At 74.2% G+C, this 55,959-nt stretch carries 48 protein-coding genes, 4 tRNA genes and 1 pseudogene (2 of these 53 running past the window's edge); 26 read left to right on the forward strand and 27 right to left on the reverse strand.

Annotation, left to right across the window (positions count from 1 at the left end; genetic code table 11):
* The 4 genes from ACFW6A_RS18130 to glmS form a co-directional block, all read left to right on the forward strand.
* A protein-coding gene (locus ACFW6A_RS18130) for a GNAT family N-acetyltransferase (protein WP_351845128.1) crosses the window boundary here: on the forward strand, positions 1-304 show its 3' portion. It extends 245 nt beyond the left edge of the window; 304 of the gene's 549 nt are visible here — the last part of the coding sequence; its start codon lies off the left edge, out of view; it ends in the stop codon at positions 302-304.
* Positions 301-2,088 (forward strand): IucA/IucC family protein, encoded by a 1,788-nt coding sequence (locus ACFW6A_RS18135; protein ID WP_386641438.1) that lies wholly within the window; start codon positions 301-303, stop codon positions 2,086-2,088. The genes ACFW6A_RS18130 and ACFW6A_RS18135 overlap by 4 nt, the downstream gene beginning before the upstream one ends.
* A gap of 262 nt (positions 2,089-2,350) precedes the next feature.
* Positions 2,351-2,626 (forward strand): hypothetical protein, encoded by a 276-nt coding sequence (locus ACFW6A_RS18140; protein WP_043224229.1) that lies wholly within the window; start codon positions 2,351-2,353, stop codon positions 2,624-2,626.
* A gap of 61 nt (positions 2,627-2,687) precedes the next feature.
* A complete protein-coding gene (gene glmS / locus ACFW6A_RS18145) occupies positions 2,688-4,505 on the forward strand; it encodes a glutamine--fructose-6-phosphate transaminase (isomerizing) (protein WP_351845133.1) in 1,818 nt (605 codons plus the stop codon).
* A 161-nt stretch (positions 4,506-4,666) separates the two neighbouring features.
* On the opposite strand, the gene ACFW6A_RS18150 is transcribed toward glmS, so the two are convergent.
* Together ACFW6A_RS18150 and ACFW6A_RS18155 are read right to left on the reverse strand one after the other, a co-directional pair.
* Complete coding sequence (locus ACFW6A_RS18150; protein WP_351845135.1) at positions 4,667-5,233, reverse strand: GPR1/FUN34/YaaH family transporter; 567 nt, start codon at positions 5,231-5,233, stop codon at positions 4,667-4,669.
* A 236-nt stretch (positions 5,234-5,469) separates the two neighbouring features.
* On the reverse strand, positions 5,470-5,991 hold the full coding sequence (locus ACFW6A_RS18155; protein WP_351845137.1) for a universal stress protein: 522 nt from the start codon (positions 5,989-5,991) through the stop codon (positions 5,470-5,472).
* A 377-nt stretch (positions 5,992-6,368) separates the two neighbouring features.
* Between ACFW6A_RS18155 and ACFW6A_RS18160 the strand changes: the two genes are divergently transcribed.
* The 4 genes from ACFW6A_RS18160 to ACFW6A_RS18175 all read left to right on the forward strand — a co-directional run bounded on the left by ACFW6A_RS18160 (position 6,369) and on the right by ACFW6A_RS18175 (position 9,273).
* Positions 6,369-6,761 carry a hypothetical protein gene (locus ACFW6A_RS18160; protein ID WP_351845139.1) on the forward strand — a complete coding sequence of 131 codons (393 nt, stop codon included), beginning with the start codon at positions 6,369-6,371 and terminating at the stop codon, positions 6,759-6,761.
* 406 nt (positions 6,762-7,167) lie between these two features.
* Entirely contained in the window at positions 7,168-8,337 is a 1,170-nt protein-coding gene (locus ACFW6A_RS18165; protein ID WP_351845141.1) for a helix-turn-helix domain-containing protein, read from the forward strand.
* A 141-nt stretch (positions 8,338-8,478) separates the two neighbouring features.
* Positions 8,479-9,081, forward strand: a complete 603-nt coding sequence (orn, locus tag ACFW6A_RS18170) for an oligoribonuclease (protein WP_351845143.1) — start codon at positions 8,479-8,481, stop codon at positions 9,079-9,081.
* Between the two features lie 119 nt (positions 9,082-9,200).
* Positions 9,201-9,273 (forward strand) — tRNA-His (locus tag ACFW6A_RS18175).
* 87 nt (positions 9,274-9,360) lie between these two features.
* On the opposite strand, the gene ACFW6A_RS18180 is transcribed toward ACFW6A_RS18175, so the two are convergent.
* Positions 9,361-9,621, reverse strand: coding sequence for a cellulose binding domain-containing protein (locus tag ACFW6A_RS18180; protein ID WP_351845145.1), 261 nt, complete (start codon positions 9,619-9,621; stop codon positions 9,361-9,363).
* 95 nt (positions 9,622-9,716) lie between these two features.
* A pseudogene (locus ACFW6A_RS18185) lies at positions 9,717-10,230 on the reverse strand (xyloglucanase); the annotation flags it as partial.
* 192 nt (positions 10,231-10,422) lie between these two features.
* Here ACFW6A_RS18185 and ACFW6A_RS18190 point away from each other — a divergent pair.
* The 6 genes from ACFW6A_RS18190 (at position 10,423) to ACFW6A_RS18215 (ending at position 18,902) form a co-directional block, all read left to right on the forward strand.
* Positions 10,423-11,799 carry an extracellular solute-binding protein gene (locus ACFW6A_RS18190; protein ID WP_351845147.1) on the forward strand — a complete coding sequence of 459 codons (1,377 nt, stop codon included), beginning with the start codon at positions 10,423-10,425 and terminating at the stop codon, positions 11,797-11,799.
* A 14-nt stretch (positions 11,800-11,813) separates the two neighbouring features.
* The gene (locus tag ACFW6A_RS18195) at positions 11,814-12,773 is read left to right on the forward strand and encodes a sugar ABC transporter permease (protein ID WP_351845149.1); all 960 of its coding nucleotides are present in this window, start codon (positions 11,814-11,816) and stop codon (positions 12,771-12,773) included.
* Positions 12,698-13,615: a carbohydrate ABC transporter permease gene (locus ACFW6A_RS18200; RefSeq protein ID WP_386482338.1), complete on the forward strand. Its 918-nt coding sequence runs from the start codon at positions 12,698-12,700 to the stop codon at positions 13,613-13,615. The genes ACFW6A_RS18195 and ACFW6A_RS18200 overlap by 76 nt, the downstream gene beginning before the upstream one ends.
* 214 nt (positions 13,616-13,829) lie before the next feature.
* Positions 13,830-15,512, forward strand: a complete 1,683-nt coding sequence (gene aspT / locus ACFW6A_RS18205; RefSeq protein ID WP_351845153.1) for an aspartate-alanine antiporter — start codon at positions 13,830-13,832, stop codon at positions 15,510-15,512.
* A 17-nt stretch (positions 15,513-15,529) separates the two neighbouring features.
* Entirely contained in the window at positions 15,530-17,233 is a 1,704-nt protein-coding gene (gene aspT, locus ACFW6A_RS18210; protein ID WP_351845155.1) for an aspartate-alanine antiporter, read from the forward strand.
* A gap of 19 nt (positions 17,234-17,252) precedes the next feature.
* Positions 17,253-18,902: a bifunctional aspartate transaminase/aspartate 4-decarboxylase gene (locus ACFW6A_RS18215; RefSeq protein WP_351845157.1), complete on the forward strand. Its 1,650-nt coding sequence runs from the start codon at positions 17,253-17,255 to the stop codon at positions 18,900-18,902.
* 94 nt (positions 18,903-18,996) lie between these two features.
* Here ACFW6A_RS18215 and ACFW6A_RS18220 read toward each other — a convergent pair whose 3' ends face one another.
* The 3 genes from ACFW6A_RS18220 to ACFW6A_RS18230 form a co-directional block, all read right to left on the reverse strand.
* On the reverse strand, positions 18,997-20,532 hold the full coding sequence (locus ACFW6A_RS18220; RefSeq protein WP_351845159.1) for a cellulose binding domain-containing protein: 1,536 nt from the start codon (positions 20,530-20,532) through the stop codon (positions 18,997-18,999).
* 143 nt (positions 20,533-20,675) lie between these two features.
* Positions 20,676-22,067, reverse strand: a complete 1,392-nt coding sequence (locus ACFW6A_RS18225; protein WP_351845161.1) for a HAMP domain-containing sensor histidine kinase — start codon at positions 22,065-22,067, stop codon at positions 20,676-20,678.
* A gap of 34 nt (positions 22,068-22,101) precedes the next feature.
* On the reverse strand, positions 22,102-22,803 hold the full coding sequence (locus tag ACFW6A_RS18230; RefSeq protein ID WP_351845163.1) for a response regulator transcription factor: 702 nt from the start codon (positions 22,801-22,803) through the stop codon (positions 22,102-22,104).
* Positions 22,804-22,882: 79 nt separating this feature from the next.
* Between ACFW6A_RS18230 and ACFW6A_RS18235 the strand changes: the two genes are divergently transcribed.
* Positions 22,883-23,467, forward strand: coding sequence for a hypothetical protein (locus ACFW6A_RS18235; RefSeq protein WP_351845165.1), 585 nt, complete (start codon positions 22,883-22,885; stop codon positions 23,465-23,467).
* A 68-nt stretch (positions 23,468-23,535) separates the two neighbouring features.
* Here the strand turns inward: ACFW6A_RS18235 and ACFW6A_RS18240 are convergent, their stop codons facing one another.
* Entirely contained in the window at positions 23,536-24,399 is an 864-nt protein-coding gene (locus tag ACFW6A_RS18240) for a fused MFS/spermidine synthase (RefSeq protein ID WP_351845167.1), read from the reverse strand.
* A gap of 33 nt (positions 24,400-24,432) precedes the next feature.
* On the reverse strand, positions 24,433-24,864 hold the full coding sequence (locus tag ACFW6A_RS18245) for a hypothetical protein (RefSeq protein ID WP_351845169.1): 432 nt from the start codon (positions 24,862-24,864) through the stop codon (positions 24,433-24,435).
* A 225-nt stretch (positions 24,865-25,089) separates the two neighbouring features.
* Here ACFW6A_RS18245 and ACFW6A_RS18250 point away from each other — a divergent pair, with 225 nt between their 5' ends.
* The gene (locus ACFW6A_RS18250; protein ID WP_351845171.1) at positions 25,090-26,379 is read left to right on the forward strand and encodes a tetratricopeptide repeat protein; all 1,290 of its coding nucleotides are present in this window, start codon (positions 25,090-25,092) and stop codon (positions 26,377-26,379) included.
* A gap of 58 nt (positions 26,380-26,437) precedes the next feature.
* On the opposite strand, the gene ACFW6A_RS18255 is transcribed toward ACFW6A_RS18250, so the two are convergent.
* Entirely contained in the window at positions 26,438-27,034 is a 597-nt protein-coding gene (locus ACFW6A_RS18255) for a histidine phosphatase family protein (protein ID WP_351845173.1), read from the reverse strand.
* 222 nt (positions 27,035-27,256) lie between these two features.
* Between ACFW6A_RS18255 and ACFW6A_RS18260 the strand changes: the two genes are divergently transcribed.
* From ACFW6A_RS18260 to ACFW6A_RS18285, 6 genes are all read left to right on the forward strand, one after another.
* Positions 27,257-28,420 carry a hypothetical protein gene (locus ACFW6A_RS18260; protein ID WP_386641445.1) on the forward strand — a complete coding sequence of 388 codons (1,164 nt, stop codon included), beginning with the start codon at positions 27,257-27,259 and terminating at the stop codon, positions 28,418-28,420.
* Entirely contained in the window at positions 28,411-29,991 is a 1,581-nt protein-coding gene (locus ACFW6A_RS18265; RefSeq protein ID WP_386641448.1) for a hypothetical protein, read from the forward strand. The genes ACFW6A_RS18260 and ACFW6A_RS18265 overlap by 10 nt, the downstream gene beginning before the upstream one ends.
* Positions 29,988-31,334, forward strand: coding sequence for an AAA domain-containing protein (locus tag ACFW6A_RS18270; protein WP_351845177.1), 1,347 nt, complete (start codon positions 29,988-29,990; stop codon positions 31,332-31,334). Before ACFW6A_RS18265 ends, ACFW6A_RS18270 begins: the two co-directional genes overlap by 4 nt.
* A gap of 146 nt (positions 31,335-31,480) precedes the next feature.
* A complete protein-coding gene (locus ACFW6A_RS18275) occupies positions 31,481-31,837 on the forward strand; it encodes a hypothetical protein (RefSeq protein ID WP_351845179.1) in 357 nt (118 codons plus the stop codon).
* 135 nt (positions 31,838-31,972) lie between these two features.
* Positions 31,973-32,626, forward strand: coding sequence for a hypothetical protein (locus ACFW6A_RS18280; RefSeq protein ID WP_351845181.1), 654 nt, complete (start codon positions 31,973-31,975; stop codon positions 32,624-32,626).
* A tRNA-Lys gene (locus ACFW6A_RS18285) sits at positions 32,617-32,690 on the forward strand. Before ACFW6A_RS18280 ends, ACFW6A_RS18285 begins: the two co-directional genes overlap by 10 nt.
* Before the next feature lie 56 nt (positions 32,691-32,746).
* On the opposite strand, the gene ACFW6A_RS18290 is transcribed toward ACFW6A_RS18285, so the two are convergent.
* Positions 32,747-34,027, reverse strand: a complete 1,281-nt coding sequence (locus ACFW6A_RS18290) for a M6 family metalloprotease domain-containing protein (protein WP_386641452.1) — start codon at positions 34,025-34,027, stop codon at positions 32,747-32,749.
* A gap of 327 nt (positions 34,028-34,354) precedes the next feature.
* Between ACFW6A_RS18290 and ACFW6A_RS18295 the strand changes: the two genes are divergently transcribed.
* On the forward strand, positions 34,355-36,241 hold the full coding sequence (locus tag ACFW6A_RS18295) for a putative bifunctional diguanylate cyclase/phosphodiesterase (RefSeq protein WP_386641454.1): 1,887 nt from the start codon (positions 34,355-34,357) through the stop codon (positions 36,239-36,241).
* Positions 36,242-36,333: 92 nt separating this feature from the next.
* Here ACFW6A_RS18295 and ACFW6A_RS18300 read toward each other — a convergent pair whose 3' ends face one another.
* On the reverse strand, positions 36,334-38,043 hold the full coding sequence (locus tag ACFW6A_RS18300; protein ID WP_351845183.1) for a glycosyl hydrolase family 18 protein: 1,710 nt from the start codon (positions 38,041-38,043) through the stop codon (positions 36,334-36,336).
* A 253-nt stretch (positions 38,044-38,296) separates the two neighbouring features.
* Positions 38,297-39,412, reverse strand: coding sequence for an LLM class flavin-dependent oxidoreductase (locus ACFW6A_RS18305; protein ID WP_351845185.1), 1,116 nt, complete (start codon positions 39,410-39,412; stop codon positions 38,297-38,299).
* Positions 39,413-39,799: 387 nt separating this feature from the next.
* On the opposite strand from ACFW6A_RS18305, the gene ACFW6A_RS18310 reads away from it, so the two are divergent.
* Both ACFW6A_RS18310 and ACFW6A_RS18315 read left to right on the forward strand, forming a co-directional pair.
* Positions 39,800-40,558, forward strand: a complete 759-nt coding sequence (locus tag ACFW6A_RS18310) for an IclR family transcriptional regulator C-terminal domain-containing protein (protein ID WP_351845187.1) — start codon at positions 39,800-39,802, stop codon at positions 40,556-40,558.
* Between the two features lie 74 nt (positions 40,559-40,632).
* Positions 40,633-40,706, forward strand: a tRNA-Lys gene (locus ACFW6A_RS18315).
* Positions 40,707-40,760: 54 nt separating this feature from the next.
* Here the strand turns inward: ACFW6A_RS18315 and ACFW6A_RS18320 are convergent.
* From ACFW6A_RS18320 to ACFW6A_RS18345, 6 genes are all read right to left on the reverse strand, one after another.
* The gene (locus ACFW6A_RS18320) at positions 40,761-41,414 is read right to left on the reverse strand and encodes a response regulator transcription factor (RefSeq protein WP_351845189.1); all 654 of its coding nucleotides are present in this window, start codon (positions 41,412-41,414) and stop codon (positions 40,761-40,763) included.
* The gene (locus tag ACFW6A_RS18325) at positions 41,354-42,649 is read right to left on the reverse strand and encodes a sensor domain-containing protein (RefSeq protein ID WP_351845191.1); all 1,296 of its coding nucleotides are present in this window, start codon (positions 42,647-42,649) and stop codon (positions 41,354-41,356) included. The genes ACFW6A_RS18320 and ACFW6A_RS18325 overlap by 61 nt, the downstream gene beginning before the upstream one ends.
* 102 nt (positions 42,650-42,751) lie before the next feature.
* Entirely contained in the window at positions 42,752-44,443 is a 1,692-nt protein-coding gene (locus ACFW6A_RS18330) for an AMP-binding protein (protein ID WP_351845193.1), read from the reverse strand.
* Positions 44,444-44,468: 25 nt separating this feature from the next.
* Complete coding sequence (locus tag ACFW6A_RS18335; RefSeq protein WP_351845195.1) at positions 44,469-45,059, reverse strand: lytic polysaccharide monooxygenase; 591 nt, start codon at positions 45,057-45,059, stop codon at positions 44,469-44,471.
* A 206-nt stretch (positions 45,060-45,265) separates the two neighbouring features.
* Positions 45,266-47,878, reverse strand: a complete 2,613-nt coding sequence (locus ACFW6A_RS18340; RefSeq protein ID WP_386641458.1) for an SPFH domain-containing protein — start codon at positions 47,876-47,878, stop codon at positions 45,266-45,268.
* 26 nt (positions 47,879-47,904) lie between these two features.
* Entirely contained in the window at positions 47,905-49,254 is a 1,350-nt protein-coding gene (locus ACFW6A_RS18345; RefSeq protein WP_386641461.1) for a peptidoglycan-binding protein, read from the reverse strand.
* A 183-nt stretch (positions 49,255-49,437) separates the two neighbouring features.
* Between ACFW6A_RS18345 and ACFW6A_RS18350 the strand changes: the two genes are divergently transcribed.
* Positions 49,438-49,511: transfer RNA gene (locus ACFW6A_RS18350), tRNA-Lys, on the forward strand.
* 55 nt (positions 49,512-49,566) lie between these two features.
* Here the strand turns inward: ACFW6A_RS18350 and ACFW6A_RS18355 are convergent.
* From ACFW6A_RS18355 to ACFW6A_RS18390, 8 genes are all read right to left on the reverse strand, one after another.
* Complete coding sequence (locus tag ACFW6A_RS18355) at positions 49,567-50,601, reverse strand: glycoside hydrolase family 6 protein (RefSeq protein ID WP_351841923.1); 1,035 nt, start codon at positions 50,599-50,601, stop codon at positions 49,567-49,569.
* 236 nt (positions 50,602-50,837) lie between these two features.
* Complete coding sequence (locus ACFW6A_RS18360) at positions 50,838-51,485, reverse strand: class F sortase (protein WP_351841925.1); 648 nt, start codon at positions 51,483-51,485, stop codon at positions 50,838-50,840.
* Between the two features lie 2 nt (positions 51,486-51,487).
* Entirely contained in the window at positions 51,488-52,054 is a 567-nt protein-coding gene (locus tag ACFW6A_RS18365) for a hypothetical protein (protein ID WP_351841927.1), read from the reverse strand.
* A 74-nt stretch (positions 52,055-52,128) separates the two neighbouring features.
* On the reverse strand, positions 52,129-52,908 hold the full coding sequence (locus tag ACFW6A_RS18370; protein ID WP_351841929.1) for an HAD-IIA family hydrolase: 780 nt from the start codon (positions 52,906-52,908) through the stop codon (positions 52,129-52,131).
* 139 nt (positions 52,909-53,047) lie between these two features.
* The gene (locus ACFW6A_RS18375) at positions 53,048-54,106 is read right to left on the reverse strand and encodes a 2-aminoethylphosphonate ABC transporter substrate-binding protein (protein ID WP_351841931.1); all 1,059 of its coding nucleotides are present in this window, start codon (positions 54,104-54,106) and stop codon (positions 53,048-53,050) included.
* Between the two features lie 29 nt (positions 54,107-54,135).
* On the reverse strand, positions 54,136-54,933 hold the full coding sequence (locus ACFW6A_RS18380; protein ID WP_351841933.1) for an ABC transporter permease subunit: 798 nt from the start codon (positions 54,931-54,933) through the stop codon (positions 54,136-54,138).
* Positions 54,920-55,780 carry a 2-aminoethylphosphonate ABC transporter permease subunit gene (locus ACFW6A_RS18385; protein ID WP_351841935.1) on the reverse strand — a complete coding sequence of 287 codons (861 nt, stop codon included), beginning with the start codon at positions 55,778-55,780 and terminating at the stop codon, positions 54,920-54,922. The genes ACFW6A_RS18380 and ACFW6A_RS18385 overlap by 14 nt, the downstream gene beginning before the upstream one ends.
* On the reverse strand, positions 55,773-55,959 hold the final stretch of the coding sequence (locus ACFW6A_RS18390; protein ID WP_351841937.1) for an ABC transporter ATP-binding protein. Its footprint extends 866 nt past the window's final position; only the last 187 of its 1,053 coding nucleotides appear in the window; its start codon lies beyond the right edge, outside the window — the gene reads right to left on this strand; it ends in the stop codon at positions 55,773-55,775. Before ACFW6A_RS18390 ends, ACFW6A_RS18385 begins: the two co-directional genes overlap by 8 nt.

Consider the following 55,959-nt stretch of genomic DNA (forward strand, 5'->3'; position numbering starts at 1 on the left):
GCTGGTCGGGCTCTACGAGCCGCTCCCCGGCGACGTCGGCATGCACTTCCTCGTCGCCCCCACCGACACCCCGGTGCACGGCTTCACCCGCCTGGTGATCACCGCCGTGATGCGCGAGCTGTTCGCCGACCCGGCGACCGCCCGCGTGGTCGTCGAGCCCGACGTCCGCAACACGGCCGTCCACGCGCTCAACGAGGCCGTCGGCTTCGTGCCCGAGCGGGCCATCCGGAAGCCGGAGAAGGAAGCCCTGCTGAGCTTCTGCACCCGTGCCCAGTTCGAGACCGCCGTCGGAGCCGCGATATGAGCCGCCTGGACGCCACCGACCCGGTCGCGCACCTCACGCCCGAGCGCTGGGCAGACGCCAACCGCGCGCTGATCCGCAAGGGCCTCGCCGAGTTCGCCCACGAGCGGCTGCTGAACCCGCAGGAGCTGGGCGAGTCCCGCTACCGGGTGATCGGCGACGACGGCGCCACCGAGTACCGCTTCACCGCGGACCGCTTCGCCCTCGACCACTGGCAGGTCTACCCCGAGTCGATCAGCCGGCACCGGGGCGACGAGCAGCTGCCGCTGGACGCCCTCCAGTTCATCACCGAACTGCGCGGCTCGCTCGGCCTGAGCGACGAGATCCTCCCGGTCTACCTGGAGGAGATCTCCTCCACCCTGGCCGGCACCGCCTACAAGGCGACCAAGCCGCGGGTGTCGGCCGCCGAGCTGGCCCGCGCGGACTTCCAGGCCATCGAGACCGGGATGACCGAGGGCCACCCCTGCTTCGTCGCCAACAACGGCCGCCTCGGCTTCGGCGTCGACGAGTACCGCGCCTACGCCCCCGAGGCCGCGAGCCCCGTCCACCTGGTGTGGCTGGCCGCCCACCGCGACCGGGCCGCCTTCACGGCCGGCGCGGGCATCGAGTACGAGACCTTCATCCGCGCCGAGCTGGGCGACGCGGCCGTGGACCGCTTCCACGGCGTCCTCACCGCGCGCGGCCTCGACCCGGCCGACTACCTCCTCATGCCGGCCCACCCCTGGCAGTGGTGGAACAAACTGTCGGTGACCTTCGCCGCCGAGGTGGCGCAGCAGCGCCTGGTGTACCTCGGCGAGGGCGAGGACGCCTACCTCGCGCAGCAGTCGATCCGCACCTTCTTCAACACCGCCGACCCGGCCAAGCACTACGTGAAGACCGCCCTGTCGGTCCTCAACATGGGCTTCATGCGCGGCCTCTCGGCGGCCTACATGGAGGCCACGCCGGCCATCAACGACTGGCTGGCGCAGCTGATCGAGTCGGACTCCGTCCTCGAGGCGGCCCGCTTCTCGATCATCCGGGAGCGCGCGGCGGCCGGCTACCGGCACCTGGAGTACGAGGCCGCCACGGACCGCTACTCGCCCTACCGGAAGATGCTGGCCGCGCTGTGGCGCGAGTCGCCGGTGGAGCGGCTGGCGGACGGCGAGCGGCTCGCGACGATGGCCTCGCTGCTGCACGTCGACCACGCGGGCGCGTCCTTCGCGGGCGCGCTGATCAAGGAGTCCGGGCTGGAGCCGGAGGCCTGGCTGCGGAAGTACCTCGACGCCTACCTCCTGCCGGTGCTGCACTGCTTCTACGCCTACGACCTGGTCTACATGCCGCACGGCGAGAACGTGATCCTGGTCCTGGACGAGCGGGGCGCGGTCGACCGGGCGGTCTTCAAGGACATCGCCGAGGAGATCTGCGTCATGGACCCGGACGCGGTCCTGCCGCCGGCGGTGGAGCGGATCCGCGCCGACGTGCCCGAGTCCATGAAGCTCCTGTCGGTCTTCACGGACGTCTTCGACTGCTTCTTCCGCTTCCTGGGCGCGACCCTGGCGGCGGAGGGCGTGCTCGGCGAGGACGCCTTCTGGCGGACGGTCGCGGAGTGCGTGAAGGGTTACCAGGAGTCGAAGCCGGAGCTGGCGGACCGCTTCGCGCAGTACGACATGTTCGCGGAGACCTTCGCGCTCTCCGCGCTCAACCGCCTCCAGCTGCGCAACAACAAGCAGATGGTCGACCTGGCGGACCCCTCGGGCGCCCTCCAGCTCGTCGGCGACCTGGTGAACCCGATCGCCCGTTTCGCCTGACGGGCACGGCGCCCTCCCGGCGCCCCGGACCGGTGCGAGCCCCGGCGGAGTACGGTCCTCCGCCGGGGCTCGCACCCGTGCGGCCCCCTGGGGGCCGGGCCCCCTTCCCCTTCTCCGCGGGGACGGACGACGAGCGCCCACGCCCCGCACCGCCGCCAAGGTCTGGACCAACACCCCCTTCCAGGCCGTTGATCATGCGGCGCCTGCCCGATTTCGGGCAGGATTCTTGCGGGAACCGGGGAGGACCCCTCAATATTCATGGGTGCTCGAACGCCGCCCGACCCACGACGACCTCATCGACCACCTGGTCCGAAGTACCGCGCTCCAGCGCGGTGAGGCCGCCCGGGTGGTGCTCGACGTGCTGGCGTACTTCGACGAGACGACCGAGGAGTTCGTCCGCCGCCGCCACCGCGAGCTGCAGTCCGGCGGAGCGGTGAACGCGGAGATCTTCGAACGGATCTCGGCCGAACTGCCGCACCGCGCCGTCGCGCCGCCGGAGCTCTCGCTCCGGCAGCTGCGCCGGATCGTCTACGGCTAGTCCGGCCACCGTCTCCACGACGGAACGGCACCGTCTTTCACCAACCGGAGGGGTTTCCTTTATGTGCGGAATTGTCGGTTACATCGGTAAGCGCGACGTGGCGCCGCTGCTCCTGGAGGGCCTGGCCCGCCTGGAGTACCGCGGTTACGACTCCGCCGGCCTCGTCATCAACAGCCCGAAGAGCGCGGCGCTGAAGATGGTCAAGGCCAAGGGCCGGGTCCGCGACCTGGAAGCCCGCGTCCCCAAGCGCTTCTCCGGCACCACCGGCATCGCGCACACCCGCTGGGCCACCCACGGCGCCCCGAGCGACCACAACTCGCACCCGCACCTGGACCCCGAGAACAAGGTCGCGGTCGTCCACAACGGCATCGTCGACAACGCCCAGGAGCTCCGCGCCAAGCTGGAGGCCGACGGCGTCGTCTTCGCCTCCGAGACGGACACCGAGGTCATCACCCACCTCGTCGCCCGCTCCCAGGCCGAGACGCTCGAGGACAAGGTCCGCGACGCGCTCAAGGTCATCGAGGGCACCTACGGCATCGCCGTGATGCACGCCGACTTCAACGACCGCATCGTCGTCGCCCGCAACGGCTCGCCGGTCATCCTCGGCATCGGCGAGAAGGAGATGCTGGTCGCCTCCGACGTGGCCGCCCTCATCGCCCACACCCGCCAGGTCGTCACCCTCGACGACGGCGAGATGGCCACCCTCAAGGCCGACGACTTCCGCACCTACACGGTCGCGGGCGCCTCCACCACGGCGACCCCCGAGACCGTCGAGTGGGAGGCCGCCTCCTACGACATGGGCGGCCACGACACGTACATGCACAAGGAGATCTCCGAGCAGCCCGACGCGGTCGACCGCGTGCTGCGCGGCCGGATCGACGACCGCTTCTCCACCGTGCACCTCGGCGGCCTCAACCTCGACCCGCGCGAGGCCCGCACCATCCGCCGCATCAAGATCCTCGGCTGCGGCACCTCGTACCACGCCGGCATGATCGGCGCCTCCCTCATCGAGGGCATGGCCCGCATCCCGGCCGACGCCGAGCCGGCCTCCGAGTTCCGCTACCGCAACCCGGTCGTGGACCCCGACACCCTGTACATCGCCGTCTCCCAGTCCGGTGAGACGTACGACGTGCTCGCCGCCGTCCAGGAGCTCAAGCGCAAGGGCGCCCGCGTCCTCGGCGTGGTCAACGTGGTCGGCTCCGCCATCGCCCGCGAGGCCGACGGCGGCGTCTACGTCCACGCCGGCCCCGAGGTCTGCGTCGTCTCCACCAAGTGCTTCACCAACACGGTGGTCGCCTTCGCGCTCCTCGCCCTCCACCTCGGCCGCATCCGCGACCTGTCCGTCACCGACGGCAAGCGGATCATCGAGGGCCTGCGCAAGCTGCCCGCGCAGATCGAGGAGATCCTCAAGGACGAGGAGGAGATCAAGCGCCTCGCCGCCGAGTACGCCGGTGCCGCGTCGATGATGTTCATCGGCCGCGTCCGGGGCTACCCGGTCGCCCTGGAGGCCTCCCTCAAGCTGAAGGAGATCTCCTACATCCACGCCGAGGCGTACCCGGCCTCCGAGCTGAAGCACGGCCCGCTCGCCCTCATCGAGCCGGCCCTGCCGACGGTCGCGATCGTCCCCGACGACGACCTGCTGGAGAAGAACCGCGCCGCCCTGGAGGAGATCAAGGCCCGTTCCGGCCGCATCCTCGCGGTCGCGCACCAGCCGCAGGAGAAGGCCGACCACACCATCGTGGTCCCGAAGAACGAGGACGAGCTCGACCCGATCCTCATGGGCATCCCGCTCCAGCTCTTCGCCTACCACACCGCCCTCGCCATGGGCCGCGACATCGACAAGCCGCGCAACCTGGCCAAGTCCGTCACGGTCGAGTAGTCGCCCGGCGGGACCTGTCACCCGCCGAGCGCGCCACGGCCCCGGGCCTGTCCCCCGGAGCCGTACGCCGGGCCTGTCCCCCGGCGGAGCCGACCGGACACGAGGAACGGCCCCCCACGCTTCCCAGGAGCGCGGGGGGCCGTTCCGCTTCTTCCGTCGCGTTACGCGGCTGCCGCCGTGCTGCCGCCCCGCGCCCGGCCCAGGGCCGTCGGCCAGCCCGCCACGGCCGCCGTGGCGCCGTACCAGGCGGCGAGGCCCGCCAGCGCGGCCACCCAGCCGCCCGCCTTGCCGAGGCCCTCGTTGCCCGCCAGCGCGGCGATGCCCGAGAGCAGCAGCGCGACGAACAGCAGGCCGTACACGCCCTGCCCGAAGACCCCGCCGCCCGAGGCGGCGACCGTCAGCGTGAGCGCCAGCAGCGCCCACAGGAGCAGGAAGAGGCCGGCCGCGTCCGCCGAGCCCCCGCCGCCCACTCCGGTCCCCCAGGTGAACCAGAAGGCGCCGAGCGCCGCGAAGGCCGTGCCGTCGGCGGTGCCGCCCGCGCGCAGGGCGAGCAGGCCGACCAGGAAGAGCGCCACGCCGCCGACCCAGGTGGCGAGGCCCGCGGCATCGGCTGCCGCGACGTTGTCGATCACACCGGTGCCGCCCAGGCCGAAGGCCAGGAGGGTCAGTCCGAGTGCGAGGTTTCCGAGCGTGGAGGTGCCGTTCCCCGACGCGACGTCCTTGTTCACGTGGGGCTCCCTTCGAACGAGCGGTGATGCCGCGTGAGCTGCTGTGTTCCGGTGCTCTTTAGCTACCCTTCACAAGCGCACAAATCACCTGAGGCGGGCAGAAATTATCGCCACGGAAAGGGAGTTGAGGGAGAGTCAGGTGATGTGGTCGGGATCCGGCGGGTCGGCGGTCCCGGCGGTTCCGGGGAGCCGGGAGCCGGGGGGCCGGGGAGCCGGGGAGCCGGGGGGCCGGGAGGCTACGGGATGACGATCACGGGCCGCTGCGCGCGGCGCGCGAGCCGGCCCGCCACCGAGCCGAAGATCCGCCCGACGATCCCGTGCGTCGAGCCGACCACGATCGCGTCGGCCGCGTACTCCCGGCCGACCTCCTCCAGCTCGTGACAGATGTCCCCGCCGCGCTCCACCAGGATCCACGGCACCTCGGAGAGGTGCTCCGCGCAGGCCAGCTCCAGCCCCAGCACCTCGGTGCGGTGGTCCGGGACGTCGACGAAGACCGGCGGCTCGCAGCCCGCCCACACGGTGGTGGGGAGCCGGTTCGCCACGTGGACGATGATCAGGCCGGAGCCGGAGCGCCGGGCCATGCCGATGGCGTACGCCAGGGCGCGCTCACTGGACGTGGAGCCGTCGAAGCCGACGACCACCCCGTGCCGGAAGGCCGGGTCGCAGGCGTGGCGTGGCTGTTCCACCGCGAGGGGGTCGACCGTGGAGTCGGCGACGCGCTTGCGGTCCGCAGGTTCGGGATATTCGTGACCGGCCATCGGTGTCTCGGCTAGGAAGGTCCTCGTGGGAAGGGACGGTGGAGGGGAGCGGAACAACGGGTGGCGGTGGAGCCGTGTCCGGGAATCATCTTCCCAAGCCCATACCCCCAAGGGTACGGCGACACTCCTCTCCTGCCCAGGGTCCGCCGTGCCGCACCCGGCGTGCGCACCGCCCGTGCGCGGCGCGGCGCGCGCGGTGTCCTCCGGAGGATGCACGAAGGGTTCACCATCTGGCAATGCCGGATGTGCCCTACAGGCGTCCCCTCCCCGCCGTCCCGCCGCCGTCGCGAGGGCCGAACGGGCGTCGCTCAGAGTGACCGGAACGTTCCGTTCCTCGTTCCCCACAGGTCCGGATCACCGCCGCAGGGAGACCGCCCGTGCCCGCACCGTCCACCCCCGCCTCCGCCGCGCCCCCCGCCCCCGCCCCTGCCGTCCGCTCCCGCCGCCGCGCCCGGGTCCCGGGCCCCTCGGCGCCCCTGGCCCCCGGGGCGGGCGGGCGGCGGGACCGGCCGGGCGCGGACGCGGAGCAGGGGGCGGCGGGAGCGGGAGCGCTCGGGGACCCGGCGGGCGACGTGGTCCGCTGGGCGGTGTTCTGCTGCGCCCTCGTCCCGCTGGTGCTCCTGGCCTTCGGGACCTCGCTGGGCGGGGCCGGCGGGACCGCGCTCGGACTCGCCTCCGTGACGGCCGCCTGCCGGCTGCTGCTGCGCCGCGCGGAGCGGGGGCTGCGCGCCGGGGGCGCCCCGGGTCCCGGAGGCCGCCGCCGGGGCTGAGCGGGCGTCCGGAACCCCCGTCGAGTTGACAGGTTCGCACAGCCGATCCCATATGTTTTCAGCCAACTTGAAGTTCCCGGCGCGTCCTTGCCGAAACGGTACGCCAACCCTTCCCCGCTCCCCCGGGAAAGCCCTGCACCAAGGGGCCGCACCCTACGCGGACGGCCACTTCGCCCCCGCCGGGGCCCTTTGGGGGACCCTCCGGCCGCACACCCGTCGATCGATCGCTTCACGCCAAGTGGCCTTGTCGACAATATGCCGGATCGAGAACTTGTCACGCCGGCGGCACGGGACACAGTAGATTCGATCATGGGTACCGAAGACTGGGGTCTCGTGCAAAACCGAGGGGAAACGTGGCACAGCGACACGACCAGGGAGACGCGAACACCGAGGGGGGCTTAGCGCCATGAGCCAGGACTCCGCCGCACCGGAGGTCGCACGGAAGCTGTCCGGGCGCCGCCGTCGCGAAGTCGTCGCGGTGCTGCTGTTCAGCGGCGGCCCCATCTTCGAGAGCTCCATCCCGCTCTCCGTGTTCGGCATCGACCGGCAGGACGCCGGCGTGCCGCGCTACCGGCTGCTCGTCTGCGCGGGAGAGGAGGGGCCCCTGCGGACCACGGGCGGCCTCGAACTCACCGCGCCGTACGGCCTGGAGGCGATCGGCCGCGCGGGGACGGTCGTCGTCCCCGCCTGGCGCTCGATCACCTCGCCGCCGCCGCCGGAAGCGCTCGAAGCACTCCGCAGGGCGCACGAGGAGGGGGCCAGGATCGTCGGCCTGTGCACCGGGGCGTTCGTCCTCGCCGCGGCCGGCCTGCTCGACGGCCGCCCGGCGACCACGCACTGGATGTACGCGCCGACGCTCGCCAAGCGCTACCCGTCGGTCCACGTGGACCCGCGGGAGCTCTTCGTCGACGACGGGGACGTGCTGACCTCCGCCGGCACCGCGGCCGGAATCGACCTGTGTCTGCACATCGTGCGGACCGACCACGGCACCGAGGCCGCCGGAGCGCTCGCGCGCCGGCTGGTCGTCCCGCCGCGGCGCAGCGGCGGTCAGGAGCGCTACCTCGACAGGTCTTTACCCGAGGAGATCGGCTCCGACCCGCTCGCCGAGGTCGTGGCCTGGGCGCTGGAGCACCTCCACGAACAGTTCGACGTGGAGACCCTGGCCGCCCGCGCGTACATGTCACGGCGGACCTTCGACCGCCGCTTCCGCTCGCTGACCGGCTCCGCGCCGCTCCAGTGGCTGATCACCCAGCGGGTGCTCCAGGCGCAGCGGCTCCTGGAGACCTCGGACTACTCGGTGGACGAGGTCGCGGGGCGCTGCGGCTTCCGCTCGCCGGTGGCGCTGCGCGGCCACTTCCGGCGGCAGCTCGGCTCCTCGCCGGCTGCCTACCGGGCGGCGTACCGGGCCCGGCGGCCGCAGGGCGAGCCGGCGACGGCCGTCCTGGACCCGGTGGTGCCCGCGCAGGTGGTGGCGGGAATCCGCCGCCCCGGCGGCCCCCTGGACCCGGGCAAGCCGTCGGGCGACGCCTACTCGCCCGGCCGGGCCGCCCTGCCCGGCCAGCGCAGCGCGCCCTAGCGGCAAGGACCGGCGCCGCCACAAGCGGCGCGACGCGGTAACCGGCGGGCGCCCGGGGACACCTCCCCCGGGCGCCCGTCGTCACGTCCGGAGGCGCCCGCAGGGGCCTCCTTCCCGCCCCTCCCGCCTAAGGTAGGACGCATGAACGATCGCATGGTGTGGATCGACTGCGAGATGACCGGGCTCTCGCTGACGGACGACGCACTCATCGAGGTGGCCGCGCTGGTCACCGACTCGGAACTGAACGTGCTCGGCGAAGGCGTGGACATCGTGATCCGCCCGCCCGACCGCGCCCTGGAGACCATGCCGGAGATCGTGCGCCAGATGCACACGGCCTCGGGACTGCTCGACGCGCTGCCCGGCGGCACCACGCTGGCCGACGCGGAGGCGCAGGTCCTGGCCTACATCCGCGAGCACGTGAAGGAGCCCGGCAAGGCGCCGCTGTGCGGGAACTCGGTCTCCACGGACCGCGGCTTCCTCGCCCGGGACATGCCCGCCCTCGAAGGGCACCTGCACTACCGGATCGTCGATGTGTCCTCGGTCAAGGAGCTGGCGCGCCGCTGGTACCCGAGGGCGTACTTCAACAGTCCGGAGAAGAACGGCAACCACCGGGCGCTCGCCGACATCCGCGAGTCCATCGCCGAACTGCGCTACTACCGCGAGGCCGTCTTCGTCCCCCAGCCCGGTCCCGACTCGGAGACCGCGCGGGAGATCGCGGCCCGTCACGTCGTCCCGGCGGAGTAACCGCCTCCGCGGAGGGCCGCTCGCGCACCCGGGGAAAACGTGTGCGCGAGCACCCCTCGGAACCCTGTAGACTTCTTCTCGGCCGGTCGGGGAAACCTTCGGGAAAACCGCCGGTCGTGGTGGGTATAGCTCAGCTGGTAGAGCACCTGGTTGTGGTCCAGGATGTCGCGGGTTCGAGTCCCGTTACTCACCCTGAAGACCGAGGCCCCGGTTCGGAAGAACCGGGGCCTCGGTCGTTTTCCCCTGCTCACCCGCGACCGGGGAGCGCCGGGGCGGCGGTCAGCCGGTGGAGCCGGCGGCGCCTCCGAGGGGGAAGGCAACGGGGACGGGGTTGGTGCCGGTCCAGCCGCCGGTGAAGCCGAAGGAGGCGGAGCCGCCGGGGGCCACGGTGCCGGTCCAGCCCGCGTTCCTCGCGGTGACCGCGGTGCCGCTCCGGTCCGGGACGGCGTTCCACATCCGGCCGACGGTCTGGCCGGCGGCGAAGGTCCAGCCGAGGGTCCAGCCGTTCCAGGCGGTGGTGGAGGCGTTGGTCACGGTCACGTCGGCCGGGAAGCCGCCCTGCCACTGGCGGGTGATCCTGGAGGCGACCTCGCAGGCGCCGGAGGGCGGGCTGCCGGGGCCGGCGCCGCCTCCGTGGAGTTGTAGCCGCTGGTGTCGCCCGGGTCCTGGCGGTAGCCGCCGGGGTTGGTGAAGGACGTGACCTTCGCCCAGGTGGCGCCGGAGTCGGTGGAGCGCAGGACGGCGCCCGAGCCGGGGTCCCAGTCGTTGGTGCAGGTGCCGACGGCGGCGTAGACCTTGTCCGGGTCGGCGGCGTCGGAGGCGAGGGAGACGACGCCGGTGTGGCCCCAGTCGTCCCAGCCGACGTGGTCGAGCAGCGGGACCCAGGCGGAGCCGGCCTGGTCCCGGCGGTAGGCGCCGCCGATGTCGGTGCGGGCGCAGAGGGTTCTTCTCGGTCCGGCCGAAGACCGGGCCGGGCACGAAGCCGCCGCCGTCGACGCGGACGTTCTTCCAGGTGTACGAGGCCGCCGCCACCCGGGGCGCGGCCGGGGCACGGGCCGGCTCGGCGGCGCCGGCCGGAAGGGCGCCCGCGAGGAGCCCGGCCGTGAGGGCCAGGCCCGCGAGCCCGGCGAGGAGTCGTGGTCTGCGCATGGGTATCCCGTCGGGAAGCGAGGTATGGGAGCGCTCCCGCTATCCGAGCCCCGTCAGAACACGGTCAATACGCGGGGCCCGTCGAAGACGTTCGACGGGCGCGGCCGGCCGGTGGGCCGAACGGGTGAGGCGGGCCGGGGACCCGGCGCCGCCCCGCCGGGCGCCCCGGCGCCGCCGCCTACGGTCGGGGCCATGGGGTGGAGGAACGGACCACGACGGCGGACCGGCGGGCGCCCGCGCGCCCGCGCCCTGCCGCCCGCCGGTGCGCCGCCGGTCGTCGCGGCGCTGCTCGTCGCGGCACTGCTCGGCGGGTGCGCCACCGACCCGCCGGTGCCGGCCTCCCCGGGCGGTGGATCGGAGGTGGACGGGTCGGGCCGGCCCGTCACGCTCACCGTCGGGGTCTACGGCACCTTCGGGCTCAAGGAGGCCGGGCTGTACGACACGTACATGCGGCTCCACCCGGAGGTGGCGGTCCGGCAGACCTCGCTGGCCCGCGCCGACGTCTACTACCCGCAGCTCCTCACCCACCTCACCGCCGGGGCCGGTCTCGCCGACGTCCAGGCCGTCGAGGTCGGGAACATCGCGGAGGTCGTCGACACCCAGGCCGGCCGGCTCGTCGACCTGGCCCGCGCGCCCGGCGTGGAGGAGGGCGACTTCCTGCCCTGGAAGTGGGCGCAGGCGCGGACGGAGGACGGCCGGGTCCTGGGGCTCGGCACCGACATCGGGCCGCTGGCCGTCTGCTACCGCAAGGACCACTTCGCCGCGGCCGGGCTGCCCACCGACCGGGAGGAGGTGGGGCGGCTGTGGGCCGGGGACTGGCGGAAGTACCTGGAGACGGGCCGGCGGTTCGCCGGGCGGGCGCCGGAGGGGGTGGCGTTCACCGACTCCGCGTCCGGGGTGATGGCCGCCGTCATCTCGGGCGCGAACCCGCGCTACTACGACGCCCGGGGGCGGCTCGTGGTGGCGGACAACCCGGCCGTGCGGGCCGCCTGGGACCTCGGCGCCGAGTTCGCCCGGTACGGACTGACCGCCCGGCTCCAGCAGTTCACCCCCGACTGGGACCAGGGCTTCGCGCACGGCCGGTTCGCCTCGATCGCCTGCCCGGCGTGGATGCTCGGCTACATCCAGGACAAGGGCGGCCCGGACGGGAAGGGGAAGTGGGACGTCGCGGCCGCGCCCCGGCCCGGGAACTGGGGCGGCTCCTTCCTGGTCGTCCCGGCCGCCGGCGAGCACGCCGAGGAGGCGGCCGAGCTGGCGGCCTGGCTGACCGCGCCGGAGCAGCAGGCGGTGCTCTTCGAGCGGCGGGGCAGCTTCCCGAGCGCGCAGGCCGCCTTCGGCCTGCCGCAGGTGCGGGACGCCCGCCATCCGTACTTCGGGGACGCGCCGGTCGGCCGGATCTACTCGGCGGCGGCCGAGGGGGTGCCGGTGGCGCCGGTCGGACCGAAGGACGGGCTGGTGAACCAGATCCTGTCCGACACGGGGATGCTCCAGGTCGACCAGACCGGGCGGTCGCCGGACTCGGCGTGGCGGGCGGCGATGAAGGCGATCGACAACGCGCTGGACCGGTGAGCGGATGGCTGGGGATGGCTGAGGACGTGGTGGAGCGGGCGCTCGTGCCCGTGGTGCCGGCGGGCGGGGCGCGCCGGGAGCGGCTGGGCCGGCTGCGGTCGCGCTCGGCGCCGTACGTGCTGGTGGCGCCATTCTTCCTGCTGTTCGGGGCGTTCGGGCTGTTCCCGCTGGCGGCGACGGCCTGGACCTCGCTGTTCCGGGTGGAGCTGACCGCCCCGGAGGCCCGGGAGTGGGTGGGGCTCCACAACTACGCGCGGCTGCTGGGCGACGAGTTCTTCTGGAACGCGCTGGCGAACACGGTGCTGATCGGGCTGCTCGCCACCGTCCCGCAGCTGCTGCTCGCGCTCGGCGCGGCGCACCTGCTGGACGCCCGGCTGCGCGGGCGGCTCTTCTTCCGGGTGGCGGCCCTCGCCCCGTACGCGACCTCGGTGGCGGCGGCGACGCTGGTCTTCGCGCTCTTCTACGGGCGCGACCAGGGGATGGTGAACTGGGCGATCGGTCTCGTCGGGCTCGATCCGGTGGACTGGCAGAACGGCCCGTGGGCGTCGAAGTTCGCGGTGGCGTCGATCGTGATCTGGCGCTGGACGGGGTACAACGCGCTGATCTACCTGGCGGCGATGCAGACGATCCCGCCGGAGCTGTACGAGGCGGCGGCGCTGGACGGGGCCTCGCGGTGGCGGCGGTTCCGGCACGTGACGCTGCCGGGGCTGCGGCCGGCGCTGGCCTTCACCGGGATCGTGTCGACGATCGGGGCGGTGCAGCTCTTCGGCGAGCCGCTGCTCTTCAGCAGCGGGGCGGGCGCCTCGGGCGGCGCCGACCACCAGTACCAGACGCTGGGTCTGTACCTGTACGAGCAGGGGTGGGTGAACCTGCACCTGGGGCGGGCGGCGGCGATCGCCTGGGCGATGCTGCTGCTCCTGGTGGTGGTCTTCGGGCTGGTGCGGCTCGGGCGCGGGAAGGGCGCGCGGCGGTGACCGGGCGGGCGGCCCCGGAGGCGTACGAGCGGGCGGGGTGGGGGACGTACCTGCTCCTGGCGCTGTTCACGGCGGTGTCGGTCTTCCCGCTGCTGTGGACGGCGGTGGCCGCCTCGCGGACGAGCGGGCGGCTCGCCCAGTCGCCGCCGCCGTTCTGGTTCGGCCGGAACCTGCCGCGGAACGTGTCGGTGGCCTGGGGCGAGGGCGGGATGGGCGAGGCGCTGGCCAACACGGCGGTGGTGGCGGGGGCGGTGGCGCTGGGCACGGTGGCCTTCTCGACGCTGGCCGGCTTCGCCTTCGCCCGGCTGCGGTTCCGCTTCCGGGGGCCGCTGCTGCTCCTGGTGGGGGCGACGATGCTGGTGCCGCCGCAGCTCGGGGTCGTCCCCCTCTACCTGCTGGTCGCCCGGCTCGGCTGGACCGACCAGCTCCAGGCGGTGGTGCTGCCCTCGCTGGTCTCCGCCTTCGGGGTGTTCTACATGCGCCAGCACCTGCTGGGCTCGCTGCCGCCGGAGCTCCTGGAAGCGGCCCGGATGGACGGGGCGGGGACGGGGCGGGTGGTGTGGCACCTGGTGCTGCCGGCGGCGCGGCCGGCGATGGCGGTGCTGGGGATGCTGTCGTTCGTGGCGGCGTGGAACGACTTCTTCTGGCCGGTCCTCGCCCTCACCCAGACGGGCAACCCGACGGTGCAGGTGGCGCTGACCGGTCTCGGCCGGGGCTATGTGCCGGACACCTCGGTGGTGATGGCGGGGGCGCTGCTGGGGACGCTGCCGCTGCTCGTGGTGCTCGCCCTGTTCGGGCGGCAGATCGTGGGCGGGGTGATGCGGGGCGCGGTGAAGGGGTGAGGCGGGGCGGGGGGCGCGGCGAAGGGGGTGACACGGGGGCGGACGGGAGCGCGGCGAAGAGGTGACACGGGGGCGGGCGGCGGCGTGACGGGGTCCACAAGGGAGCGTTCACCCGGACGGGCGCGGCGGCGGTCCGCGGCGGGACCCTCGCTGTTAGCGTCCCCTTATGTCCGCTATAAACGGTTTGCTCCCCATGTGGGCGGGGTGAGGCCGGATGGGAGTCCTGCGCGACCATCCCGAACTCGCCCTCTTCGTCTGCCTCTCCGCGGGGTACCTCCTCGGCAAGCTCCGGGTCGGCCCGATCACGCTCGGCGGCATCTGCGGCACGCTCATCGTCTCGCTGCTCATGGGCGCCTGGGCGAAGGTCACCGTCTCCGACGACGTGAAGACGATCTTCTTCGCGCTCTTCATCTTCTCGCTCGGATACCTCGCCGGACCCCAGTTCTTCGCCAACCTCAACAAGAAGAGCCTGCGCTACTTCACCCTCTGCCTCATCGAGGTCGTCTGCGTCGTCGGCATCGCCCTCGGGCTCGCCGAGGCCTTCGACCTGGACGTCGGCACCGCCGCCGGCATCCTGGCCGGCGCCGCCACCGAGTCCGCGGTCGTCGGCACGGCCACCGAGGCCATCGGCAAGCTCTCCGACCTGACGCAGGAGCAGATCACCCAGTACCAGGGCCACGTGGCCACCGCGTACACGGTCTGCTACCTCTTCGGCCTCATCACCATCGTGATCTACACCAGCCAGATCATGCCGATGCTGATGCGGATCAACCTCCGCGACGCCTCCCGCGAGCTGTGGGAGAAGATGCGGGGCTCCGGCGGCGGCCTGGAGTCCGACGAGCGCGAGGCGCTGCCCGGCATGGTCGGCCGCACCTTCCTCGTCACCCTCGCCGACGGTGCCAAGGTCCAGGACCTGGAGCGGCAGTTCGGCAACCGGGTGACCGTCGAGGCGGTGAAGCGGGGCAGCGAGATCCTCACCCCTCCCCCGCCCGGCTTCGAGCTGACCCTCTCCGACCTCGTCCTCGCGGTCGGCCGGCGGGCCAACATCATCGAGGCGGGCCGGCTCATCGGCCCCGAGACCCCGGCCGTGCCGGGCCTCGACACCCCGCTCGCCACCCAGCAGGTCTCCCTCACCGACAGGTCGGCGGCCGGCAAGTCCCTGGACCAGCTGACCACCGAGCACCCCGAGATCGCCTCCGGCGGCGTCTACGTGACGGACGTCCTCCGCAACGAGGCGCACCTGCCCGCCACCCCCGAGACCGTCGTCCAGCGCGGCGACGTGCTCACCCTGGTGGGCGCCCGCGCCTCGCTCGGCCGGCTCGCCTCGAAGGTCGGCGCGATCGTCAGGAACGACGCCACCGACTTCATCTACCTGGGCCTCGGCATCGCCTGCGGCTCGCTCCTCGGCCAGGTCGTGGTGAAGTTCGGCGACGTGCCGATGTCGCTCGGCACCGGCGGCGGCTGCCTCATCTCCGGTCTGCTCTTCGGCTGGTTCCGCTCCCGGACCCAGACCTTCGGCGCCTTCCCCCCGCAGGCCGCCACCACGATCAAGGACATGGGCCTGGCCATCTTCATCGCCTGCACCGGCCTGGTCTCGGGCCCGCAGGCGGGGCCGCTGCTCAAGGAGTACGGGGCGCTGCTGCCGTTCGCGGGCATCGCCATGGTGCTCGTGCCGGCGACGATCTCGCTGGTCGTCGGCCGCAAGCTGCTGAAGATCGAGAAACCGCTGCTGATCGGCGCCATCGCGGGCCAGCAGTGCTCGACCCCGGCGATCACCTCGGTCACCCAGGTCGCCCAGAGCTCGGTCCCGATGCTCGGCTACACGATCACGTACACCCTCTCCAACTTCCTGCTCCCCCTGACCGGTCCGCTCCTGGTCGGCATCCTCGGAGCCTGAGAGGCGGCGCCCCACCCATGATCGACTTCCTCAACCGGAACATCTTCCAGCCCCACCCCGAACTGCTCGTCTTCATCACCGTCGCCCTCGGCTTCCTCTTCGGGAAGCTGCGCTACCGGGCGATCGCGCTCGGTGCCGTCACCGGCTGCCTCGTCGCGGGGCTGCTGCTCGGCGCCCAGTTCAAGATCACCATCGACGCGACGGTGAAGAACCTCTTCTTCACCCTCTTCCTCTTCGCCCTCGGCTACAAGGTCGGCCCCCAGTTCTTCCGGGGCCTGAAGAAGGACGGACTCCCCCAGGTCGTCAACGCGATCGTCGTCTGCGTCACCGGCCTGCTGGTCTCCTGGGGCTTCGCCGTGATGCTGGGGTACGGCCCCGGCCTCTCCGCCGGCCTGCTCGGCGGCGCGCTCACCCAGTCCGCCGTCATCGGCGTCGCCCAGGACGCCATCGGCAACCTCCCGGGCCTGTCCGCCGACCAGATGAAGACCGAGGAGAACCTGGTCGCCATCGGGTACGCGGTCACCTACCCGCTCGGCACGATCCTCTGCGCCATCCTCCTCGCCAACATCCTCCCCCGGCTCTACAAGCGGGACCTGGCCGCCGAGTCCGCCGCCCTCGCCAAGGAGCTGGACGCCCCCGGCGACAACCCGGACCTCGCCGAGGGCTACTACGAGGTCGTGCTGCGCGCGTACACGATCCGGCGGCCCGACCTCGTCGGCCGCACGATCGACGACTTCGAGAACCAGCAGAAGGCCCTCGGCCACCGCATCTACCTCACCCGGGTGCGGCGCGACGGCGCGGTCCTCGACCACGACCAGGCCACCGTGCTCCGCGAGGGCGACGTCGTCGCCGTCTCCGCCCTGCGCGGCTCCCTCGTCGACTTCGACGCCCGCACCCACATCGGCCCCGAGACCGACGACGTCGAACTCCTCGGCTACGAGACCGAGTCCCTGCACGTGGTCGCCTCGGACAAGGAGCAGCTCGGCAAGACCGTCGCCGAGCTGCGCCGCGAGCCCTTCATGGTCGGCGTCTACATCGACAGGATCTACCGCTCGGGCTCCGAGTTCCCCTACCGCCTCTCCACGAAGCTGGAACGCGGCGACACCCTCGTCCTGACCGGCCCGAAGCGGCTCGTGGACCCGGCGGGCAGGGCGATCGGCAAGCCGGTGCCGACCTCCTTCGCCACCGACATGCTCTGGGTCGGGCTCGGCGTCTTCCTCGGCGGCTGCATCGGCATCCCCGCGCTCACCGTCTCCGGCGTGCCGATCTCGCTGTCGACCTCCGGCGGCGCGCTGATCATGGGCCTGGTCTTCGGCTGGATCCGCGGCAAGTACCCGACGTACGGCAACGTGCCCCCGGGCGCCCAGTGGTTCATGGACACCTTCGGGCTGTGCGCCTTCGTCGCCGTGGTCGGCATCAACGCCGGACCGAGCTTCACCAGCGGCCTGTCCACGGCCGGCTGGGGGCTGCTGCTGTGGGGCGCGGTGGCCACCCTGGTCCCGCTGCTCGTCGGCTTCCTCGTCGGCCACTACGTCCAGAAGATCCGCTTCCCGATCCTGATGGGCGTGCTGGCCGGCGGCCAGACCACGACCGCGGCGATCGGCGCGATCAACGAACAGTCCAGGTCCCAGATCCCCACGCTCGGCTACACGATCCCCTACGCGGTGGGCAACGTGCTGCTGACCATCTGGGGCGCCGTGATCGTCATCCTCAACCACTGACCTCCGCGAAGGACACGCCATGCCCAAGACCACGTTCACCCGCGAGGAGATCAAGTCCTTCGCCCAGCTCTCGCCGTTCGAGCTGAAGGACAAGTTCATCACCCTCGCCCACACCGCCCAGGCCGACCGGCCGGGCCAGAAGGGCAAGTCCTCGGTCCAGATGCTCAACGCGGGCCGCGGCAACCCCAACTGGACCGCCACCAGCCCCCGCGAGGCCTTCTACGCCCTCGGCTACTTCGCGCTCTCCGAGTCCCGCCGGGTGTGGACCGCCGACGACCTCGGCGGCATGCCCGAACTCCAGGGCTCCGGCGCCCGCTTCGACACCTTCGTGCGGCAGCACCCGGACCTGCCCGGCATCGAACTGCTCCAGAGGTCGGTCGAGTACGCCGTCGAGCGCTTCGGCTTCGACAAGGACGCCTTCGTCCACGAGCTGACCGACAGCTCCATCGGCGACAACTACCCGGTGCCGGACCGGATCCTCGCCCACACCGAACAGGTCGTCCGCGGCTACGTCGACGACGAGATGTTCGACCGCCGGCCGCCCGCCGGGAACGTCTCGTACTTCGCCACCGAGGGCGGCACCGCCGCCATGTGCTACGTCTTCGACTCCCTGATGAAGAACGGCATCCTGAAGAAGGGCGACCGGATCGCCCTCATGGTGCCGGTCTTCACGCCGTACATCGAGATCCCCGAACTCGACACGTACGAGTTCGACGTCGTGCACGTCAACGCCTCCCTCTTCGCCGAGACCGGCGTCCGCGAGTGGCGCTACCCCGAGGAGGAGGTCGCCAAGCTGGAGGACCCGTCGATCAAGCTGCTCTGCCTGGTCAACCCCTCCAACCCGCCGTCCCTGGCACTGAGCCAGCGGGTCGCGAACCAGCTCAAGGAGATCGTCGCCGAGAAGAACCCGAACCTGGTGATCGTCACCGACGACGTCTACGGCACCTTCGTGCCCGGCTTCCGCTCGGTCGCCGCCGACCTCCCGCAGAACACCCTGCTGGTGTACTCGTACTCGAAGCACTACGGCGCCACCGGCTGGCGGCTCGGCGTCATCGGCCTCAACGACGACAACGTCATCGACCGGATGATCGCGGAGCTGCCCGCCGCCGAGAAGGAGCGGCTGGACAAGCGGTACGGGACACTCACCCTGGAGCCGGAGAAGATCAAGTTCATCGACCGGCTGGTCGCGGACTCCCGGCAGGTCGCCCTCAACCACACCGCCGGCCTGTCGCTGCCGCAGCAGGTCATGATGACGCTGTTCTCGCTGTTCGACATGCTCCCCGAGGGCCAGGCGTACAAGGAGCGGCTGCGGTCCATCGTGAAGCAGCGGCTCGACCTGCTCCTCGAAGGCGCCCAGATGAAGATCGCCGAGGACGACAAGCGGGCCGGCTACTACATCGAGCTGGACCTCCTCGCGGAGGCCGAGCGGGTCCACGGCAAGGACTTCGCCGACTTCCTGGAGAAGAACTACGAGCCCGTCGACCCGCTGTTCCGGCTCGCCGAGCAGACCGGGGTCGTCCTCCTCAACGGCGGCGGCTTCGACGGCCCCGAGTGGTCGGTCCGGGTCTCCCTCGCCAACCTGGACGACCTCGACTACCTGAAGATCGGCCACCACCTGCGGGCGATCTTCGACGACTACGCGGAGGAGTGGAAGGGCTCCCGGGGCTGAGCCGCGGCGGACGGACGGGGGCGTGCCCCGGCCGAGGGTGGGGTGTCGTCGGCCGGGGCACGCGCTGTGGGGGGAGAGGGGTGGTTCGGGGGCCCTACCGGTAGGCGGCGAAGGCCTTCGTGAAGGCCAGCGGCTGCTGGAGGATCGAGGAGCAGGTGGCGTCGGCGCGGTTCACCGCGCCGTCCGCGCACTGCTTGTCCCGGGTCGAGGACCACATCGACAGCCAGCCCAGCCCCTTGGACTTCGCGAAGTCGACCAGCTGGGCGGCGTCGTCGACCTTGAAGACCTCCGTCGTGACGTCGTTCACTCCGATCATGGGGGTGACCGCGACGGTCTTCCAGGCGGCCGCGTCGGAGAGGCCGAGGACGCCCTTGAGCTGGGCCTGGGTCGCGGTCGCCGCCTGGATCGCGTAGGTGCCCATGTCGGCGCTGTAGGCGGGGCCGTAGTCCATCGCCATGATGTTGACCGCGTCGATCCGGACGCCGTTGCGCTGCGCGTCGGCGAGCAGGCCGATCCCGGGCTGGGTGAGGCCCTCGGGCATCACCGGCAGGGTGAAGGAGACGTTCAGCCCGGGGTGGGACTTCTGGAGCTGGGCGATGGCCTGGGAGCGGCGGGTGTTGGCGGCGGCGTCCGGGAGGGCGGCGCCCTCCACGTCGAAGTCGACCTTGGTGAGCCGGTACTGGTCGACGACCTTGCCGTACGCCTTCGCCAGGTCGGCGGCGCTCGCGCAGTTCAGCGCCAGCTCGTGGCCGGCGGCCCCGCCGAAGGAGACCCGCACGTCGCCGCCCTTGGCGCGCAGGGCGCCGATCTGGGCGGCGACCCGGTCGGACGCGAGGTCGGTGACGCCGCCCCAGAGGGGGGCGCAGGAGCCGCCGGAGGTGATGAAGGCGAGGTTGAACTCCTTCACGCCGGTGGCGTCGGCGGTGGCGAGCAGGTCGTACGCGGGGTAGAGCGAGGTGTCGACGTACGGGGCGTACCGGGCGGCGGTGGCGGGGGTTCCGGTGGCGGTGGGCGTCGGGGTCGGGGTGGGCGTGGGGGTGGGCTTCGGGGAGGCGGTGGCGGTCGCCGTGGCCGTGGGGGTCGGCTTCGGGGGCGTGGTGGCGGTCGCCGTGGGCTTCGGGCTCGCGGTGGCGGTGGGCGTCGCCGTCGCGGTGGGCTGCCCGGTGGGGCGACCACTGGGGGTGGGGGCGGGGCCGCCGGCCGAGCAGGCGGCCTTGTTGATGAGGCAGCCGGCCGGGTCCCCGGCCTGTCCGGCCGCCGAGGTCACGAAACCGACGGTGACGGACTGGCCGGGGGCGAGCTGCCGGTTCCAGCTCGCGGGCCTCACGGTGACGTGCCGGCCCGAGACGGTGTGGTCGCCGTTCCACAGGGAGCCGAGCGTGGTCCCGGCGGGCAGGTCGAACTCCAGCGTCCAGTCGGACTGGGCGGCGGAGGTCTCGTTGGTGATCACGTACTGGCCGGTGTAGCCGCCGGTCCAGGAGGAGGTCCGGGTGTAGGCGGCGCCGACGGCGGACGCCTGGGCGGTCCCGGTGAGGAGGAGGACCGTGCCGCCGGTGACCGCCGCGGCGACGACCGCGCCGACCACCTTCGTACGGCCGCTCGTCCTGCGCCGGTGCCCGTTGCTGCCCATGCGTGCTGCCTCCGTGGTGCGGGGGTGGGGGGTGGGGGTGCGGGCAGCACGCTAGCGCCGGGGATCCGGACAAACGGCGCAGGAGGGAAGGGGGTTGGGATTCTTAGGGTCCGCTTAAGGAAGCCATCACCGGGGGCAAAGGTTCAGCGCCTCGTCGCCCTGCGGCGGCGGGCCGGGCGGTGCGAGCGGCGGCCCTCGGAGCCGCCGGGACGGTGTCCGCCGAGCCCGATCCAGACGCGCACCTCGGTGCCGCCGAGGACCGAGCGGCCGATCCGGACGTCGCCGCCGGTGGCCTCGGCCATGCGGCGCGCGATGTCGAGGCCGAGGCCCGTGGAGCCGGCCCGGGTGCCGCTGTTGCCGCGGGCGAGCGCGGCGTCCGGGTCGGCGATGCCGGGGCCGGCGTCCGAGACCAGGACGATGACGGCGTCGTCGCCGTTGTGGACGTCGACGGAGAAGGCGGTGCCCTCCGGGGTGTGCCGGAAGACGTTGCCGAGCAGGGCGTCGAGGGCGGCGACGAGCTCGGGGCGCGCCACCGGGATGCGTACCGGCCGCTCGACGCCGGCGAGGCGGACGAGCCGCCCCTCGTCCTCGGCCAGCGCGGACCAGAACTCCATCCGCTCGCGCACCACTTCAGCGGCGTCGCAGCCCGCGCCGGGACCGGTCGGCGGGGTGGTCTGCGGCTTGGCCTCGCGGGCGGTGCGGATGATGGTATCGACCTCGCGCTCCAGCTGCTCGACGGCGGCCCGGGTCTGGTCCGCGGCGGGCCCCGAGCCGAGCGAGGCGGCGTTGAGGCGGAGCACGGTGAGCGGGGTGCGCAGCCGGTGGGAGAGGTCGGCGGCGAGTTCGCGCTCGTTGGCGAGGAGCTGGACGACCTGGTCGGCCATCGAGTTGAAGGCGACGGCCGCCGACTTGAGTTCGGGCGGGCCCTCCTCGGCGACCCGGACGCCGAGCCGGCCCTCGCCGAGCTCGTGGGCGGCGCCGGCCAGCCGCTGGGCGGGGCGGACCATGCGGACGCCGAGCCGGTCGGCGACGGCGAGGGAGCCGACGATCAGGGCGACGCCGACGCCGGCGAGGACGAGCCAGGCGGTGGCGACGCCGTTGGTCACCTCGTCCTCGGGGACGAAGAGCTCGACGACGGCGACCTGGCCGGAGCTGAGCGCGGTGGGCTGGAGCAGGGCGTAGCCGCCGGGGACCTCGGCGATGGAGGCCCGGCCGAGGGTGCGGGTGGCGGCCAGCTCGTCGGCGCCGGCCCGGCGGGTGCCGATCTCCACGGCCTGGCCGTCGGGCGCGGCGGGCGGGACGTGCACGGCGAGCCGGCCCGCGGCGCCGTCCTCGGTGGTGGCGACGGCCTTCTCCAGCTCCACCCGGTCGGTGGTGATCGCGAGGACCGGGGCGAGCCCGGCGCCGCGCCGCTCGGCGTTGGAGAAGGCCCGGTCGCGGGCCATCTCCTTGACGACGAGGCCGAGCGGCACGGCGAAGGCGATGACGACCATGGCGGTGACGGCCAGCGACACCTTGACGAGCGCCCACCTCACGGCCGGACCCCCGTCTCCCGGCGGGTGCCCCGTCTCACGGCCGCTGCTCCCGGGGCGGCTCCAGCTTCACGCCGACGCCGCGCAGGGTGTGCAGGTAGCGGGGCCGGGCGGCCGTCTCGCCCAGCTTCCGGCGCAGCCACGACAGGTGGACGTCGATGGTCTGGTCGTCGCCGTAGGCCTGCTGCCACACCTCGGCGAGCAGCTCCTTGCGCGGCACGACCACCCCGGGCCGGCCGGCGAGGAAGGCGAGCAGGTCGAACTCGCGGCGGGTCAGGTCGAGCGGGGCCCCGTCGAGTTCGGCCCGGCGGCGCAGCGGGTCGATGGCGAGCCCGCCGACCCGGATCTCCGTGCTCGGCGCGGGCTCCCCGGAGACCGCCCGGGCCCGGCGCAGCACGGCGGCCATCCGGGCGGTGAGGTGCTCGACGGAGAACGGCTTGACGAGGTAGTCGTCGGCGCCGGCGTGCAGCAGCCGGACGATCTCCGCCTCGTCGTCCCGGGCGGTCGCGATGATCACCGGTACGTCGGTGATGCCGCGCAGCATCTTCAGCGCCTCGGATCCGTCCAGATCGGGCAGACCGAGGTCGAGGACGACCACGTCGAAGCGGAAATGGGCGACCTCGCGCAGCGCCTCCAGGGCCGTGCCGACGCTCCGTACCGTGTAGGAGGCTTCCGTCAGCTGCCGGATGAGGGCGGAGCGCACGAACTGGTCGTCCTCGACCACGAGCACACTTGCCATGGCCCGCACCGTACGCCATTCGGGGGACCCTCCGGTCACGGCGTACCTTCCGGTACGCGCCGGGCGGGCGTGGTGCAGTATGGCCGGGATGCGAAGAGGACTCGTTCACGCCCTGGCCTGGTCGCTCGCCACCGGCGCGGCGGTCACGCTCTCCTGGTGGGGAGTGCACACGGTGCTGTCCGGCACGGTCTACGACCCGCCGCGCGCCCTGCCCCTGCCGGCCGGCAGTCCGGCGGACCTCGTCCCGGCCGAGACGTCCATCGGCGACCCCGTGACGTCCTCGACCCGCCGCCCGGCGACCACTCCCCCGGCCACCGCTCCCCCGACGTCCCCGCCCGCGCCGGCCACGTCCGCCCCTCCGGCGTCCACCCGGCCGGCCGCCCCGCCCCGGACCACCCCGGCCCCGTCCACCGCGCCGCCCTCCCCCGCCGGCTCCTCGCAGGTGCGGAGCTACCCGTCGGACGGCGGCCGGGTGACCTTCGACCTGGGCGAGACCTCCGCCGAGCTGGTCTCGGCGATCCCGGCCTCGGGGTGGCAGATGCAGGTGTGGAAGCAGCCGACCTGGATCCGGGTGACCTTCACCCAGGGCGGCCGGGAGGTCTCGGTGTTCTGCCTCTGGCACGACTCGGCGCCCCGGGTGCAGATCGAGGAACGCACGGCCTGACGGGCCGCCCGGCCCGGACCGGTTCGTTTTGCTTCGGTTCGCTTTGCTTCGGTTCGCTTCGTTTCGGCTCAGTGGAAGACGGAGGGCGGCGGGGCGGGCGAGGCCTTCGCGGTCGCGTCGGTGACCGGTCCCGCACCGCCGGTGAAGTCGGCGAGGGCCCGGCCGTGTTCGACGCGGCCGGGGTGCGGGTCGGTGGCGACCCGGCGGGTCAGGTCGGCGACGGGCAGTTCGCGGCCGGAGGCGACCAGGACCGCGTTGCCGAAGCGGCGGCCGCGCAGCACGGTCGGGTCGGCGATCAGGGCCAGCTCGGGAAAGACGGCGGCGGCGGTGGCGATCTGGCCGCGGAGGTGGGCGAGCGGCGGCCCGTCGGCGAGGTTGGCGGCGTACGTGCCCCCGGGCCGCAGCGCGCGCCGGACCTCGTCCAGGAACTCGGTGCTGGTGAGGTGGGCGGGGGTGCGGGCGCCGCGGAAGACGTCCGCGATGATCAGGTCGGCCCAGCCGTCCGGGACCTTGGCGAGACCGGCGCGGGCGTCGACGGCGCGGACCCGGATCCGGGCGCCGGGGTCGAGCGGCAGCTCGCGGCGGACGAGGCGGACCAGGGGTTCGTCGATCTCGACGACCTGCTGGGTGGAGCGGGGCCGGGTCGCGGCGACGTACCGGGCGAGGGTGAAGGCGCCGCCGCCGAGGTGCACGGCCTGGAGGGGGCGGCCGGGCGGGGCGGCGAGGTCGGCGACGTGGCCGAGCCGCCGCTGGTACTCGAAGGCGAGCGCGGCGGGGTCGTCGAGGTCCACGTGGGACTGCGGGGCGCCGTCGAGGAGCAGCGTCCAGGCACGGGGGCGGTCGCGGTCGGGTATCAGTTCGGCGAGCCCGCCGTCGACGGTCTCGGAGACGGCGTCGGCCGCCGCCCGCTCGCGCTGCTTGTTCCTGGCCATCCGTCCATTATCGGCGGGACCGGGACGGCGTGTTCAGTGACAGCCGTCGGCCGCCTCGATGAGGCGGGCCGCCTCGCCGAGGGCGCGGCGCAGCACGGCCGGGTCGGTGACGGGGCCGGTGTCGCCGGGGGGCAGCAGCCAGCCGGCCGGACGGGGCGCGTCGCCCGCGGGCTCGGGCAGTTCGGGGAGGCGCAGGCCGCGGCCGGAGGTGCGGGTGCAGGCGCTGCCGGGGAGGTCCCAGGCGGCGGCGGTGCCGGGCGGGACGAGGAAGCCGAGGGTGTCGCAGGCGCCGTCGTGGAGGACGGGACCGACGGCGGGAACGCCCCGGCGGCGGAGGATGTCGACGGCCTCGAGGCCCTGCCGGGCGGGCACGGTCACCAGGTCGCAGGGCTCGTCGGCCCCGGCACGGCCCGGGGTGCCGGTGGTCTCGGTGGCGGTCTCGAAAGGCGTGGCGTTCTCGGACATGGACCCCTCCTCGCTTCCCAGAGGAGACACGTTCCGTCTCTCCCATACGGTTCAACGCCCGTCCGCGTCAACGGCTACGGCGGCACGCCGCCGCAAAGGATGGCAGTTCATGGCAGATCGCAGGCGAGATATCCGATTTGTAGCCAAACTCAGCGTAGGCATCCGGTCACAGCAGGTACGTTCATGCCGCCGGAACACCCGGCAGCACCAGGAGAGGGCTCGGCCATGTCCCTGTCACGGGCAGTTCCCAATCTCGCCTTCCGGCGGCTCCGCGGACAGCACTCCCCGGGGGAGTTCGCCGCCGCGGTCCGCCGGGCGGCACGGGAGATCGGCGAACAGGTCGCGTGCGACGCCCGCTACATCGGGCGCGTGGAGGCGGGCGAGATCCGCTGTCCGAACTACGCGTACGAGCGGGTCTTCCTGCACATGTTCCCCGGGCTGACCCTTGCCGACCTGGGTTTCTCTGCGCGGGAGGCGGTACGCGGCCGACGGCAGGCCGCCCCGGCCGGGGCCTCGGGGCCCCCCGCCCTCCCGACCCGGAACGATGAGGAGAGCGACGTGCTGCGTCGCGCATTCATGACGAGCGGCACCGCCACCCTGGCGGCCGCCTCCTGGGGACTCGGCTCCACCACCGCCGCCGCGATCCCCAGCCCCCGCGGCACCCACCGCATCGGCGAGGCCGAGGTCCTCGCCGTCGAGGACGCCGTACGGCGGATCCGCCTGCTCGACGACCGGCACGGCGCCGACGGGCTCTACAAGGTCGCCGCGCAGCCGCTCCGCGCCGCCTACGCCCTGCTCGACCGGGGCGCCGCGGCCCGCCGCGCCACCGAGGACCGGCTGCTGGCCGGCGCCGGCGAACTGTCCCTCTCCGTCGGCTGGCTCGCCCACGACTCCGGCCGCCACGAGGACGCCCGCTCGCACTACGCCGAGGCCCTCGCCACCGCCCGGGTCTCCGGGAACGCGGCCCTGGAGGCGCACGCCTTCTGCAACACGTCCTTCCTCGCCCGCGACACCGGCCGCTACCGCGAGGCCGTCCGCGCCGCCCAGGCCGGACTGCGGGCCGCCGGCCCGCTCGGCTCCCCCCGGCTGCTCGCCCTGCTCTCGCTGCGGGAGGCCGCCGCCTGGGCCGGACTCGGCGACCGCCCCTCCGCCGAGGAGTGCCTCGGCCGCGCCCACGCGCACTTCGGCCACGGCCACGCCGACCAGGACCCCGAGTGGATGTCCTTCTTCGGCGAGCCCGAGCTGGAGGCCCTGGAGTCGCACTGCTGGGCCGCGCTCGGCGACTGGACCCGCGCGGCCCGCCACTCCCACCGGGCCACCGTCCTCCAGCACCCCCGCTTCGCCCGCAACCTCGCCCTCTACCGCGCCCAGCTCGCCGGCAACCTCGCCCGCGCCGGCCGGCGCGACGAGGCCGAGGCCGAGGCGCGGCGGGTGACGGACTCGCTGGAGGGGATCGCCTCGGCGCGGATCCGGGGGCTGCTGGCCGAGACGCGGCTGATCCTGACGGGGGCGTGAGGCGCCCGGATCCCGCCCCCCGGGATCCGGGAGGCGGGATCCGGCACCGGACCGGATCTCAGCCCTCCAGGTGCCCCGTGTCGTTCCACCGCTCGATCGCCGGCGCCCCGTACGCCCAGCCCAGGACCGACAGGCTCGTCGGGTCGAGGCGGATGCGGGCGGCGAAGGAGACGTCCTCGCCGAGCCAGCGGGCGCCGATGGAGCGGAGGATGTGGCCGTGCGCGAAGACCAGGACGTCGCGGTCGGCCGAGCGGGCCCACTCCACCACCCGGTCGGCGCGGGCCGACAGCTGGGCGAGGGACTCGCCCTCCGGGACGGCGTCGCGCCAGATCAGCCAGCCGGGGCGCAACTCCTGGATCTGGGCCGGGGTGAGGCCCTCGTAGGCGCCGTAGTCCCACTCCAGCAGGGCGTCCCAGGGCTCGGCGCGGTCGCCGAAGCCGGCCAGGGCGCAGGTCTCGCTCGCGCGGACCAGCGGGCTGGTGCGCACCTCGACGCCGGGCAGCCCCTGCCAGGGGCCCCGGTGCAGGCGCTCGCCGAGGAGTTCGGCGCCGCGCCGGCCCTCGTCGAGCAGCGGGATGTCGGTCCTGCCGGTGTGCCGCCCGAGGAGCGACCACTCGGTCTGTCCGTGTCGGGCGAGCAGGATGCGCGGTGCCATGGGCGGGGCTCTCCAGAGATTGCGCGGATACGGGATACGGGATACGGGGAACGTGGTGCGGGGACGCGGAAGAACGGGGCCCTTCCGCCGGACGCCCCCTCGCCGGGTGCCCCGCCGGAGGGTCCCCTCCCATCATCGCGCAGGTGTCCCCGGCGCGAACTCCCGGCGTCTCCGGGGCGGAACGCGCCCGCGTTGTCAGTGGCGGATGGGAGACTTCCGCGGGTGAGCGCATCCCTGGACGACGGCGGGTCACGGCCGCCTCAGACGACGGACCCCGTGCCGACCCCGGCGAGCCGCCGCAGGACGCGGGAGAGACTCGCCGCACTGCGCGGCCCGGCGGTCCCGCCGCGCCCGCTGGACGCGCGTGCACTGGCCGCGCTGGCGGCGAACCCCGGGTGCAGGCGCCGCGCGCTGCTCGACGGCGCCGGGGTGGACAAGGGGGCGCTGGCCTCCCGGCTGGGTTCGCCCGCGCCGTTCGGCCAGTCGCAGTTCGCGATCGTGCGGGGCAACAGCTTCGAGGCCAGGGTGAAGGCGGACGGCGGGCGCGAACTGCTGCGGCTCCTCGGCGTCGAGGACCCCGGCGCCGTCGCCGTGCCCGACCTGTCGGCCTCCGGGCCCGAGGGGCGGACCGCGCGGACGGCGCTGGCGCTGCGCGAGGCGACCGCGGCCGGCGGATGGGCGCTGCTCGACCATCCGCTGCTGACCCTGGAGGTGGCGGGCTCGCCCGTGCACCTGGAGCCGGACGCGGTGGTGGTGGACCCGGCCGGGCGGTGGACGGTCGTGGAGATCAAGTCCTTCCCGATGGTGGACGGTGCGGCGGACGCGGCGAAGGTGGGCGCGGCGGCCCGGCAGGCCGCCGTGTACGTGCTGGCGCTGGAGCGGGTGGCGGCGCTCACCGAGGGCGCCGGGGTCCGGCACTCGGTGCTGCTGGTCTGCCCGAAGGACTTCTCGAACCTGCCGACGGCCTCCGTCGTGGACGTGCGCAAGCAGCGGGCGGTCACCCGGCGGCAGTTGGAGCGGCTGACCCGGATCGAGGAGATCGCCGAGGCCCTGCCGGAGGGGCTGAGCTTCGACCTGGAGGGCCGCTCGGCCGAGGAGTTGTCCCAGGCCGTGGAGGCGGTCCCGCACGCCTACGCGCCGGAGTGCCTGGCCGCCTGCGAGCTGGGCTTCCACTGCCGGTCGCGGGCCCGGGAGGCCGACGCGGTGCAGACCCTGGGCCGTGCGGTCCGGGGCGAGCTGGGCGGGCTGACCACGGTCGGCGCGGTGCTCGCCGCCGCGCGGGGCGAGCACGGCGACCCGGAGGACCCGGCGGTGGCCGCGCTCCGCAGGGCCCGGGCGCTGCGGCAGGAGGCCCTGGACGGAGCGGAGGCCGCGGCGTGTCGCTGATCGCGCACCTGGCCCGGATGGAGGCCGTGGAGGCGGGCCGGGCACAGCCCCTGGCGACCGTCCGGCACCGCCACCTCGCCGAGCGGCCGCTGGTCCTCGTGCCGCTGACCACGGCCGGCGAGGCGGGCGCCCCGCTCGGCGCGCTGGTCGGCACCGACCCGGAGGAGCCGCGGCTGCTCGTGGTGCCCCAACCGCGGGACCGGGAGCTGCGGTTCGCGTTCCTCGCCGAACTGGCCGAGGAGGTGCTGCCGTACGTCGACGGCTTCGCGGACGCCGTCGAGCCGGTGGAGCGGAAGGACCCCGCCACCGGCGAGAAGGTCCGGGTCGAACTGTGCCTGGACGCGCCGCAGCTGATCGTGCCGAGCCGAGCCGGGATCGAGTACGTACGGCTCCTGGGGCGGTCGACGCGCTTCCGGCGGACCGCCGAGCAGGACCCGGACGCGCCGTACCCGGCGCCGCCGCGCGTGCCGCTGCTCGGGCGCTGGCTGACCCACTACGGGGAGCGGGCCCGGGTCCCGGGCTCCTCGCTGCTGCTCGCGGCGACCGACCTGCTGAACCGTCACTGGGCGACCGGCCAGTCCTCCCTGGAGGACCAGCACCTGGGGGCGCTGCTCGCCTGGATCGATCCGCATGACGACGAGCCGGGCGCGGCGGCGGCGTACCGGGCGGAGCTGGGGCGGGACGCCCGGGGGCAGTTGCTGTGCCCGCCGGCCGGGCCCGCGACCGACCCGGCCTTCGACAACCAGCTCCTGGCGCCGGCGATCGAGGCGTACGACCGGGCCCGGCAGGCGGTCGGCGCCGCCGAGGACGGCGAGGCGGCCGACGCGGCCCTCGGCGCCCTGCACCGCGCCGAGCGGGAGGTCCGCCGGCTGGTCGTCTCGCAGCTGCGGCCGACCTGGGAGGCGACCTGGCGGGCGCTGGGCCTGCTGCGGGAGCTGCCCGAGGGGGCGCGGGTCCCCGACCGGTGGACCCGGGACCGCTGGTCCTTCACCGCGCACCGGGACCGGATCGCCGCGGGGGAGCCGCCGCAGCCGCGCCGCGACGACGCGGTGACCGCCGCCGCCAAGCTCGCCGCGCGCGAGCAGGCGCAGGGGCAGCTGGACGCCCAGGAGGCGCTGGACGATCCGCTGGTGCTGGCCGGGCGGCGGCTGGCGGGCGAGGCGTTCACCGCCGAGGTCGCCGAGGTGGCCATGGTGTGGACGGAGTCGAAGCGGCCCGCGCCGCGCCCGCTGCTCACGGTCCGCACCGAGGACCAGCCGCACCTGGAGGCGGGCGTGAAGGTGTACCGCTCGCTGGACGGCAAGCCGCAGTCGGCGGAGTTCGTGGCCCGCGAGGAGGACGGCGCGCTGGTGCTGCGGCTGCTGGACCGGATGGGCCGGTCGAGGGAGCCCGCGGAGGGCACGGTGCCGGAGAAGGGCGAGCGGATCGCCTGGACCCTCTTCGAGCACGACACCCGGGTGGGACCGAAGCTGCCCGACCCGGAGGAGACGCCGTGGACCCACGGCGGACCGCCGCGCTCCGCCGACACCGTCGAACCGCCCGACGCCGTGACCCCCGAGGACCTGCTGTGACCGTGTACGACCCCGCCGTGCCCGACCCCGGCGCCGCCGCCGCGAAGGCGACGGCGGAGATCCTGGAGAGCACCCTGCGCGGCTCCGCCCGGGGCGTCGTCGTCGACTCCCCGCCCGGTGCGGGCAAGTCCACCCTCGTGGTGCGGGCCGCGCTCGAACTGGCCGCCGCCGGACGCCCCCTGATGGTGGTCGCGCAGACCAACGCTCAGGTCGACGACCTGGTGCTGCGGCTCGCCGAGAAGGAGCCGGACCTGGAGGTGGGCCGGCTGCACTCCAGCGACGCCGACCCGTACGACAAGGCGCTCGACGCGCTGGAGAACGTACGGAAGTCGGCGAAGGCCGGGGAGCTCGCCGGGCTGCCGGTGGTCGTCTCGACGGCCGCCAAGTGGGGGCACGTGAAGAACGTGGAGCCGTGGGCGCACGCGATCGTGGACGAGGCCTACCAGATGCGTTCGGACGCGCTGCTCGCCGTGGCGGGGCTCTTCGAGCGGGCGCTGTTCGTGGGCGATCCGGGGCAGTTGGACCCCTTCTCGGTGGTGGGCGCGGACCAGTGGGCGGGCCTGTCGTACGACCCCTCGGCGTCGGCGGTGTCGACGCTGCTGGCGCACAACCCGGAGCTGCCGCAGCACCGGCTGCCGGTCTCCTGGCGGCTGCCGGCCTCGGCGGCGCCGCTGGTGTCGGACGCGTTCTACCCGTACACGCCGTTCCGCTCGGGCACCGGGCCCGGCGACCGGCGGCTCGCCTTCGGCGTCGCCTCCGACGGCTCCGCGCCGGACCGGGTCCTGGACGAGGCGGCCGAGTCCGGCTGGGGCCTGCTGGAGCTCCCCGCCCGGCACACGCCGCGCACCGATCCGGAGGCCGTGCACGCGGTCGCCCTGGTCGTCCGGCGCCTCCTGGACCGGGGCGGCGCGGCGGTCAGCGAGCGGTCCGACGCGCCCGTGCCGGTGACCGCCGGCCGGATCGCGGTCGGCACCGCCCACCGCGACCAGGCGGCGGCGGTCCGCGCCGCCCTGGAGGCGCTCGGCGTGTCGGGCGTGACGGTCGACACGGCCAACCGCCTCCAGGGCCGGGAGTACGACGTGACGGTCGTCCTGCACCCCCTCTCGGGCCGGCCGGACGCCACCGCCTTCCACCTGGAGACCGGCCGCCTGTGCGTCCTCGCCTCCCGCCACCGCCACGCCTGCGTCGTCGTCTGCCGCGCCGGCGTCGCCGACCTCCTGGACGCCCACCCCTCCACGGAACCGGTCCAGCTCGGCGTCACCGTGAAGTTCCCGGACGGCTGGGAGGCGAACCACGCGGTCCTGTCGCACCTGGCGGAACACCGGGTGGCCTGGACGCCCTGACCCCGCCGCCCGGAGGCCGTCCCGCTCGCCGGACCCGGCGCGGAGGCCCTCCCCCCGCCTGCCCGGCGGGCGGTCTTGCGGGGCGCGGGAGAATGGGGGGTGGCCCGGCGATCGCGGGCCGTGTGCGGTCGAGGAGGAGCGGAACGATGGCGGAACCCGCGGAGCGGAGCGGACAGCGGCGGCTGCGGCCGGCGCCCCTGGTCTTCGAGCCTGCCGAGGCGACCGCCGATCCGGAGCACTTCTTCGACCTGGAGTCGATCGACGACCCCAGGGAGCTGCTGGCCCGGGCGACCGAGCTGACCCTGGCGTTCCGGGCCGCCGCGGACCGGGCGGTCGAGTTCCAGGCCGTGGCGGCGGCCCAGCTCGCCGACCCCAAGCGGTTCGACCGGCTGACGGCGGCGGACGTGGCCGGACGGGCGGCGTGGACCGAGGACTACGCCCGGAAGATGATCGAGTTCGGGCGGGACCTGATCCGGGCCGAGGGGCGTCCGGCGGAGGACTGACCCTCCGGCCGCGCCCGCCGGGCGGAACAGGCGTTCGGCATATGCGGGGCGCACGATACTCCTCCCGGTGCGGCCGCGTCCGGGTTTCGCGGAACTCTCGGCGTCCGCTTCGTCACGGACGGTAGACCTGTCTCCATGACGACGACGACCTGGCTGCGCGACGAGACCACCCCGTACACCCCGTACGGCGTCCTCCGCTTCCTGCGGACGGGCGACGAGGACCGGCACCAGACCGCCCGGGTGACCCCGGACGGCGCCGCCTGGCTGGCCTCGGCGGCGGGCGGGGAGCCCGGGGCCGCGCTCGCGCGCTGGGAGGCGCGCCCGGAGTCGCCGGCGGTGCTGCCGTGCGGGACGGCCTTCGACGTGGTCAGCGTGGACCCGGTCTTCGGGCGGCGGATGCTGGACCGGATGTGGGAGGAGGGCCCGGGCTCGGGCCCGGTGGCCGCCCACCGGGGCCGGATGCTGCTCTTCGCCGCGCCCGGCACGGCGCAGCGGCTGCCCGCGCTGCTCGACTGGGAGGAGTGGGGCGAGTCCGTGCCGCGGCCGCTCTGCCACGGGACGGGCGACGCCGTGACCGTGCCGCCGCTGGCGCCGGCCGGGCAGGACTCCTCCCGGCCGCGCTGGCTGGTCGCCCCGGACACCCGGAACCCGTGGCTGCCGGGGCCCGAGGTGATGCTCTGGGCCTGTGTGAGGGCCGTCCGGGCGGTTTCCGCCGCCGACGTGCGGGTATCGATTTTCGCTCCCGCCGGTGAGGGTGCTAATGTCTACGACGTCAGCAGGCGCCGCTAGCTCAGTTGGTTAGAGCAGCTGACTCTTAATCAGCGGGTCCGGGGTTCGAGTCCCTGGCGGCGCACCGACACGGAAAGGCCCCTCACGCGAGTGAGGGGCCTTTCCGCCGTGTCCGGCGGGTCAGTCCGCGCCGGGCGGGGTGATCCGCACCGTCCAGATGCCGGCCTCGCTGCGGTCCGCGACCTCGACGCGGACGTCCGTGCCGGGCACGGTGAGCGTCTCGCCGACCTCCATGGGGGCGTCCGCGAGCGGCGGGTAGACCGAGCGCTCCCAGCACGCCTCGGTGTCCGGGTGGGCGTCGACGACCTCGACCGGGCCGTCGCCGGAGGCCGCGCGGGCCCGGACCCGGTAGACGAGGACGCCCTCGGTGCAGGTGTCGGCGTCGTTGCCGGTGGCGGCACGGGCCTCGATCGCGAGGACGCTGTCCGGGCCGGTGCGGACGACGGCGAGCCGGGTGCTGCGCGCGGTGGGGGTCACCGGGGCGGCGGAGACGGGCTCCAGGCCGACCACGCGCGGCTCGCCGCCCTGGACGCAGGCCACCTGGGAGCGGTCGAGCCAGCCCAGCTTCCACTTGTGCCAGCCGAAGGGGTCGGGGGCCAGCCCGAACTGGCTGCCCATGACGTCCCAGTCGCCCACGTGGGTGTCCCAGTCGCCCTTGCCGTCGGCGGGACGGCGGTAGAGGTCGGGCAGGTCGAAGACGTGGCCGGTCTCGTGGGCGAGGACGTTCCGGTCCGGCGGGTGGCGCTCGAAGACCGTGACGACCCGCCGGATCTTCGCGCCGTCGGCCTCCAGCGGGCGCTCCAGGTTGACCACCTTGGTGGCGTCCGAGTCGACGCCGGGGGCGTCCGGGTCGGCCACCAGGTAGACGATGTCGTACCGGGAGAAGTCCACGGAGTCGTCGGCGGCGGCGACCGCGTCCCGCAGGTAGGCGGCCCGCTTCCCGGCGTCCCAGTCACGCCGTATGTCGTAGTCCGTGGACGGGCGGGGCATCGGCGTCCAGGCCCTCTGGGGGTGCGGGCGCAGGGTGAAGCGCCCGTAGGAGGCCCGCTGGAAGAACTCGGTGGTGGCCGGGAAGTGGTCGGCGGTCAGCTCCACGGGAGTGGTCAGCGGGGCGGCGTCCGGGAACGACAGGAAGATCATGACCGCGTCGAGCGAGCGCTCGGGGCGCGGATAGGCGTCGTTCCAGCTGGAGAGGCCGAGCGAGTGGTGGGCGGCGGTACGGGGCAGGGCGCACGGCCCCGCCGGGGGCGCGGCCACGGCGGGGCCGGCCACCAGGCCGGTGGCCGCCAGCGCGGCGAGCGCCGTGAACGAGGCGGCTCCGGCGCGCAGCCGGGAGCGCTCCACTCCCCCGGGTGGCTGCTGACCCTCCACGTGGACCTCCGGTTCGCGAGTGCGGGACACCTCCACCACCTTGTGATGGTTCGCGGCGTTTCGCATGTTTCCGCTGCCCCGGTCGGGTGAGGGGGTGGCGCGGGGTGGACGCGGGACGGGCGGACTCCAGCTCACGGAAAGTCACATTCGGTCATCCCTGTGCCGCCGTACGTCAGACCCGGGCGGATTCGGTCGGAGAGGTGGCGTCCGGTGGCCGGCCTCACACCGTCCGCGCCCCCGGCGACCCGCCCCGGAGCTGGAACGGCCCCCGCGGCTGGCTCTATGATCGGCACACTTGTCCCAGGCCGACCATCCCGACCACATGTGAACGGCCCCCCTGCACCACGGGAGCGAGCGGTGAGCGGAACCCCCGAAGGACCGGTACACCCAGAACCGCCCGGCATCCCGCCGGCCCGCCCGGCACTCACGGAGCGTGAACTCCGCGACTACCGGGCCGCCTTCCGCGTCTCCCGGCTCGCCATGGCCCTCGTGGACCGGGACGGCCTGGTCGTCGCCGCCAACGACTCGCTCGGCGCGCTCCTCGGCACCGACAGCGCCGCCCTGCGCGAGCAGGCCGCCGCCGACCTCGTGGACCTCGCCGCCGACGGACGCACCTGGCACGCCTACCGCGAGGTGCTGCGCGGCCGCCGCTCCCGCTTCCGCTGCACCCGCCGGCTCAAGCACCCCGACGGCCGCAGGCTGTGGGCCGAGGTCACCGTCGCCCCGGTCCCCGACACCGGCCGGGTGCTCCTCTCGGTCGCGGACATCAGCGACCGGCGCGAGCTCCAGGCCCGGCTGCGCCACCTCCAGATGCACGACCCGGTGACCCGGCTGCCCAACCGGGCGCTCTTCTTCGAGCGCCTCTCGGCGGCCCTGGAGACGGCGGCGGCGGAGAGCGCGGAGGCGATCGCGGGCGCGGCCGGGCCGGCCGGCGCCCCGGAGCCGTACGGCTCGCCCCGGTCGTACCTCTCCCGCCCCTCGCACGGCCGGGGCGGAACGGGGCGGATCGGGCTCTGCTACCTGGACCTCGACGGCTTCAAGGCGGTCAACGACACGCTCGGGCACCGGGTCGGCGACCGGCTGCTCGCGGCCGTCGCCGGGCGGCTCACGGCGTGCGCCGACAGCGCCGGCTACACCCGCAGCGGGGGCCATCTGGTGGCCCGGCTCGGCGGCGACGAGTTCGCCGTCCTCGTCGAGGAGTCGACCGGCACGGAACAGCTCGCCGACCTGGCCCGCTCGGTGCTCGCCGCCCTGGAGCGGCCCTTCGACCTCGGCGGCCAGCGGCTCTCGGTCTCGGCCTCGATCGGCGTCGTCGAGCGGACCGCCGCCGGCACCACCGCCACCGGGCTGATGCAGGCCGCCGACACCACGCTGTACTGGGCGAAGGCCGACGGCAAGGCCCGCTGGACGCTCTTCGACCCCGAGCGCAACGCGCACCGGATGACGCGGCAGTCGCTCTCCTCCACGCTCCGCCCCGCGGTGGAGCGCGGGGAGTTCGCCCTGGAGTACCAGCCGCTGGTCGACCTGGCGGACGGGGCGGTGCGCGGGGTGGAGGCGCTGGTGCGGTGGAACCACCCACAGTTCGGGGCGCTGCCGCCGAATCGGTTCGTCGCGATCGCCGAGGAGGACGGCTCGATCGTCGAGCTCGGCCGGTGGGTGCTGCGCACCGCCTGCGAGCAGGCCCGGCAGTGGCAGAAGGACCACCCGGGCGAGCGGCCGCTCTTCGTGAGCGTCAACGTGGCGGTCCGCCAGGTCTGGGACTCCGACCTGGTGGCCGACGTGGCGGGGATCCTCGCCGAGACCGGGCTCGCCCCGCACCTGCTCCAGCTGGAGCTGACCGAGTCCGCGGTGATGGGCTCGGCGGGCCGTCCGCTCCAGGCGCTCCAGGCCCTCAGCGACATGGGGGTGCGGATCGCGATCGACGACTTCGGCACCGGCTATTCGAACCTGGCCTACCTGAGCCGGCTGCCGGTCTCCGTCCTCAAGCTGGACGGCTCCTTCGTGCGCGGCTTCCAGGACGAGGAGCACGCCAATCCGGCGGACGAGCTGATCGTGGAGGCGCTGGTGCAGCTGGCGCACCGGCTCGGGCTGACGGTGACCGCCGAGTGCGTGGAGACCGCCGGGCAGGCGGCGCGGCTGCGGCGGATCGGCTGCGACACCGGGCAGGGCTGGCTCTACTCGCGGCCGGTGGCCCCGGACCGGATCGCCGGGATGATCGAGGGCACGGCGCCGCTGCGGGTCTGAGCCCGCGGGAGGGCGCGGCGGCATGGAACTGCCCCCGGCCGGAGGGACATTCCGGGCGGGGGCAGTGGTTCATGCGGTGGTGCGGGCGGGACTCAGCAGGCGCCGAGGTCCTGCCAGACGCCCCACTCACCGGTGGTGCCGGGGGTCTCGTTCTGGGTCCACCACTTGGCCTTGTACTTGCGGCCGTTGTGGGAGACCTCGTTGCCCGCGTTGTAGACCTGGCCGGCCACGTACGCCGGGACCGAGCCGCAGCCGGCCGGAGGCGTGGTCGGAGGCGTGGTGGGCGGGGTGGTGGGCGGCGTCGTCGGCGGGGTGGTCGGCGGCGTCGTGGTGGGCGGCGTGGTCGGCGGGACGGTGGTGCCGCCGAGCGCGGAGTTGATCTGGCCGAGCAGGGTGGCCTTCTCGTCCAGGCCGAGGAGCGAGTACATCATCGCGCCGGCCAGGCCGCGCTGCTTGCCGTAGTTCACGCGCTCCTGGATGGACTTCTGGTTCAGGCCGGTGAAGAACTCGCCGTCCTTGTAGAAGTACGAGGCCTTGGCCTGGTCGTCCCAGAAGGTGGTCGCCGCGTTGTCGACGATGCCGCCGAGCTCCTTGTAGTGCGCGATGCCGGCCTGCTGCGAGAGCGGGCGGACGTTGGAGCCGCCGGTGGCGGGCTGCGCGAGGCCGTTGGCGGTGCCGGCGGGCACGCCCTTCCAGCCGCGGTAGTAGAACTCGTAGCCCAGCGTCAGCTTGTTGGCGGGGAAGCCGCCGGTGATGCCGTAGGTGGGGTTGCCGTCGATCCAGGAGTCGATGGCGGCGTCGATCGAGTACTTCTCCTGGCCCGGCGCGATCACGTCGGTCGGGTCGTTCGAGCCGGAGTAGAGCGGGGACTGGTGGTACGTCGGCCCGTCGCCGTCCCAGGCGCCGTGCATGTCGTACGTCATGATGTTCGCGTAGTCGAGGTACGCGCCGATCTTGTCCGTCTCGATGTACTTGATCTTGTCCTGGCCGGCCGGGAGGGCCGCGGTCAGCAGGTACTTCTTGCCGCCGTTGGCCGCGCCGTACTCGTCGAGCTGCTTGCGGAACTCGGCGAGGAGCAGGGTGAAGTTCTGCTTGTCCTCGGGGGCGTAGTGGTTGCCCAGGTGGCCGCCGTTCGAGCCGGGGTACTCCCAGTCGATGTCGATGCCGTCGAAGATGCCGGCCGCGGTGCCGGGGCCGCCGAAGCCGCCCTCGACCGGGAGGTTGCCCTTGAGGTACTGGTCGATGCAGGAGGAGACGAGCTTCTTGCGGCTCGCGTCCGTCTTGGCCGCGTCGCTGAAGTACTTGGAGTAGGTCCAGCCGCCGAGGGAGATGTTGATCTTCAGGTGGGGGTACTTCGCCTTCAGTTCCTTGAACTGGTTGAAGACGCCCACGATCGGCTGGTCCCACTTGTCGGCGACGCCGTCGACGGAGTCGGCCGCGGAGAAGGACTTCTGGTAGTCGGCGTAGGAGTCGCCGGCGCCGTCGCCCGCGTTCGGGTTGTTGTCGTCACCCGCGGCCTTGTTGGCCATGAAACACGTGAGGTTCGTCGGGTGGATGTTGCCGAACGAGTAGTTGATGACGTCGAGCTGGCTCGCGATGCCCCGCGTGTCGAGGTGCTTGGGATAGAACGCGTTGCCGTACACGCTCCACTGGTCGTAGTACGCGATGCGCACGCCGCCGACGGAGGCGGTGGTCGAGGCGTCGGCGGCCTGGGCGGAGCCGAGGCCCGCGGTCGCGGCGAGGGCGCCGGCGGCGAGGGCCGAGCTGAGCAGCGCGGCGATCAATGACTTACGGGGGTGCACGAGCGTCCTCCGATGGGGGGTACTGGTGGTGCCGTACAGGAGTTGGTGAAGTGATAGCCCCCGGGCGAACGGCGCGTCAATGGTCTGAACCAGATTGAGGACTAGACCAATTTAGCGAAGAAAGGCCTCGTCAGAGGCGTGCAGCACAAAACGGAACCGCCCGCCACCATCGGTGACGAGCGGTTTAAGGTTCACTTAGGGAAGCCGGCGGAGCGGCGCGGCGGTGGACCAGCCTCCGTACGGAATCCCGGATTCAGCCCTGTTCCGGATCGAGGACCGGCAACCCGTAGGCGTCCGCGATCAGTTCGTAGCTCCGCAGCCGGGCCTCCCCGCCGTGCGCGTTGGCGGTGATCATCAGCTCGTCCGCGCCGGTCCGCTTCCGGAGCTCGTCGAGCCCCGAGCGGACCGCGTCCGGGGTGCCGTACACGACGTTCGCCAGCCAGCCGTCGGCGAACTCCCGCTCCGCCGGGGAGAAGCCGTACGCCTCCGCCTCCTCCGGGGTGGGGATGAGGCCGGGCCGGCCGGTGCGCAGCCGCAGCATCGACAGCGCGCCGGTGAGCACCTGCCGGTACGCCTCCCTCTCGTCCTCGGCGGCGAGGGCGCCGACGCCGATCAGGGCGTAGGGCTCGTCGAGCACCGCGGAGGGGCGGAAGGACTGCCGGTAGAGGTCGAGCGCGGGGATCGTGTTGCGGGCCGAGAAGTGGTGGGCGAAGGCGAAGGGCAGGCCGAGGAGGCCGGCGAGCCGGGCGCTGAAGCCGGAGGAGCCGAGCAGCCAGACCGGCGGCCGGCCCTTCGGGCCCTGCACGGGCCCGGGCACGGCGTGGATCCGGGCGTACGGGTGCCCGTCCGGGAAGTCGTCGTCCAGGAACCGGGTCAGCTCGGAGAGCTGCTCGGGAAAATCGTCGGCGCCCTCGTTCAGCGTGTCGGTGCGGCGCAGGGCGGCGGCGGTGGCGCCGTCGGTGCCGGGGGCGCGGCCGAGGCCGAGGTCGACGCGGCCCGGGGCGAGCGCCTCCAGGGTGCCGAACTGCTCGGCGATCACCAGCGGGGCGTGGTTGGGGAGCATCACGCCGCCGGAGCCGAGGCGGATGCGGCGGGTGTGGGCGGCGAGGTGGGCGAGGATCACGGCCGGGGAGGAGGAGGCGACGCCGGGCATCGAGTGGTGCTCGGCCACCCAGTGCCGGTGGTAGCCGCGCCGCTCGGCGAGCCTGCTCAGCTCCACGCTGGTGGCGAGCGACCTGCTCGCGGTGGAGCCGCTGCCCACGGTCACCAGGTCGAGGACGGAGAGGGGCACGGGTGCGGTGCCCAGGGCTTCCCCGCGTATGGGGTCGCCCGCCGTGCCTGCGTCTGCCTGGGTGCCGGTCTCGCTCACCGTCCGGTCCTTCCTCCGTGGGGATGCGTCCGTCGCGGCAACAGGGGCGCGGGGGCGCTTATTCCATCGCACCCGATTTCGGGGCGAAGGGCGCGATCCGGGTGGCCGGGGTCACATTCCGGCCATCGGAGGGCCGGAGTCCGGGTCCGCTTCCCCGCGGGGAATCTCCTTTCCTCTCCAAGCCGAACGCGCGCGCGAGCGGAGGGCCGCACCCCCCTGACCTCGCCCTCTTCCCCTCGTTCATGCCCATGTCATATGCCAGGGTGGCGCGGCCCAGTACAGGGCCCCGTGCCTCCGCATGAATCTCGCCAACAGCCGCCCCGCAAAAGCCCCTTGGCGGCTATCGTGGTACGGAAGCTTGCGGTCACAACCTGGTAGGGGGAAACCGTGGCGCTGAAGCCCGAGCCCACCGCGCCGTTCCACTCGGTGCAGTACGCCCTGCGCGTCTTCGAGACGGTCTCGCGGCACGGCGGCGGGGTGTCGGACGTCCAGATCGCCCGGGAGACCGGACTGCCCGTCCACCACCTGGCCTCGCTGCTCCTCATGCTCCGGCGCGAGGGATACGTCGAGCAGGTCTCCGACGGGGCGTACGTCGTCGGGGACTCCCTGGTCCTCCTCGGCTCCGGCTCGACCCGCCGGGAGGCCCTGCGGGCCAAGCTCCAGGAGACCCTCACCGAGCTGCGCGACTCCGTGGGCGCCGCCGTCTACATCAGCCGGTACATCGACGGCGAGGTGAAGATCACCCAGTTCGCCGACAGCCCGCGCACCCCCAAGGTCAACGAGTGGGTGGACTTCCGCTCCGCCGCCCACGCCAGCGCGGTCGGCAAGTGCCTGCTCACCCAGCTCGACCTCGACGGGCGGCGCGACCACCTCTCCCGCCACAAGATCGCCCGGCTGACCTCCCGCACGATCACCAACGAGAAGGTGCTCTTCTCCACGCTGGACAGCCAGCCGCCCACCGTCCCGGTCCTCGACCTCCAGGAGTACGCGGTCGGCACGGTCTGCGCCGCCGTCCCGCTGACCGCCGGCTCCGCCGTGGGCTGCCTGGCGCTCTCGCTCCCCATCGAGCACGCCCACCGGCTGCGCTCGGCCGCCGACACGCTGAACCGGCGGGCCGCGCCCGTGGTGCTGTCCCTGGCCATCTGAGGCGCGTCCGGGGGTCGCGGGCGCGGTGGTCACGAGCACCCCCGGGGACCAGGTAGTATTTTCTCTGTCAGCAGGCGCCGCTAGCTCAGTTGGTTAGAGCAGCTGACTCTTAATCAGCGGGTCCGGGGTTCGAGTCCCTGGCGGCGCACGACACGGAAGGCCCCTCGCGCGAGCGGGGGGCCTTCCCGCGTGTCCGGGCCCGTCACGCCTGGAGGTAGGCGAGGACGGCGAGGACCCGGCGGTGGGTGTCCTCGGCCGGCGGCAGGTCCAGCTTGGCCAGGATGTTGCCGATGTGCTTGCCGACGGCCGCCTCGGTGACCACGAGCCGGCGGGCCACCTCGCCGTTGGAGTGCCCCTCCGCGACCAGCGCCAGGACCTCCCGCTCGCGCGGGGTCAGCGCGGCCAGCGGGTCCCGGCGGCGGCGCAGCAGCTGCCGTACGACCTCCGGGTCGACGACCGTGCCGCCGGCGGCGACCCGGGCCAGGGCGTCCACGAACTCCTCCACCTGCCCGACCCGGTCCTTCAGCAGGTAGCCGACCCCGGTGCCGTCGCCCGAGTCGAGGAGGTCGGCGGCGTAGTCCCGCTGCACGTACTGGCTGAGGACCAGGACCGGCAGGCCGGGGCGCTCGGCGCGCAGGGCGACGGCGGCCCGCAGCCCCTCGTCCTGGAAGCCGGGCGGCATCCGCACGTCGGTCAGGACCACGTCCGGGTCGTGGGCGGCGACCGCCGCGCGCAGCGCCCCCGCGTCACCGACCGCCGCCACGACCTCGTGGCCGAAGCGGGACAGCAGCCCGATCAGTCCCTCCCGGAGGAGGACGCCGTCCTCGGCGAGGACGACGCGGAGGGAAGGCGGCACGGGATCTCCACTCGTAGGACCGTCGGCCCGCCCGGCGGGCTGGTGATCGCCAGTGTGCCATCGAGGACGGCGAGCCGGTCGGCGAGTCCGGTGAGCCCGGAGCCCCGGGCCGGATCGGCGCCGCCCCGCCCGTCGTCCTCGACGGTGAGCACGAGGACGCGGCCGTCGTGCCGGGCGGCGAGGCGGGCCCGGGAGGCGCCGCTGTGCCGGTCGACGTTGGCGAGCGCCTCGCGGCCCGTGAAGTACGCGGCGCTCTCCACGGCGGCGGGCAGCCGGGGCAGCCCGTCCAGCGCGGTGTCCACGGGGACGGCGGTGCGGTCGGCGGCGTCGGCGAGGGCCGGGCCGAGGCCGTAGTCGGCGAGGACCTGCGGATGGATGCCGTGGATCAGCTCGCGCAGCTCGGCGAGGACCTGCCCCGCCTCCTCCTGCGCCTGCCCCAGCCGCGCGGCCAGCGGCCCGTCCGGCGGGGCGTCCAGCCGGGCCAGGCCCAGGGTCATGGTGAGCGCGACCAGCCGGTGCTGGGCGCCGTCGTGGAGGTCCCGCTCGATGCGGCGGCGCTCGGCCTCGAAGGCGTCCACGAGCCGGGCCCGGGAGGCGATGACCTCGCCGAGCCCGTCCCGCTCCCGGGGCGCGAGCAGGGCGCGGGCGAGCGCGCCCCGGCCGGCCGCGTAGAGCCCGAGGGGGTAGGAGAGGGCGACGAGGAGGAGCGCACCGAGCAGCGCGGCGGCGAGGGCCGGGGGGTAGGAGGTCACCAGGACCGTCTTGAGGACCTTGGCCTCCTGCCCGTCGGCGGCGAGCAGGAACGGCGCGGCGAGCAGCGCGCCGGGCACGCCGAGGGCGAGGCCGAGCACGAGGGCGTCGAGCGGCCACAGGACGGTGGCGAAGAGGAGCGCGTACGCGAGCTCCCGCCAGGTCGCCCGCTCCCCCGCCCGGACCCGTGCCCAGGCGCCGAGGCCGGGCGCGGCGGGCACCCGGTGCGGGTCGGCGGCGGGCAGCCGGTCCACCAGCCGCAGCCGCAGCCGTTCGGCGCCGCCGAGCGCGACCCCGCCGAGCAGCAGCAGCGGGATCCCGACGAGGAGCAGCGAGGCGAGCAGCAGCACGAGGAGGACGGCGCAGGCGAGGGCGCCGCCGACGGCCCCGCTCGCCAGATAGGCGGCGGTCCGCCACGGCCACGCGCCGAAGGGGTACCGCCGGTACTGGAGGACGAGGGCCTGCCGGACGTCACGGGCTTCCATGACCGCCCACCGTAGGCGGCCCCGCCGGGGCCGGACCATGGGGCGGGAGGGTGGGCCGGGGGTGGGGCTGGACCCACCCCCGGGGGCGGTGCCGGGGCCGCGTCAGGCCGGTTCGCGGCCGTGCCGGGTGTACTCCGCGCGGAGGGCGGCGACGGCGGGGGCGGTGAGGGGTTCGTACGGGGCGGCCGGGGTGGGGCGCCACCAGACCGGGTCGTCGCAGAGGAAGGACGCGCGGCGCAGGGCGACGCGGTGGATCTTGTTGGTGGCGGTGAGGGGGAGCTCCCGGGTCACCCGGACGAAGCGCGGGGGCATCTTGGTGCCGAGGTCGGGCTGGGCGGCCAGGAAGGCCGCGAAGGCGCCGGGGTCGAAGTCTTCGCCGGGGCGGAGGGCCAGGGCGGCCATGACCTGGTCGCCGGCCACCGGGTCGGGCACCGCGTAGACGGCGACGCCGGCGGCGCGGTCCCAGCGGGCGAGGATCGCCTCGATCATCGCGGCGGCGAGGTTCTCGCTGTCGACGCGGAGGCGGTCGTCGGTGCGGCCGGCGAAGTAGAGGAAGCCGTCCCCGTCCCGGTAGAAGAGGTCGCCGGTCCAGTACCAGCCGCCGCGGCGGCGGGCCCGTTCGGCGCCGGGGTTGCGCCAGTAGCCCTCGAAGGTGCCGGTGCCGCCGCGGTTGACGAGTTCGCCGATGGCCTCGTCGGCGTTGAGGAGCCGGCCGGTCGGCGAGAAGCGGGCCGGCGGGCACTCGCGCAGGGTCCCGGGGTCGACGACGGCCAGGTCGTCGCCGTCGGCCGCGCGGCCGATCGCGCCGGGCGGGGTGCCGGGGGTGCGCTGGACCGACGCGCCGCCCTCGGACGAGCCGTACCCCTCGACCAGCGGCACCCCGAAGCGCTCGCGGAAGCGGGCCGCGTCGACCGCCCCGGCCTCGGTGCCGAAGCCGAGGCGGAGCCGGTGGTCGCGGTCGTGCGGGCCGGGCGGGGTGGCGAGGAGGTACTGGACGGCCCGGCCGACGTAGGTGAAGTAGGTGGCGTCGAAGCGGCGGACGTCGGAGAGGAAGCGGGAGGCGGAGAAGCGGGCGCGCAGCGCGATCCCGGCCCCGGCGGCGAGGGCGGGCGCCCAGTCGGCGATGACGGCGTTGCCGTGGAACATCGGCATGCAGACGTAGTGGGTGTCGTCGGGCGTGACGGAGAACGCGCGGGCGAGCGCGGCGCCGGCCGCCGCCACCGCGCCCTGGCTGCGGAGCGCGGCCTTGGGGGCGCCGGTGGAGCCGGAGGTGAAGGTGAGGAGGTAGCGGGTGCCGGGGCCGACGGGGCCGAGGGCGGCGTCGCCGGGGCGGGCGTCCGCGTAGGGCGCCAGCAGCTCCTCGTACGCCTCGGTGTCGGTGACCAGGAGGCGGACCCCGGGCAGCGGCAGGCCGTCGAGGAGCGGCAGGTGGGCGCGCTGGGTGACGAGGACCCGGCAGGCGGTGTGGGTGATGTCCCGGGCCAGCTCGGCGCCGCGCCGGGTGGGGTTGATCCCGGCGACGGCGGCCCCCGCGAGGGCCGCCGCGCCGAGCCAGAGCGGGTACTCCGGCGTGTTGTCGAGCAGCAGGCCGAGGTGCGGCTCGCCCCCCGGCCGGGGTGGCATGAGGTCCACGAGCAGGGCGGCCCGCGCGGCGGCGGCCGCGGCGGCCCGGTGGTGGCTGAGGGTGTGGTGCTCGTCCCTCAGCCCGGTCCGGTGGTCGCCCCAGCGGCGCCGTATCAGCTCCGCGACGGTGTCCGCGCCTGCCCGTGTCGTCCTGACCGTTCTGGCCGTCATGGCCCGGACTGTAACTGACTGTTCGTCAGAACTGAACGTCCGAGCAGGCGTAGAAGGCGTTCGCGGTGTCCGCGACCGTCCACACCGCCAGGATCAGGTGCTTGCCGGTCTTGCCCGCCGGGATGGTCCCGGAGTGCGAGAGCGTCGACGGCGGCTGCTGGTTGTTGTAGGGGACGGTGAGGAACGGCTGGGGGTCGAGCTGGGCCCGGGTGAGCTTGCTGTTCGGGTTCCAGCCGTTCTTGGTGATGTAGTACCGGAAGTCCGTGGTCGCGTGGCGCGCCGTGAACTGCCAGCGGAAGGTGTAGCTCTGGCCCGCCGTGACCTTGGTCGCCGGCCAGGCGCCGCCGCGCGGGTCGTCCAGCTGGGCGAAGCGGGAGTTCCCGCCGGCGCAGATGGTGCCGTCGGCGGGCCCGGCGGCCGGGAAGCCCTTGAGCCCCTCGACCGACTGCGGCTCCCACTGGATGGAGCCGCAGTTGGTCACCGTGCCGTTGGCACAGAGCTTCTGGCGGCTGATCGGGGAGTCGGTGTAGCCGTGGCTGCTCGCGGTGCTGGTGGCGAAGAGGGAGGCGGCCGTGACGCCGAGCGCCACCGCGGCCAGCCCTGTCTTTTTGCGCATGCTGTCGCTCCAGGGAGAACGTGGGGGAGTTCTGTGATGCCCGTGGGCCGTGCTGCACGCGTGCGGAGGGAACTGCTCTGCTTTCAGGTCTAGACCAAGTACCAAGGTAAGGACGGAAGTTGAACATGTCCATACCAACGGCGGGGTGGCCGGAACGCGAAGGGAACCGGCCGCGGGCAGATGCCCGCGGCCGGTTCCCCGGTGGTTCAGGCGCCCTCGCCCGGGCCCCCACGGCCCGTGTAGAACGCCACCGTCAGGTCCTTGACCAGCGCCTTGCGCTCGTAGTCGTCCAGCTCGACCAGACCACGACTGGTCAGCCGGTGGACCACGTCGTCCACCGCGTCCACCACCGACGTCAGGACGCTGTCCCGGTGCTTCGCGTCGATCGCCGCGATCCGGCGCCGGCGCATCGCCTCCGCGACCTCCGGGGCGTACTCGATCCTCGTCGGCTGCGCCGAGAACACGTCCAGGCCGACCGGCGCGCACTCCGCCGACAGCATCCGCGTCAGCGCCTCGCCCACCGCCTCCGCGTCCCGGAGCGTCGGCGCGTCCTCGTGGAACGCGTCCGCCGGCAGCTGCGACAGCACCCGGGCCATCGCCGCCTCCACCTGCTCGCGCAGGTAGTCCTCGTGGTCGTCCACGCCCAGCGCCGCCCGGACCGTGTCCCGGACCCGCCACACCACGAGCACCGTCACGTCCAGCGCGGTCCCCTTCGCGTCCACCGCGGGCAGCGGCTCGCTGCGCCAGTGGCGCAGCCGGACGTCCACCCGGCGGCGCAGCAGTAGCGGGCTCGCCCAGACCAGGCCGGTGCGGCGGACGGTGCCGCGGTACTCGCCGAACAGGGTCAGCACCCAGGCGTACCCGACCCTCCCCCGCCCCAGGCCGCCCACCGCGAAGAGCAGCACCAGCACGCCGAACGCGAGCAGCGCCCACTGCGCGAGGTGGATGCCGTGGTACGGACGCGGCGGCAGCCGCAGCATCCGCGCGGCCTCCGCGGGCACGGCGCCCGCCCACCACACGACGGCCGCGCACCCCGCGAGCGCCAGCAGCCCGCCGGCCACCCCGACCCATCCCGGCAGCACCGCCGCCGGACGCTCCACGAGCCCCGGGTCGGCGGTCGGCGCGGGCCGCGCGGGGACCGGACGGGCCTGCTTGGTGGCGGGCCTCGGGATGGCGGCCCGCGCCTTCCGCCCGGTCGGCGGGGCCATCGCGACGGTGTCGGGGCCGCCGTCGTCGGCGCCCGCCGACGCGGGGCCGGCCGTGCCGCCGCCGTCCCGGAACAGCAGGTGGACCGGGATCGAGCCGGTCGTCTCCGTCCCGATGACGTTCTTCCGCCGGGGCAGCCGGCCGACCGCCGCCACCGGCGTCGCGACCGACGCCACCCGCATCCCCGTGATCCGCCCGAAGTCGAGCAGGTCCCGCTCCTCCTTGAACACCCCGATGTGAGGAACGCCCGGCAGGTCGGAGCTGCCGGGCGCGGCGGGAGCGGCCGCGCCGGCGGACGCGCCGGTGACGGACCTGGCGACGGACCCCCCGCCCCCGGCGACCCGCGCCGCCGACGCGGACCCGACCGGGGTACGAACGGGCAGCACCGGCCGCGCGGGGGCGGGGGCCTGGGGCTGGGACTGGGCCTGGGCGGATGGGGGGGCTTGGCCTTCGGGTTGGGCCTGGGGCCGGGCGGATGCGGGGGTCTGGCCCTCGGGCCGGGCGGGGGTCTGGTCCTGGGGACGGGCGGGGGCGGGGGCCTGGTCCTCGGGCCGGGCCTGGGGCCGGGCGGGTACGGGACCGTCGGCGGCCACCGGGACCGGCCGGGCCCCGGACGCGGGGCCGGCGGGACGGGCGGCCGGCGCCGGAGACGCCCCGGCCCGGCCGCCCGCGCCCGCGGGATCCGGAGGGCCGGCGGCCGGGGTTGCGGTTGCCGGGGCGGCGGACGGTTGGGGGGTGACCGCCGGGGCGGCGGGCTGCGGTGCCGAGGTGGCGGGGCGCCGGGGCGCGGTCGTCGCGGCGGCCGCCGGGGGCGTGCCCGGCGGGGCGCCGACGGCCGGCGCGGGACGGGAAGGGGCGACCGGAGCCTCCGGCGGCGGGGACGCCGTCCCCGCCGCCGGACCGGTGCCGGCGGCCGGTGCCGCCTCTCGGACGACGGCCGCCGCCGGCGGAGCCGACGCGGCGGACGGTACGGCGGTCGGCGCCTCGGCCGGCGCGGCGGCCCGCACGGCAGGCGCCCCGGTCGTCGGTGCGGCAGCCCGTACCGACGAGGCCTCCACCGGCGCGGTGCCCCGCACGGTGGGCGGTGTCCCGACCGGCGCGGTGGCCTGTACGGCAGGTGATGTCCCCGCCGGGGCGGCGGACGGCGCCTCCGTCGGCGCGGCGGCCCGTACCGCAGACGCCTCCACCGGCGCGGCGGCCCGCACGGCGGACGGCGCCTCCGTCGGCGCGGCGGCCCGTACCGCAGACGCCTCCACCGGCGCGGCGGCCCGCACGGCGGACGGTGTCCCGGCCGACGTGGTGGTCGGGACGGCGGTCGGCGTCTCGGCCGGCGTGGTGGTCCGTGCCGCGGGTGCCTCGGTCGGTGCGGTGGGGTGGGCGGCGGGTGGGGGGGCGGTCGGTGTGAGAGGGGGTGGCGAGGCGGGCTCGGGGGCGGCGGGGGCCGGGGGCTCGTCGGGGCGCTCGCTCGCGCGGTCTTCCGCCGGGCCGGGCGGGAGGGGGGCGCCCGGGCCCGGGGGTCTGCGGGGGAGGGTGCCGTCGGTGAGGCGGCGGGCGGTGCGGGCCGCGTCGCGCGAGGCCGCCGCGCCGGAGTCGTTCGGGGGTGCTGCCGTCATTCGGGGTCCACCTCATGCTCTCGGGGTCATCGGAACAATCGCCGCCAGGTCTCCGGGCCCGGGTAGCCGTCGGCCGCTGCGCCGCGCCAGCCCTGTGCCCGCTGGAACGCCTCGACGTTGCGGCGGTCCGCCTCCGTCCAGCGCGGACCGGGTCCCGACAGGTAGTGCTTGCCGAAGCCCCGCTTCACCAGTTGTTTGCCCAGCTTCTCCACATATGCGTTGGATTGGCCCGGACGGAAGGAGCCACGCCCGGGGAACCCGTTCGCATCTGCGCTCGGACCGCTCGAACCACTCGAACCGCCGATGTCCCGGCCCGCGCCCGTCACGAGGAGCTTCCAGGTGTGCGGGCCCGGCAGGCCGTCCGCCTCCGCGCCCTTCCAGCCCTGCGCGAGCTGGAACGCCCGGGTCGCCCGCCGGTCGGCCTCGCCCCACCTCGGGCCGGGGCCCGTGGTGTAGAAGCGCTTGCCGCCGCGTTCGACGAGCATCCGGCCGAGCCTCGTCACGTGGGCGTTGTCCGCGCCCGGGCCGAACTTCGACCCGCCCGGGTACGCCGCGCCCGAGGGCGCCGTCGCGCCGCTGCCCGCGCCCGTGCTGCCGCTGACCAGACCCTTGTAGCGGTAGGCGACGTACCGGGAGGAGTTCTCCCAGTAGGCCATCGGCGTGGCCTGCTTCCGCGTGCGCGGCTTGGTCTGCTCGTAGGCGACGTACGAGGTGTGGGTGTAGTCCGTCCAGCCGCCGAAGATCGTCACGTGCGAGCCGCGGGTCGGGTTGGCCGGGTTGTGGAAGAGCAGGATGTCGCCGGGCTGGAGCTCGGTCCGGTCGATACGGACGGCGAAGCGGTCGAGGCTGCCCGTCCACTCGTTGCTGCGCAGGTTCCAGGCCATGGAGATGTAGCCCGAGCAGTCCTGTCGGTACCCGTCCGACCAGTACTTCTCCATCGAGTACGGCACCTGGGCCGCGACCCACGTCTTGGCCCGGTTGATGATCTCCGTGCGGGTCGTCCTCCGCAGCGTCTCCGTGGAGATCTGACTGGTCGTCGGGACGGCGCCGGGGAGGGGACCTCCGCCGGCCTGCGCGGCCGGCGGGCCGTGCAGCGGGGCGCGGCCGCCCTGCGGGGTGTCGGAGCCCCGGGCGGCGTCCGCCGCGTCGGCCGGGGTCGCGGGGGCGAGGGCGGCGGCGACGCCGCCCGCACCTCCCCCGCCCAGCACCGCGCCCGCCGCCGTCACCAGGACCAGGGCCCGGCGGGCGCCGTGCGCCGCCGGGTGGCCGCCCGCGCGGACCGGCAGGCCCAGCGCGAGGTCGCGGCGCCGCCGGGCACAGCCCGGGCAGGCGCAGTCGGGCGCGGGTTCGAATTCCTCGAAGACCGGCACACTCATGCGTTTCCCCTCCACACTCGTCAAGATCTTTTGGGCCTCGTTTCGGGCGCCAGTTTCTCAACTGTCTGGACAAATCGCATTTTGACGGATCAAAGGCCTGATACGACCATCCGACAGGCCGGAGACGGTCGCAGTTGGTCAGGAGCACCCCCGGACGTCGGGTAGAGTTCTCTCTGTCAGCAGGCGCCGCTAGCTCAGTTGGTTAGAGCAGCTGACTCTTAATCAGCGGGTCCGGGGTTCGAGTCCCTGGCGGCGCACCGACAGGGAAGGCCCCTCGCGAGAGCGAGGGGCCTTCCTGTTGCCGCAGGTCAACTACCGTGCGTTGCGGGCCAGTTCCAGCGCGTAGGCGTCGAACCACTCCCCCGCCCGCGGGCCGCCCCTGCACTCCCCGTCCGACTCGCCGGGCCGCTTGATCCACAGGTGGGCGAGGACCAGCGGATCGCCCGTCCGCGGGGTCGGCGGCTCGCCCAGCGCCCGGCCCGGCGGGTTGCACCAGTTCTCCGCGGGGTCGCCCGCCGTGTAGGGGCCGTTCCCGTTCCGGCTGGTGTCGACGACGAAGGGCTTGTTCCCGACCAGGGCGGAGAGCCGCCGTCCGTACGCCACGCTCTCCCGGGTCGTGCGGAAGTTCGAGACGTTCACCGCGAAGCCGTCCGCCGCGGCGATGCCCGCCTGCCGGAGCGGTTCCGCGAGGTTCTCCGGCGCGGCCCAGCCCGCGTTCCCCGCGTCCAGGTGGACGGTGACCCCCGGCTGCCGCTTCAGGCGCTCGACGGCGGCCTTGAGCAGGGCGTACCGCTCGCCGTGGTGCTGCTCGGCGGTGCAGCCGTCCACCACGTGCATCACGGCGTCCGGCTCCAGGACCACCGTCGCCTTCCGCGCGCCGATCCCCCGGGCGACGGCGTCCACCCAGGCCCGGTACGCCGTCCCGTCCGCCGCGCCGCCGGCCGAGTGCAGGCCGCAGTCCCGGTTCGGGATGTCGTAGAGGACCAGCAGGGCGGTCTTCCCGGCCTTCGCCGCCGCCTCGGTGAGCGCCCGGGCCTCCGCCTCCGGCCGGTCGGGGCCGATCCACTCCGCCACCGGGCGGGTCGAGATCCGGCTCAGCAGCTCCGCCTCCGCGGTCCGCCCCGCCGCGCGGTGGGCGGCGACGGCCCGGGCGGCCTTCCCGTCCGGGTTCACCCAGTAGGGGACGGCGGCGGCCGTCGCGGACGGGCCGGGCGCGCCCGGTTCCGTACGGGATCCCGCGCCCGGTTCCGTACGGGATCCCGTGCCGGGGCCGCCGCAGCCGGCGAGGGCGAGGGCGGCGGCCAGCAGGACGGGGACGGCGGGGGACACGGGCGGGCGTGCGGGCATGCGGGAGCCTCGGGCGCGTGCGGGGTGGCGGAGTCGTGACCATCGTGACACGGCGGCGCTCTGGGCCGTGCGAGGCACGGCCCTCTACAGTGTGCGGAACTCCCGCCTCCCGCGGCGGCGCCGGGCTCCTCCCGCAGCCCGTGGGCCCGCGGTCGAGGACCGGCCCGGCCGGCGGCGCGTGGGACGCGGGCCGCCGGCCGGGGCCAGGTCCCCCCGGGAAGGGGCCCCGTCGCCCCCTACTCGGCGCCCGTCAGATAGGCCGAGACGACCACGTTCGCCGTGTACAGGCCGGCCTTGCGGTCGAAGGTGCCGCCGCAGGTGATCAGGCGCAGCTCGGAGCGGCCGGGGGCGTGGGGTCCGTAGACCTTCCGGGGGTCGAAGGCGTCGCGGGGGACGACCGAGACGTCGTCGACGGTGAAGACCGCCACTGAACCGTCCGTCCGGGTGACGCGGACGGTCTCGCCGGGGCGGGTGGCGCTGAGGCCGTAGAAGACGGCGGGGCGGGTCTCGGTGTCGACGTGGCCGACGAGGAGGGCGGGGCCCGCCGCGCCGGGCGTGGTGCCGGGGCCGTACCAGCCGACGGTGTGCGGCATCTCGTACGGCGGCGGGTCGACCGCCCCGGTGGCGTCGAGGCCCCGGGGGACGACGGGGGCGTCGATGCCGAGGGCGGGGATCTCGACCCGGCGGGGCCGGGCCGTGTCCGGTATCGGCGCGCGGGACGGCGGCAGGGCCACGTCCGGCGGGCGGCCGACCGCCGCGACGTCGCCGTGCGTGGGGGCCGAGCTGCCGCCGGGGCCCCGGGCCGCGTCGTGGCCCCACAGCCAGAGTCCGAGGAGCAGGACCGCCCAGGCCACGCCGGTGACCGGGCGGCTCGACGCGGCCACCCCTATTCCGTGCGCCGGCGGCGGGAGCTGCGGAAGGCCACCGCGACGGCGGCGGCGCCGGCCATGCCGAGGCCGAGCAGGGTGTACGGGGTGCCGAGGCCGTCCCCGCTCGCCGTCTGGGCGACGCCGGGCGCGGCGGGGGCCGCGAAGGCGGCGGTGCCGCCGCCGCCCGCGCGGACCGGGGCGACCGGGACCGGGCGGTGGGTGGGCTCCCGGTGGTGCCGGACGGTGAGGGTGCCGACGTCGGGGTGGTCGTGGCCGTCGCAGGTGACGGAGACCTTGTACGTGCCGTCCTCCAGGCCCGTCCTGAGGGTGGCGCCGCCGAAGACGGCGTAGTCGCCGCCGTCACGGCCGGTGAGTTCGGCGTCCGCGACGAACGCCGGGGACTTGGCGGCGCCGGTGGTGCCCTTGCAGCCCTGGGCGCGGACGTCGACGTCGGCTCCGGGGGCGGCGGTGGACGGGGTGACGGTGACCTGGACTCCGTCGTGGGCGAAGGCGGCGGCGCCGGGGACGAGCGCCAGTGCCAGTGCCGCCCCTGCGGCACGGAGAGCGAGGGGACCTGAACGCATTGTGACCTCCTGGTACTGGCAGGGTCACCCGGATCGGTGGTTTTCGCATCCGCAGGGGCGGGAACCGGCGGGGCTCAGACGCGGTCGACGATGTCCGCGATCGACTTCACGATCGTGGAGGGGCGGAACGGGAAGCGGTCGATCTCGGCCTCGGTGGTGAGGCCGGTGAGGACGAGGAAGGTCTGCATGCCCGCCTCCAGGCCCGCCAGGATGTCGGTGTCCATCCGGTCGCCGATCATCGCGCTGGACTCGGAGTGGGCGCCGATCGCGTTGAGCCCGGTGCGCATCATCAGCGGGTTGGGCTTGCCGGCGAAGTACGGGTCCTTGCCGGTCGCCTTGGTGATGAGGGCGGCGACGGAGCCGGTGGCGGGCAGCGGGCCCTCCAGCGAGGGGCCCGTCTCGTCGGGGTTGGTGCAGATGAAGCGAGCGCCGTTGTTGATGAGCCGGACGGCCTTGGTCATCGCCTCGAAGGAGTACGTGCGGGTCTCGCCGAGGACCACGTAGTCGGGCTCGTGGTCGGTGAGGACGTAGCCGATGTCGTGGAGGGCGGTGGTGAGTCCGGCCTCGCCGATGACGTACGCGGTGCCGCCGGGGCGCTGGTCGTCGAGGAACTCGGCGGTGGCGAGCGCCGAGGTCCAGATGTTCTCCACGGGGACGTCGAGGCCCATGCGGCGCAGCCGGGCGTGCAGGTCGCGGGCGGTGTAGATCGAGTTGTTGGTGAGGACCAGGAACGGCTTTCCGGTATCCCGCAGCTTCCTGATGAACGCGTCGGCGCCGGGGATCGGGACGCCCTCGTGGATGAGGACGCCGTCCATGTCGGTGAGCCAGGATTCGATCGGCTTGCGCTCTGCCATGGGTGCGGGACTCCTGCCGTACGTGACGTGCGTGTGCTGGGGGCGACGCGACAGCGCTGTGGCGACGCCCCCAGCCTAGGTCAGGATCCCGCCGCGGTGACCCCGCCGGGGGAGGGCGGCGGGGCCGTGGGGCGGGCGGTCAGCTTCCGGTCGCGGACTTCCAGGCGTCCACGTAGGACGAGAGGTTCTCGTCGATGTCGGACCAGTCCGGCTCGAAGATCTCGACGCCCTCGATCAGCTTCGCCAGCTCGATGGCGTTGGCGTCGGTGGCCTTGACGTCCTTGCGGGCGGGGAAGCCGCCGCCGACGGCGCTGACCTCGCGCTGGGCGCCCTCGCTCAGCATGAAGTCGAGGAGCTTCCTGCCGTTCTCGGCGTGCGGGGCCTTGTCGACGAGGCCGGCGGCGTACGGCAGGGCGAAGGTGGTGGGCTTGCCGCCCTCCTTGGCCGGGAACCAGATGCCGAGGTTCGGCATGGACTTGGCCTGGGCGAAGTTCATCTGCACGTCGCCGTTGGCGACGAGGAGTTCGCCCTTGTCGACCTTGGGGGCGAGCTTGGAGGTGGAGGAGGACGGGCCGACGTTGTTGGCCTGGAGCTTCTTCAGGTACTCCAGGGCGGGCGCCTGGCCGCCGAAGTCGTGCATGGCCTTGATGAGGACGGCGGTGCCGTCGCCGGCGACGCCGGGGGTGGAGTACTGGAGCTTGTTCCTGAACTTCCCGTCGAGGAGGGCCTCCCAGGTGCCGGGGGCCTGGGGCAGCTCCTTCTTGTTGTGGACGAAGCCGAAGTAGTTGTTGACGACGGAGGTCCAGGAGCCGTCGGCGGCCTTGTCCGCTCCGTCGACCCGGTCGGCGCCCTTCGGCGTGTACTTCTGCAGGAGGCCCTTGGAGCCGGCCTGCTGGATGAAGGGCGGGAGGGTGACGATCACGTCGGCCTGCGTGTTGGACTTCTCGCGCAGGGCCCGCTGGACCATCTCTCCGGAGCCGCCCTCCACATACTTCACGTCGATGCCGGTCTCCTTCTCGAAGTCGGCGAAGACCTTGTCGTACCAGCCGTCGCCCTTCTCGCCCTTGAGGCCGTCGGCGCTGTAGACGGTGACGACCTTCTCGTCGGAGGCGGCGGAGGAGCCTCCGCAGGCGGTGAGGGAGGCGGCGAGGGCGAGGGCGCCGGTGACGGCGGCGACCGGCTTGGCGTACGTGCGCATGGCGTCGTTCTTCTCCTGGCTGTGGGGGCTTAGCGGTAGGAAGCCTTGGTGCGGATGCGGGAGACGGCGAGCAGGACCAGCAGGGTGGTGGCCATGAGGACCACGGCCAGCGCCGATCCGGTGAAGAGGGACCCGCGGTCGGTGGCGGTGAAGACCAGGACCGGCAGCGGCGTCCAGTCCGGCGGGTAGAGCATCATCGTGGCGCTCAGCTCCCCCATGGACAGGGCGAAGCAGAGCCCGGCGGCGGCGCCCAGCGAGGGCAGCAGCAGGGGCAGCTTCACCCGGAGCAGCACGTACGAGGGGCGGGCGCCGAGTCCGGCCGCCGCCTGCTCGTACACCGGGTCGAGGCGGCGGATCGCCGCCGAGACCGACTGGTGGGCGAAGGCCGTGACCAGGACGGTGTGGGCCAGGATCACGATCCAGCGGGTGCCGTTGAGGAGCAGCGGCGGCCGGGAGAAGGCCACCAGGACGGCGAGGCCGACGACCACCGACGGCACGGCGAGCGGCAGCACGAAGAGCGCGTCCAGGATCCGGCGGCTCCGGCCGCGCAGTGCGGCGGCGGCGAGCGCGGCCCAGGTGCCGAGGGCGAGCGCGAGGAGGCTCGCGGCGACGGCGGTGACGAGGCTGGTCGTCAGGGCCTGGAGGGACTCGCCGCGGACGGCGGCCGTGTAGTGCTCGGCGGTCGGCCCGGAGGGGAGGGCGCCGGACCAGTGGGTGGAGAGGGAGGCGGCGACGATGACGAGGAGGGGGACGGCGAAGAGCGGCACGAACAGGACCGCGAAGACGAGCCAGGAGGCCCACCGTCCGGTGCGGCTATGCACCAGCACGCTTGCTCACCACCCGGTAGACGGCGTAGAGGCCCACGGAGAGCGCGACGTTGACGACGGCGACGACGCAGGCGGCGGCGTAGTCGGATTCGAGGATGGCCTGGGAGTAGACGAGCATCGGGAGGGTGGTGACGCCCTTGGCGCCCGTGAAGAGGACGATCCCGAACTCGTTGAGGCACAGGACGAGGACGAGGCTGCCCCCGGCCGCGAGCGCGGGCAGCGCCTCGGGGAGGATCACCCGCCGCACGATCCGCGCGGGCCGGGCGCCGAGCGAGGACGCCACCTCCAGCTGGGCGGTGTCCAGCTGGGAGAAGGCGGCGAGCAGGGGCCGCATCACGAAGGGCGTGAAGTACGTGATCTCGGCGAGGAGCACGCCCCACGGGGTGGTGAGGAAGGCGAAGGGTCCCTCGGCGGCGCCGGTGGCGCCCGTCCACAGCCCGTTGGCCATGCCGACCGTGCCGTACACGAAGAGCAGGGCGAGGGTGATGAGGAAGGACGGGAAGGAGAGGAAGACGTCGACGAAGCGGGAGACCGCCTTCGCTCCGGGGAAGGGCACGAAGGCGACGATCAGCGCGAGGACGAAGCCGAGGACGAGACAGCCGACGGTGGCGCCGGCGGCGAGCCACACGGTGGTGACCAGCGCGTCCCGGAAGGACGCGGAGGAGAGCACCTCGGCGTAGGCGCCGGGGGCGAGCGACTCCCGGACGACGAGCCCGAGCGGGTAGAGGAAGACGAGGCCGAGGACGGCGACGGGCGGCAGGGCCCACAGCCACTTCGGGGCCGTGCGGCTCCGGGGCGGGCGGGCCGCCCCGAGGACCGGCGGGGCGGTGGTGGAGGCGCTAGCCATCGCCGACCCCCGCCCCCAGCAGCACCGCGTCCTCGGGCGCGAAGTGCAGGACCACCTCGGAGCCGAGCGGCGGGGTGTCCCGCAGCTCGCGGACGTCGGCCTTCACGCGGTGCCCGTCGACGTCGACGTACAGCCGGTGGGTGGCGCCGCGCCACTGGACCTCGGCGATCCGGCCGCGC

This window comes from Streptomyces sp. NPDC058758 (assembly GCF_042746075.1).
GTDB lineage: Bacteria > Actinomycetota > Actinomycetes > Streptomycetales > Streptomycetaceae > Streptomyces.

What these genes read in the sequence shown, in the direction of transcription:
- ACFW6A_RS18135 (WP_386641438.1), top strand. Translation starts at nt 301, where the DNA reads ATGAGCCGCCTGGACGCCACCGACCCGGTCGCGCACCTCACGCCCGAG.
- glmS (WP_351845133.1), top strand. Translation starts at nt 2,688, where the DNA reads ATGTGCGGAATTGTCGGTTACATCGGTAAGCGCGACGTGGCGCCGCTG.
- ACFW6A_RS18155 (WP_351845137.1), bottom strand. Translation starts at nt 5,991, where the DNA reads ATGGCCGGTCACGAATATCCCGAACCTGCGGACCGCAAGCGCGTCGCC.
- ACFW6A_RS18165 (WP_351845141.1), top strand. Translation starts at nt 7,168, where the DNA reads ATGAGCCAGGACTCCGCCGCACCGGAGGTCGCACGGAAGCTGTCCGGG.
- orn (WP_351845143.1), top strand. Translation starts at nt 8,479, where the DNA reads ATGAACGATCGCATGGTGTGGATCGACTGCGAGATGACCGGGCTCTCG.
- ACFW6A_RS18190 (WP_351845147.1), top strand. Translation starts at nt 10,423, where the DNA reads ATGGGGTGGAGGAACGGACCACGACGGCGGACCGGCGGGCGCCCGCGC.
- ACFW6A_RS18195 (WP_351845149.1), top strand. Translation starts at nt 11,814, where the DNA reads ATGGCTGAGGACGTGGTGGAGCGGGCGCTCGTGCCCGTGGTGCCGGCG.
- aspT (WP_351845153.1), top strand. Translation starts at nt 13,830, where the DNA reads ATGGGAGTCCTGCGCGACCATCCCGAACTCGCCCTCTTCGTCTGCCTC.
- aspT (WP_351845155.1), top strand. Translation starts at nt 15,530, where the DNA reads ATGATCGACTTCCTCAACCGGAACATCTTCCAGCCCCACCCCGAACTG.
- ACFW6A_RS18215 (WP_351845157.1), top strand. Translation starts at nt 17,253, where the DNA reads ATGCCCAAGACCACGTTCACCCGCGAGGAGATCAAGTCCTTCGCCCAG.
- ACFW6A_RS18220 (WP_351845159.1), bottom strand. Translation starts at nt 20,532, where the DNA reads ATGGGCAGCAACGGGCACCGGCGCAGGACGAGCGGCCGTACGAAGGTG.
- ACFW6A_RS18230 (WP_351845163.1), bottom strand. Translation starts at nt 22,803, where the DNA reads ATGGCAAGTGTGCTCGTGGTCGAGGACGACCAGTTCGTGCGCTCCGCC.
- ACFW6A_RS18235 (WP_351845165.1), top strand. Translation starts at nt 22,883, where the DNA reads ATGGCCGGGATGCGAAGAGGACTCGTTCACGCCCTGGCCTGGTCGCTC.
- ACFW6A_RS18240 (WP_351845167.1), bottom strand. Translation starts at nt 24,399, where the DNA reads ATGGCCAGGAACAAGCAGCGCGAGCGGGCGGCGGCCGACGCCGTCTCC.
- ACFW6A_RS18245 (WP_351845169.1), bottom strand. Translation starts at nt 24,864, where the DNA reads ATGTCCGAGAACGCCACGCCTTTCGAGACCGCCACCGAGACCACCGGC.
- ACFW6A_RS18250 (WP_351845171.1), top strand. Translation starts at nt 25,090, where the DNA reads ATGTCCCTGTCACGGGCAGTTCCCAATCTCGCCTTCCGGCGGCTCCGC.
- ACFW6A_RS18255 (WP_351845173.1), bottom strand. Translation starts at nt 27,034, where the DNA reads ATGGCACCGCGCATCCTGCTCGCCCGACACGGACAGACCGAGTGGTCG.
- ACFW6A_RS18275 (WP_351845179.1), top strand. Translation starts at nt 31,481, where the DNA reads ATGGCGGAACCCGCGGAGCGGAGCGGACAGCGGCGGCTGCGGCCGGCG.
- ACFW6A_RS18280 (WP_351845181.1), top strand. Translation starts at nt 31,973, where the DNA reads ATGACGACGACGACCTGGCTGCGCGACGAGACCACCCCGTACACCCCG.
- ACFW6A_RS18325 (WP_351845191.1), bottom strand. Translation starts at nt 42,649, where the DNA reads ATGGAAGCCCGTGACGTCCGGCAGGCCCTCGTCCTCCAGTACCGGCGG.
- ACFW6A_RS18330 (WP_351845193.1), bottom strand. Translation starts at nt 44,443, where the DNA reads ATGACGGCCAGAACGGTCAGGACGACACGGGCAGGCGCGGACACCGTC.
- ACFW6A_RS18335 (WP_351845195.1), bottom strand. Translation starts at nt 45,059, where the DNA reads ATGCGCAAAAAGACAGGGCTGGCCGCGGTGGCGCTCGGCGTCACGGCC.
- ACFW6A_RS18340 (WP_386641458.1), bottom strand. Translation starts at nt 47,878, where the DNA reads ATGACGGCAGCACCCCCGAACGACTCCGGCGCGGCGGCCTCGCGCGAC.
- ACFW6A_RS18345 (WP_386641461.1), bottom strand. Translation starts at nt 49,254, where the DNA reads ATGAGTGTGCCGGTCTTCGAGGAATTCGAACCCGCGCCCGACTGCGCC.
- ACFW6A_RS18355 (WP_351841923.1), bottom strand. Translation starts at nt 50,601, where the DNA reads ATGCCCGCACGCCCGCCCGTGTCCCCCGCCGTCCCCGTCCTGCTGGCC.
- ACFW6A_RS18365 (WP_351841927.1), bottom strand. Translation starts at nt 52,054, where the DNA reads ATGCGTTCAGGTCCCCTCGCTCTCCGTGCCGCAGGGGCGGCACTGGCA.
- ACFW6A_RS18370 (WP_351841929.1), bottom strand. Translation starts at nt 52,908, where the DNA reads ATGGCAGAGCGCAAGCCGATCGAATCCTGGCTCACCGACATGGACGGC.
- ACFW6A_RS18375 (WP_351841931.1), bottom strand. Translation starts at nt 54,106, where the DNA reads ATGCGCACGTACGCCAAGCCGGTCGCCGCCGTCACCGGCGCCCTCGCC.
- ACFW6A_RS18385 (WP_351841935.1), bottom strand. Translation starts at nt 55,780, where the DNA reads ATGGCTAGCGCCTCCACCACCGCCCCGCCGGTCCTCGGGGCGGCCCGC.